36 protein-coding genes (1 of these 36 running past the window's edge) are annotated in these 57671 nt (G+C 70.1%); 20 read left to right on the top strand and 16 right to left on the bottom strand.

The window, feature by feature from the left end; all coding sequences use genetic code 11:
• Nucleotides 1–2927: the 5' portion of a hypothetical protein gene (locus ACZ7LS_RS32035; protein ID WP_385133843.1), read on the bottom strand. The gene continues 982 nt to the left of window position 1, outside the view; the window shows 2927 of its 3909 coding nt (coding positions 1–2927); it begins with the start codon at nucleotides 2925–2927; its stop codon lies beyond the left edge, outside the window.
• 434 nt (nucleotides 2928–3361) lie between these two features.
• Between ACZ7LS_RS32035 and ACZ7LS_RS32030 the strand changes: the two genes are divergently transcribed.
• The 6 genes from ACZ7LS_RS32030 to ACZ7LS_RS32005 all read left to right on the top strand — a co-directional run bounded on the left by ACZ7LS_RS32030 (nucleotide 3362) and on the right by ACZ7LS_RS32005 (nucleotide 12107).
• Nucleotides 3362–4750, top strand: coding sequence for a hypothetical protein (locus ACZ7LS_RS32030; protein WP_382871365.1), 1389 nt, complete (start codon nucleotides 3362–3364; stop codon nucleotides 4748–4750).
• Between the two features lie 350 nt (nucleotides 4751–5100).
• On the top strand, nucleotides 5101–6414 hold the full coding sequence (locus ACZ7LS_RS32025; protein ID WP_385133839.1) for a hypothetical protein: 1314 nt from the start codon (nucleotides 5101–5103) through the stop codon (nucleotides 6412–6414).
• Entirely contained in the window at nucleotides 6407–6973 is a 567-nt protein-coding gene (locus ACZ7LS_RS32020; RefSeq protein ID WP_385133836.1) for a hypothetical protein, read from the top strand. The genes ACZ7LS_RS32025 and ACZ7LS_RS32020 overlap by 8 nt, the downstream gene beginning before the upstream one ends.
• A 4-nt stretch (nucleotides 6974–6977) precedes the next feature.
• Nucleotides 6978–7628 carry a hypothetical protein gene (locus ACZ7LS_RS32015; RefSeq protein WP_071266737.1) on the top strand — a complete coding sequence of 217 codons (651 nt, stop codon included), beginning with the start codon at nucleotides 6978–6980 and terminating at the stop codon, nucleotides 7626–7628.
• Entirely contained in the window at nucleotides 7625–10696 is a 3072-nt protein-coding gene (locus ACZ7LS_RS32010) for a coiled-coil domain-containing protein (RefSeq protein ID WP_382871375.1), read from the top strand. Before ACZ7LS_RS32015 ends, ACZ7LS_RS32010 begins: the two co-directional genes overlap by 4 nt.
• Nucleotides 10689–12107: a Wadjet anti-phage system protein JetD domain-containing protein gene (locus tag ACZ7LS_RS32005; protein WP_382871379.1), complete on the top strand. Its 1419-nt coding sequence runs from the start codon at nucleotides 10689–10691 to the stop codon at nucleotides 12105–12107. The genes ACZ7LS_RS32010 and ACZ7LS_RS32005 overlap by 8 nt, the downstream gene beginning before the upstream one ends.
• Before the next feature lie 137 nt (nucleotides 12108–12244).
• On the opposite strand, the gene ACZ7LS_RS32000 is transcribed toward ACZ7LS_RS32005, so the two are convergent.
• The 6 genes from ACZ7LS_RS32000 to ACZ7LS_RS31975 form a co-directional block, all read right to left on the bottom strand.
• The gene (locus tag ACZ7LS_RS32000; RefSeq protein WP_382871382.1) at nucleotides 12245–13276 is read right to left on the bottom strand and encodes a hypothetical protein; all 1032 of its coding nucleotides are present in this window, start codon (nucleotides 13274–13276) and stop codon (nucleotides 12245–12247) included.
• Nucleotides 13277–13402: 126 nt separating this feature from the next.
• Nucleotides 13403–14176 carry an AAA family ATPase gene (locus ACZ7LS_RS31995; RefSeq protein ID WP_382871385.1) on the bottom strand — a complete coding sequence of 258 codons (774 nt, stop codon included), beginning with the start codon at nucleotides 14174–14176 and terminating at the stop codon, nucleotides 13403–13405.
• Nucleotides 14173–15693, bottom strand: a complete 1521-nt coding sequence (locus ACZ7LS_RS31990; RefSeq protein ID WP_382871471.1) for a Mu transposase C-terminal domain-containing protein — start codon at nucleotides 15691–15693, stop codon at nucleotides 14173–14175. The genes ACZ7LS_RS31995 and ACZ7LS_RS31990 overlap by 4 nt, the downstream gene beginning before the upstream one ends.
• 578 nt (nucleotides 15694–16271) lie before the next feature.
• Nucleotides 16272–19484 (bottom strand): AAA family ATPase, encoded by a 3213-nt coding sequence (locus ACZ7LS_RS31985; RefSeq protein ID WP_383253854.1) that lies wholly within the window; start codon nucleotides 19482–19484, stop codon nucleotides 16272–16274.
• Nucleotides 19481–19717 (bottom strand): AAA family ATPase, encoded by a 237-nt coding sequence (locus ACZ7LS_RS31980; protein ID WP_382871391.1) that lies wholly within the window; start codon nucleotides 19715–19717, stop codon nucleotides 19481–19483. Before ACZ7LS_RS31980 ends, ACZ7LS_RS31985 begins: the two co-directional genes overlap by 4 nt.
• Complete coding sequence (locus ACZ7LS_RS31975) at nucleotides 19714–20958, bottom strand: metallophosphoesterase family protein (protein ID WP_382871394.1); 1245 nt, start codon at nucleotides 20956–20958, stop codon at nucleotides 19714–19716. Before ACZ7LS_RS31975 ends, ACZ7LS_RS31980 begins: the two co-directional genes overlap by 4 nt.
• Before the next feature lie 430 nt (nucleotides 20959–21388).
• Here ACZ7LS_RS31975 and ACZ7LS_RS31970 point away from each other — a divergent pair, with 430 nt between their 5' ends.
• Genes ACZ7LS_RS31970 through ACZ7LS_RS31955 form a run of 4 tightly spaced genes read left to right on the top strand, consistent with a single transcriptional unit; the run spans nucleotide 21389 to nucleotide 26272 of the window.
• A complete protein-coding gene (locus ACZ7LS_RS31970; protein ID WP_382871398.1) occupies nucleotides 21389–22216 on the top strand; it encodes a hypothetical protein in 828 nt (275 codons plus the stop codon).
• Nucleotides 22217–22266: 50 nt separating this feature from the next.
• A complete protein-coding gene (locus ACZ7LS_RS31965) occupies nucleotides 22267–23412 on the top strand; it encodes a hypothetical protein (protein ID WP_385133829.1) in 1146 nt (381 codons plus the stop codon).
• Nucleotides 23409–24911, top strand: coding sequence for a hypothetical protein (locus ACZ7LS_RS31960; RefSeq protein ID WP_385133826.1), 1503 nt, complete (start codon nucleotides 23409–23411; stop codon nucleotides 24909–24911). Before ACZ7LS_RS31965 ends, ACZ7LS_RS31960 begins: the two co-directional genes overlap by 4 nt.
• 32 nt (nucleotides 24912–24943) lie before the next feature.
• A complete protein-coding gene (locus ACZ7LS_RS31955; protein ID WP_382871408.1) occupies nucleotides 24944–26272 on the top strand; it encodes an AAA domain-containing protein in 1329 nt (442 codons plus the stop codon).
• 363 nt (nucleotides 26273–26635) lie between these two features.
• Here the strand turns inward: ACZ7LS_RS31955 and ACZ7LS_RS31950 are convergent, their stop codons facing one another.
• The 5 genes from ACZ7LS_RS31950 to ACZ7LS_RS31930 form a co-directional block, all read right to left on the bottom strand.
• Nucleotides 26636–27817: a hypothetical protein gene (locus ACZ7LS_RS31950; RefSeq protein ID WP_382871412.1), complete on the bottom strand. Its 1182-nt coding sequence runs from the start codon at nucleotides 27815–27817 to the stop codon at nucleotides 26636–26638.
• A complete protein-coding gene (locus ACZ7LS_RS31945; RefSeq protein WP_385133824.1) occupies nucleotides 27814–33066 on the bottom strand; it encodes an AAA family ATPase in 5253 nt (1750 codons plus the stop codon). The genes ACZ7LS_RS31950 and ACZ7LS_RS31945 overlap by 4 nt, the downstream gene beginning before the upstream one ends.
• Nucleotides 33067–33305: 239 nt before the next feature.
• Entirely contained in the window at nucleotides 33306–36026 is a 2721-nt protein-coding gene (locus tag ACZ7LS_RS31940) for a TerD family protein (RefSeq protein WP_385133821.1), read from the bottom strand.
• On the bottom strand, nucleotides 36016–38082 hold the full coding sequence (locus ACZ7LS_RS31935; RefSeq protein ID WP_382871422.1) for a DEAD/DEAH box helicase family protein: 2067 nt from the start codon (nucleotides 38080–38082) through the stop codon (nucleotides 36016–36018). The genes ACZ7LS_RS31940 and ACZ7LS_RS31935 overlap by 11 nt, the downstream gene beginning before the upstream one ends.
• Nucleotides 38079–38612: a hypothetical protein gene (locus ACZ7LS_RS31930; protein ID WP_363149822.1), complete on the bottom strand. Its 534-nt coding sequence runs from the start codon at nucleotides 38610–38612 to the stop codon at nucleotides 38079–38081. The genes ACZ7LS_RS31935 and ACZ7LS_RS31930 overlap by 4 nt, the downstream gene beginning before the upstream one ends.
• Before the next feature lie 562 nt (nucleotides 38613–39174).
• Here ACZ7LS_RS31930 and ACZ7LS_RS31925 point away from each other — a divergent pair.
• The 4 genes from ACZ7LS_RS31925 to ACZ7LS_RS31910 all read left to right on the top strand — a co-directional run bounded on the left by ACZ7LS_RS31925 (nucleotide 39175) and on the right by ACZ7LS_RS31910 (nucleotide 44387).
• Nucleotides 39175–39438 (top strand): hypothetical protein, encoded by a 264-nt coding sequence (locus ACZ7LS_RS31925; protein ID WP_382871426.1) that lies wholly within the window; start codon nucleotides 39175–39177, stop codon nucleotides 39436–39438.
• Nucleotides 39439–39440: 2 nt separating this feature from the next.
• Entirely contained in the window at nucleotides 39441–40403 is a 963-nt protein-coding gene (locus ACZ7LS_RS31920; RefSeq protein WP_382871429.1) for a helix-turn-helix domain-containing protein, read from the top strand.
• A gap of 1482 nt (nucleotides 40404–41885) precedes the next feature.
• A complete protein-coding gene (locus ACZ7LS_RS31915) occupies nucleotides 41886–43766 on the top strand; it encodes a DnaB-like helicase C-terminal domain-containing protein (protein WP_382871431.1) in 1881 nt (626 codons plus the stop codon).
• Nucleotides 43767–44387 carry a hypothetical protein gene (locus ACZ7LS_RS31910; protein WP_382871434.1) on the top strand — a complete coding sequence of 207 codons (621 nt, stop codon included), beginning with the start codon at nucleotides 43767–43769 and terminating at the stop codon, nucleotides 44385–44387.
• Nucleotides 44388–44688: 301 nt separating this feature from the next.
• On the opposite strand, the gene ACZ7LS_RS31905 is transcribed toward ACZ7LS_RS31910, so the two are convergent.
• Together ACZ7LS_RS31905 and ACZ7LS_RS31900 are read right to left on the bottom strand one after the other, a co-directional pair.
• Nucleotides 44689–45801 (bottom strand): DUF3800 domain-containing protein, encoded by a 1113-nt coding sequence (locus ACZ7LS_RS31905; protein ID WP_382871437.1) that lies wholly within the window; start codon nucleotides 45799–45801, stop codon nucleotides 44689–44691.
• Nucleotides 45802–46244: 443 nt separating this feature from the next.
• Nucleotides 46245–46385 carry a hypothetical protein gene (locus ACZ7LS_RS31900; protein ID WP_382871440.1) on the bottom strand — a complete coding sequence of 47 codons (141 nt, stop codon included), beginning with the start codon at nucleotides 46383–46385 and terminating at the stop codon, nucleotides 46245–46247.
• A gap of 219 nt (nucleotides 46386–46604) precedes the next feature.
• On the opposite strand from ACZ7LS_RS31900, the gene ACZ7LS_RS31895 reads away from it, so the two are divergent.
• Nucleotides 46605–47099, top strand: a complete 495-nt coding sequence (locus ACZ7LS_RS31895) for a hypothetical protein (protein ID WP_031185858.1) — start codon at nucleotides 46605–46607, stop codon at nucleotides 47097–47099.
• 73 nt (nucleotides 47100–47172) lie between these two features.
• On the top strand, nucleotides 47173–47295 hold the full coding sequence (locus ACZ7LS_RS31890) for a hypothetical protein (protein WP_382871444.1): 123 nt from the start codon (nucleotides 47173–47175) through the stop codon (nucleotides 47293–47295).
• A gap of 612 nt (nucleotides 47296–47907) precedes the next feature.
• Here ACZ7LS_RS31890 and ACZ7LS_RS31885 read toward each other — a convergent pair.
• Together ACZ7LS_RS31885 and ACZ7LS_RS31880 are read right to left on the bottom strand one after the other, a co-directional pair.
• On the bottom strand, nucleotides 47908–49029 hold the full coding sequence (locus ACZ7LS_RS31885) for a helix-turn-helix domain-containing protein (protein WP_385133816.1): 1122 nt from the start codon (nucleotides 49027–49029) through the stop codon (nucleotides 47908–47910).
• 9 nt (nucleotides 49030–49038) lie between these two features.
• On the bottom strand, nucleotides 49039–49359 hold the full coding sequence (locus ACZ7LS_RS31880; protein WP_382871450.1) for a hypothetical protein: 321 nt from the start codon (nucleotides 49357–49359) through the stop codon (nucleotides 49039–49041).
• Nucleotides 49360–50839: 1480 nt separating this feature from the next.
• On the opposite strand from ACZ7LS_RS31880, the gene ACZ7LS_RS31875 reads away from it, so the two are divergent.
• The 4 genes from ACZ7LS_RS31875 to ACZ7LS_RS31860 all read left to right on the top strand — a co-directional run bounded on the left by ACZ7LS_RS31875 (nucleotide 50840) and on the right by ACZ7LS_RS31860 (nucleotide 57152).
• Entirely contained in the window at nucleotides 50840–52795 is a 1956-nt protein-coding gene (locus ACZ7LS_RS31875; RefSeq protein WP_382871453.1) for a hypothetical protein, read from the top strand.
• The gene (locus tag ACZ7LS_RS31870; protein ID WP_382871456.1) at nucleotides 52795–53208 is read left to right on the top strand and encodes a hypothetical protein; all 414 of its coding nucleotides are present in this window, start codon (nucleotides 52795–52797) and stop codon (nucleotides 53206–53208) included. Before ACZ7LS_RS31875 ends, ACZ7LS_RS31870 begins: the two co-directional genes overlap by 1 nt.
• Nucleotides 53209–53535: 327 nt before the next feature.
• Entirely contained in the window at nucleotides 53536–55953 is a 2418-nt protein-coding gene (locus ACZ7LS_RS31865) for a hypothetical protein (protein WP_385133812.1), read from the top strand.
• A gap of 101 nt (nucleotides 55954–56054) precedes the next feature.
• The gene (locus ACZ7LS_RS31860) at nucleotides 56055–57152 is read left to right on the top strand and encodes a hypothetical protein (protein WP_385133810.1); all 1098 of its coding nucleotides are present in this window, start codon (nucleotides 56055–56057) and stop codon (nucleotides 57150–57152) included.
• The last annotated feature ends 519 nt before the right edge of the window (nucleotides 57153–57671 follow it).

The following is a 57671-nucleotide window of genomic DNA, read 5'->3' as shown; positions in this document are numbered from 1 at the left end:
GCACAGGTGAGTGCTGCGGCGGCCAGGCGAGGATCGCTGACGCGTTCCTCAAGCCAGGGCCAGACCACGTCCGGATGGCGTTGTGCGAGACCGGCCAGCAGGGCGCCCTCACCGGCTAGCGGGGCGCGGGCGATCCTCTCAAGTGCCGTCCGCGGATCATCCGTGCTGACTCCGACCGCCTGCGCGAACGCCGGAAGGGCACTGACCGCCACCCCTGTGACGTTCGGTGCCGTTTCGTCCAGGAGTTCCAGTGCCTCGATCAAATCCACCTCACCGCCCAACTGTTGGGCGGCGAGATGCTGCGCCTCCTGCGCCTCACGCCAGGGCGTCTGATCGTGCAGCGGCTGCAGTACCGCAAGCCGAGTGAGCGCCGTATCCGCCAGTGCCCCGACGGCCACCTCGTCCCCGGCCGCTGCGGCAGCGCTGAGGGTAGTCGGCCGTGAACCAGGGCCCAGCACCGCTTGCGCAGCGCTGCGTCTGACCGGCAACGGCAGCGAGTCCCACCGGGCCGCGATCTGCGCGGTGAACTCCGTCGCAGCGGTATCCAAGATCGCTTCTGCATACGCCGGCATGACAGTGCCCGACAACAAGGGCCGGGCACCCTCACGGCGCAGGCTGCCCGGCAGGGAGACGAGCGTGTGCAGGACCGTCAGGCCCTCGCCGCTGCGCAGCACGGGCTCGTCCAGGAGCGGGACGAGCAGGGCGAGCGCTTCGCGCAGCAACTCAAGCGTCTGCGGCTGGTCCGGCAGGATTGCGGCGTGCAAGGTGATCGTACTCGCCGATTCCGGGCTGCTGCTGGTGCTCTCGACGGTGAGGTGCAGCAGCGGCTGCATTGCGGCCAGCAACACGCGGATGAGGCTGAGAGGACCGCGGACCGCGGCATCCTCCGGATCAAGCCCGTGCGGCGGATAGGCCCCGCGATCGCGCACCCACTGGGCGATGATCCGCAGGACGGTGCCGCGCTGCTCCAGCAGGGCATCGAATCCGCCCGGCAGCGTATGGGCCGGGGCCGAGCACCACCGCTGGATGCCCTGCAGTATCCCATCGCGCCGGTTGGAGCCTTCGGCCGGCAGGGCCGGTTCCATCAGCCAGGCCACGTCCAGCATCACACGCACCGGGCTGGGTACGGTGTCGAGGCTTACGCGCTGGGCGAGTTCGGCGAACCGCTCACCCAGGCGCTGCAGCCCGTACCGGTAGTGCGCCGCCGGGTCACCCTCCCCCCACAGCTGGGGCGACGGTGCCAGCGGCCACCGTTGGACCAGCAGCCCGTGCAGCTCTGCGAGGATCCCGGGAGCCGCGACAGCCACCTCCCCGGCCAGACCCACCACGACCGCCCACGCTTCCAGATCTGCCTCGCCGGACAGCAGCCCACGGACCGCCGATGCCAGCCGTGCCCCGGCCCCCGCATCCGGGCGGTCGTGAGCCGCCTGTGCCAGGATGTTCAGCTGAGACCCCAGTCCCGCCCCACTGAACACGAGGTGTTCACCGACGGGCACCGCATCCGGTCTTCCCGCACCGAGCCCCGCCCTGTTCAACAACACGTCCAGCGCCCGGCCCGCATCCAGTCGCACCCGGCCGCGCGGATCCAGCGCATCGGCGACAAGCACCGGAGCGAGCAGGGCAGGACGCACCGAGTACGGCGCAGCGTCGGCCAGACCCGCGTCGGCCAGATCGTCCAGGAGAACGGAAAGTCGGTAGGGCTCGGGCGGAAGCGCCGAGATGGCACCCGCCAGTGCGGCCAGGTCTTCTGCACCGGCCACGGGACCCAGCAATGCCAAGGCGACCGCCGCGGCCCGATGCTGCTGCCCGGAGTCGTCGGCCGGCAGCCGGCGTTCGGCCATGGCGCGCAGCAGATCCGCCGTACGCGGCCAGTCGAACCTGTTCTCGGCAAGCCCCACCTCACAGGCCATGTGAGCGATCAAGGGGTTGCCCTGAGCCAGGTCAATAACGCTCTGCCGGAAGGCTGCACCCCCAATGCCGCGCCCGGTCACGAGCGCGTCGATGGCTGACCGCTCCAGCGGGCGCAGCTCGACCACCGGACCGGCCCAGCGCTCAACACCCCAGTGCTGCAGCACCCCCAACCGCCGCCCGGGCCGGACCGTCAGGACGAAGCGCACCCGCTGGAAACGCACATCATGCAGCAGCGCCGCAAGACCACTCAGATCCCGCGCACGGTCGGCATCATCGATCAAGACGATCAAGGAATCGTCGATCGGCACCTCCGCGAAAGCACCGGCCTCCAACGCCACGCCGGTGGGCGCGACCAACACCGCAGACACCACCCGAGCCGCCTCGATCGCCAGACGTGTCTTGCCGGCACCGCCCGGGCCCTCCACCACGACCACCCGGGACAACGGCCCTTCCTCCGCCAGTGCCGTCCCGAGCGCCAGCAGCTCCGCCTCACGCCCCACCACCGGTGCAGTCATCCCCGGCACCGACCCGGCAAGGACCTCCACGTACTGGGCGCACGTCGACAACCGGTAGGGCGCTCGAGGACGCACCCCCAGCTCAAGCTCGGCCACCCACCGCAGGCCATCGGAATCCAACTCAGTGGCCAGCTCGGCCAGAGTGACGATCTCCAGGGCAACGCCGTAATCGTCGCTCGCCGTTTTGCGCCACCGCTCCTTGACCTTCTCGGTGGTGGACCGATTCGTGACGTAGATCGCCTTCGCCCGGCGGTCATGCCTGCGGTTCTTCACCAGCTCGGACTTCAACTTGCTCGTCCACTTCTCCTGCAGGCTCACCCACAACACGACCGAGTCGTCCTTGCCGAACAGCGGGCGGCCAAAGGCATCCCGGCCGAGATCACCTGTGGCGCTGGTGATCCGCAACTCAGGGAAGCGGGCCCGCAGCACATGCAGCGCCACCCGCTCAAAGACCTGATCGTCCTCCAGCTCCCGAAGAGCGGTTCTCGCACTGTCGTACACGGGGCAACTCCGCACGTTGAGACGGCCATCCGCGCATGGCAACAGGCCATGCAGAGACAGCTCCCATCGTCCCGCACGGCCGTTCAGTTCACCCGAGCCCCGCTCTGGTCATCACAAACGGAAGGGCTCAGCGGTATCGGTATCGCCCGCAGATCGCCAGCCACTGACGGGACAGCCAGAACCGCGGCATGGCTCTGCCGGGCAGCAGATCCCGCGCTTTGCCTATGTCCGGGATGCGTGTGGGTCGTCTCGGGTAGTGTCTGCGTCAGCCGAGTCCGGGTCTTCGTTCGTAGCGAGGACACCAACTGGCGCTCCAGCTTGCCTCTTTCACCGTCCGGGGACGCGGCCGTACCGTGTCCACCAGCGGGTTCCTGTCTGTGCGCGTGCGCCGCTCGCCCGGTGAGCACCGCGCTCTTCTCTTTTGGAGTCCCGCGATGACGTCATCGCCGTCCGTGGCCCGGGCCATCGACTTCCTGTGCGAACACACCTCCAGCAAGAGCCGCGTGCTGGCCCTCCTGGCACACGATCACGGCCCCAGTTCCCTGGCTGCCGTTTTGACCTGCAAAAACCCCGAGCACGCCGTCGAGGCGACCGGAATCCTGCGCCGGGTCCTGGCGCTGCGTGACGCTGCGGCCGTCGATGACGAACTGGCCGCTCTCACGGCCCAGATGCCGGATGCGCCAGCCGGCTCCCTGCGCCAGGCCGTCGCGCGAGCCGCGAACGGGACCTGGCCCGCCGAACCCGGCGCTCTGTTCATGGCGTCGGATCCGGACCCGGAGCCGTGCGACGACGAGCTGGCCTCCGAGGCGTCCGCCGCTGTGGCGGGCCACCCCCGGCTCAAGGACCTGCCGGGGAAGGTCGTGCGGATCACCCACCTGCGCGAGTTCCACATCACCGACGAAGACGCGCTCCTTCATGCCGCTGCCCGTCGCGGCTGGGAGCCGCTGCCGGCGTCCGAACTCGGTGAGGACGACCCGCGCGACCTGGCCGGCGCGGTGATCACCCTCACCGAGGACAGCGACGTCACAGGGAGCCAGACGCTGGAAGACCAGAGTTTTGCAGAACTCCTGCGGGCCGAGGACGGCGACGAACTGGCCGACTGGAGCGCGGCGCCGCTCGTCACCCGGTTCGTGCACGGCTGGCGCCTGCGCCAGCAGCGCAAAAGGCCCGCAGCCGGTGAGCAGACACCGAACTTCGCCGTCCTCTTCGCTGTCCGGGACTGCCCCTGCAAGGGCGAGGACCCAGACTGCGAGGAGTGCGGCTGGCAGCTCACCCCCCGCACCGCCGACCTGCTCCACACGGCCCTGGTTCTCCTCGCGGACCAGGCCTACGACGACGCACACCGCCTGGGGGACCAGTTCCTGCCGGACGCTGGCTCCACCACCTGGGAAGTCTTCGACCGGTTGCCCCCCCTCACCTGGACAGCCGACCACCGATGGCGGCGGCGCATGGCGCGCGCCTTCGACGACCTGGCCGCAGACCTGGCCCGGGGCAAGTGGCCCGAACCCACTTGCACCGCGGAGGAGATGGCCCTGCATCTGGCCATCGAGGACGCCCCGACCTACCTGGAAGACCGCCCTCAGACCGACGCCCACCACACCCTCCCCGAACACGGCGACGACTACAGCTGGGACGGCTGCTCCGATCTGCTGTTCCAGGACCATGACGTCCTGATGCTCTTCGACCCGAAACTCGGCGGCATCGAAGACCCGCAGGATCCTACGAACCAGTCCATGGGCATGGGCGACCTCAGGGCGGCCGCCTGGTTCGCGCCCTTCGGCAGCCACAGTGTCCGCGATCCCAGGCGAGGCTTCCGCCGGTAGGCCAGCGCCTCACGCCGGGCGACCATGATGCGTTCAAGCCGTGGCGGACAGCTGCGGCTTGGGCGCGGAACTCGCCAGTCGTCCGCCAAATTTGTGCTGTTCTGCAGTGCCGTGAGCTGGCGCGCCAGGTTGTGCGGTGGCATCTCACCCTGCAAGCGTTGATGGCTGGGACGCGGGGACGGCGTGCCGCGTGTCAGGCCGGCGGCCCGGAGGCCGGGCGGTGTCCTGGTCGGTTGAGGGTGACGGTGAGCCAGGGATTCACGTGGACGAGGAAGTTGGTGTGCCCGTTGTCCACCGAGCCCGAAGGACAAGTTATGTGGTTTCCGGGCTCTTTGGGCTCGGTAGAGGTCATGCTGGTGCAGGGTTACAGAGATATGGGGGTGAAGGGCCACTTGCCGGATCAGCCTGACTTGTTCTCCGTTCAGCGGGACGACAGCGCAGACGGTCTTGAACACATATCGCCGTTCGCGGCACCGGTTGCTGCTTCAGCGAACGCAGTGACGGATGATCCGGTGGCTCTGCGCATCGCCGAGACGATCCGGGATGTGTTCGGTGACTTCGGCTCCGAACATGGCCTGAGCCGCGCGGAGATCGCCCAGGCGTGCGCCGCGGTGGCCTCCGCCGACGCATTCGATGCGAGGTTCCGGGTCTTCACCAAGCTTCGTCTGCTGGAGTCACTGCGCGGCAAGGCCCACGACCAGCGGTATGTGTTCAACCCGACCAGCGGCGCTGCGCTGTTGGTCTACGAGCGTCTGGGGGAGGCCGGCGGCGTCCAGGAAATCACCATGCTGCTGGACCGGGCCCGCGAAGGCCTGCTGAACGGATCCCTGACCGAGGAACAACTGGCCGCCAAGATCGCCCAGGCCCGGCGGAGCCTGGCGAACTACACCAACCACCTGCTGCGGCTCGTGCGGACCAGACCCATCGAAGAACTGCTGGGCCAGCGCCACCACCACGCCCACTCCACCTCGCTCGAGGAGGCGAAACACCTGGTCCACGCCGTCGCCGAGCAGTACCCCGCCCTGCGCCCCGCCGGAACCCGCCTGATCCAGGAAGCCCTGCGCTACACGGCCGCCGTCCATGAGTTCCACGACCGGCTCATGCAACAAGCCACCACCCGCCGCGACTTCAGCATGCTCCTTCCCGAGCAGTACGTGACCGCGGCCCGGCGCTCCTCCGTCGATGCGCTGGCGCAGGTGTTCGCCGCGACCGTCTTCGATCCGCCGCACGTCCAGATCACCACGGGCCAGATCCTCACAGCCGCCGCCGACCACCAGCCCCCGCCGCCCCGGCAGCGCCTGCCGCGCCCTCCCACCCAGCCGCCCGGCCCGGATCCGGTCGAGACCGCACGGGCCAAGGCCGCCCTCGCACGGCAGCGACGGGAGGCCACCGTGACCCTGCTCATGGCCGGCAAGGACGTGGCCGACGTCACCGCCCGCCTGCGCGCCCTGCCCTGGCAGGCAGCGGTCCAGCACCTGGTCGACATGCTGCGCGCCGCAGCCGACCCCGCCATCCCGCTCATGCTCGACATCTCCCGCGAGGTCATCGTGGACGCCGCAGGCCCGGTCACCTACGCCTCGCCGGTAACCATGTCCCGCATCCCCGACAGCCCCCAGGACATGAACGACGACGCCGAAGCCGCACCGCAGAGCCCCGATGAGTGACCCCTACCTGCTGGCACGCGCCCGAGCCCTGCGCACCGTTGCCGTCCCGGCGGACCGCACCGAACTCACCCGGCTGCGCCGCGCCGTCGACGATGTGGAGCGCCGTCTGGTGGATATCGTCGCCGCCCCCGACGGCATCCAGGAACTCATGGTCGGCTGGACCGCCGACGTTGAACCGACCAGCGGCGCCCTGGGCGACAGCGACGTCCACCGCACCGCCTCGGCCGTCCGCCTGGTCACCCTGGCCTGCTGCATCCGCCACTGCTGGCCCGACCCCAGCCAGCCGCTGTACCCGGGACAGCCCGCCCCGCAGGAGGACGTCATCGCCGCCCTGACTCCTCTCCAGGACACCCTCGCCCCCCGGGACAGCGCGGCAGTGCTGGGCCAGACCGGGCACTTCCTGACGGCCCTGCGGTTCCTGCGCGCCTGCGGCCACCTCGCGGCAGACGTCGGCGACGGCATGATCCGCCTCGGGCCCATGGTCGCGCTGTGGTCCGAGCGCGACGTGGCCGAACTGCGCAGCGGCTACAACGTCCTGCTCGCTCCGAGGAAGGGGTGAGCCGGTGGACGTACCGGCACTGCACGCCCTGTCCCACAACCGGCGAGCCGATGTCAGAGCGGCGGTCTGCGCCGTGGAGACCGCCATGCTGCCCGTGCCGTCCACCCACTACCGCGCCCTCGCGGAAACCCCGCTGCGCATGGTGGTGGAACAGGTCCTGGCCGCATCCGGACGCACCCTGCTCGCGGTCGGCGGCGGCTACCTCAGCGGCTACAGCGACGAGATCAGACACCGTCTCGCGCACGAAGGAATCGGGGTCCTGCCGCGCGAGGACCGCGCCGTCCTCACCCTGATCCTGCTGTTCAGCGTCGCCGTTCCCCGAGCGTCCGGCACCACCCTGCCCGAGCAGCTGTGGACCCAGGGCGAGCCCGTGCCTCGGGAACAGCTCAAGGGCTGCCAGGTGTCCGACGTCGTCCTCACCGGCGCGCTGCAGCGCCTCACCGATGCCGACCTGGTCCGCCGCACCAGAACGGGCTACGCACTGGGCCACCAGTTCCTGCGGCTGACGCCGGCATTGGGCGCCGAACTGTTCGAGCAGCTGATCCTGCTCGCCGATCCCGACAGCGCTCTCGCCGAATCCATCCGCCGACGCCGCGCCCGCCCCACCGTGCCGACGGCCCCTGCTCCCGACCACGAGGTGCACGACACACCATGACCAGCCCGCCCACCTCCGACCCGTCCCAGGGCATCGTCGGCGACCGCCAGCTCATCGCCGTCCAAGCCTTCGACATCGCACGGCTCACGGCACACGCCGTCCCGATCGTCCCGGAGACCTTCATCGCCGTCTCCGGCCTCGGCCCCAAAGACGACTCCAACGGCTCCGGCAAGACCAGCTTCCTCATCGCCGTCTCCTTGCTGCTCGCCGACCCGCAATGGCGCCTGGAGACCAACGGCGGCCGGCACGCCAGCGGTATCCTGTTCCGCCCCGACGCAGCCGGCGTCGACCAGGCCCACCAGGCATCCCCGGTCACCCACGGCTACATCGTCGGCGTCTTCGCCCACCCGGACGATCCCACCACCAGCTCCGTGACCGTCTGGGTCCGCATCGCGACCACCACCCCATATCTGCAGGCCAATTGGACCGAAGGCCTCCACGTCGCCGACGCCCCCACCGACCACGAGCGCAGCATCCAGGCCGACACCCTGTGGCGCGAGCTGGGCACACGCCAGCTCCTCTCCGCCCGCGCCATGGCCGAGAAGCTCTACGGCACCGCCCCCCGCTGCCTCACCTACCTCGACACCGCCCTGCGCCCACCCGTTCCCTCCCTGCTCAGCCAGCAACTGACCGAGATGGAGCCCCACGACATCGGCCGGTCCCTGATCGCCCTGTCGGGCATGACCCCCCTGCTGGAGGAAGAAGACGGCCTGCGCGGCCAGGCCCTGCAGCACCAGATCAGCCTCGAGAAGGCCCAGGCCGACCACGCACAGGCGCTCCTCGCCGAGGAACAGTTGATGAGAGGCGTGCGCGCCCGCGAGGCCGCCCGCCTCTCCCTCCAGCGCGGCCACGAAGCCTGGCGCCGCTACCTCGCCGCCTCCTACCGCGACGCCCACCACAGCGACCAGCGGGTCGCCGCACGCATGGACGAAGAAAGACAGGCCGCCGAGACAGCCGAAGCCCTGGTGCGGGCAGCCGAAGACCACGTGAACTCGCTCGGGTCCGCCGAAGAACTCGCCGCCCAGAAAGGCAAAGCCCACCAAGCCTGGTCCGACGCCCAACAGCTTGTCGGTGAACTGTCCAAGAAGGCCACGGAGTTGACCACGCGGCAGGCGATGCTGCGGGCTCGGCGGATCACCCTGCTGCCCCAGGCGCAGGGCTGGGACGGCAGCGACTGCACCACCGCGGCCGCCCGCCTGGAGCAACGCCAACGCGAGCACACCAAAGCAGAGCTGCAACGTGGCGAGGCCGAAGACACCGTCACCCGCGCCCGCGCCCACCTGCGCAACGTCGAACAGGGCCGCAGCGGTCAAGCCGGCCGCGCCATCGACCTGCTGAGCGAACACCGCATCCGCGCGCACGGCCTGCTCGACCAGCTCAACGTGGACGAAGCCGCCCGCCCGGCGTGGGAGCCGCGTCTGGCCCCCTGGCAGGACGCGATCGTCGTCGAACCCGAGCACGAAGACACAGCCCGCCGTCTGCTGCATGCCGCCCTGCCCGGCGCACAGATCGTCGCGTCCGACGTGCGGCAGCAGCCCCTGCCAGAGGGCATTCACAGCACCCTGAACGTGGCACACTTCCTCGCCACCCTTCAACAGCGCCTGACTCCTTTGTCCGACGGCTTGGCCGTCCGTGACCAGGAGATGGCGCTGACCGTCGCGGGCGGCTTTCCCACCGCGCTGGCCGGACGCGAAGCCCGGCTCCAACAAGCGCGCGCCGACCTCACAGCCGCCGAGGAAGCCTTCACCAAGGCCACCGAAGCCGTGACCGTCGCCACCGCTGCCCTCACCCTGGCCCAGACCCAGCACGCAGCCGCCCAGGCGGCCGAAGAACTCGCCCGCCTGGACACCCAGGAGAACGACCTCCAGACCAAGATCGACGATCTCGCCGGCCGTGCCACCAAAGCCGCGCGCGACGAACAAGAACTCCAGCAGACCTGGCAGGAGGCCGTGGCCGGGCACGCCGCCCACGAACAATTCCTCACCAACGCAAAAATCACCCTGGAAGGGGCCGGCAAGGCGCTCAAGGAACGCCACCGCAACCTGGCGGACCTTGAGCGCCAGCGCGATCAGGTCGCGGCATCCCGGTGGCAGCAGCAGTGGGGCGCACCCCTCGAAGACGCCGTACGCCTCCTGGACCAGGCACCGGACCAGACCCGTTCATCCCGGCCTACGGCCCTGCGACGGCAGGCAGAGGACGGACTGCGCCGGGCCTACGAGCACTACGGCGTCGACGGCACCCCCGGCGCGGACGTCGGCCAAGACCTCCGCACCGGCGAGGAAATGATGCAGTCCTTCGCCGACACCGATCCCGTCGGCCTTCCCACCCTCACCTTCGCCGACGTGGCAGCCCCGCTCGAGAACCGCCTCGCCGGCCACCGGGACCAGGACGAGGTCGCCGCCGCGCGCATCACCCACGACCAGCACGCCCGGGAGCAGGCGATCGCGGAACTCACCAACGGGGTCGCCACCAGCGCCCGCAACCTGGAAACCCTCCAGGACATGATCGAAAAGCACCTCGACGGTCTCTTCGCCCAGATCAGCGCCGCCTTCAACGACCTCGACCTGCGCAGCGACGGCCACGGGGCCAAACTTGAGCACCTCAGCGTCCGCCCCCAGGGACCCGGCGACTGGCAGTGGCAGGTCACCCCGCGCTGGAAACGCTCCCGCAGCGGCGGGTACGTCTCCTACCGAGAGAACGCCAACAGCGCCCAGGTCAAGGTGCACGCCATCCTGCTCGTCCTCGCGGCGCTCCTGGCCGACTCCCAGACCCAGGGCAGAGTTCTGATCCTGGATGAACTCGGCAACAGCCTTGGGGAGGTCAACCGCAAGGACATGCTCGCCGCCCTGCGCGACGTCGCCCGTGACCAGCACCTGACCATCCTCGGCACCTGCCAGGACAGCGTCCTGGCCGACGCCGCCGATGTCTGCGGGGAACTGCTGTGGTTCGTCCACGCATCAGAAGCCGACATCGTCAACCAGCCCACCAGCGCATGGGCCTTCGACAGCAACGGCGCCCGCACCCAACTCACCGAAGACTGGATCACCGCAGGACGCGCCCATGCCTGACCTCGCCCCCCAGCCCCCACTCCTCATCGGCGAAGCACACGGCCGCGAGACCGTTCCCCTGCGCGACCTGCCAACGGGCATCACTGCCGTCACCCTGCCGCGCATCACCAAGGACAGCGACGACATCGTCCAGGTGCGCGTTCCCAGGGACCGTCGACGACGCATCAACCCCCGGCAGGTCGACCTCGTCGCCGACCACCCCGTCAGCCCCTACGAGCCGCCGCCCACCCTGACCACCCGGCAACTGATCAAAGTCCTGCGGACCAAGAGCACCAAGCGCTGGCCCACCATCCAAGCCGACCTCGGCGACAACGCCTGGCACATCGTGGTCGACCTCATCCGCTGCGGCGCCGTCATCCTGCGCTGCGACGTCGTCAACGCCACCGGCTACAGCCCGCGCTCATGGACCCTGACCCAGTCGTGGGCCGAACTCGCCGAGGACAAACTCGCCGAACTGCAAGGCCGCCAGCACCCCGAGGACCTGCACCACGAACTCCTCGACATCATGTCCGACGTCCCTCAACTCGCCCACGAGCACGCACTGCTGGCCAACACGCCCCCTGGCCGGGTCCTGAAAATTCCCGAGGGCACCGCCACACGAGCCGAGGACTGGCGCGTCTACGAGGTCGCAATCCGGGCCGCCAGCACCTGGTGGCCCGCCCAGAGCACACCACGCAAGATCACCGCCAAAGCACTCGCCGGACGCAGCCTGCGCGACACCAAGAGCACCTGGACCCCAGCCCGGCAGCAGGCCTTCTCCAACCTGATCGGCATCCCCTTCGACCAGGCCGTCGACCAGGCCGACACCGAACTGCGCATCCGCGGCCCCCTGCAGTGGCGCGTCGGCACCGTCATCGCCGACGCGGCAGCCTGCAACCCCTGGCTCGCTCTGCCCGCCCGCGGCGTCCGCGCCCTCGGCATGATCTCCTGCGACGCCCAGGGCATCTTCCTGATCGAGAACGAGGACACCTTCGAACAGGTCTGCAAGATCCCGGAGATCGCCGACACCTGGCTGTGCATCTGGGGCAAGGGCTACGCAACCGACGGCCTGGCCGAATTCCTCCGCGGCCTCGACGGCCTGCCCGTCGCCGCCTGGGGCGACCTCGACGCCCACGGCATCCGCATCATCGGCAACCTCGCCGACCGCATCGGGCGGCCCATCACACCCGTCGCGATGACCGTCAACCTTTACCGAGGCGGCACCAAATACCGCCAAGAGCCCCAAAAACTGGAGGAGAACCACAAGCTCGCCGCCCGGCTCGCTCAGGAGGGCCTCGAGGCCCTGCGCGATCTGGCCGAAGAGATCACCCGAACCGGCGGGCACGGCTGCGAACAGGAGACCCTCTACGACGAAGTCCTCCCCACACTCCCGGACCTGCTGAAAACCGTGCAGAGGCCCGACAGCTGCTGATCATGCGGCACACGGCAGAGCAGGGCGGTTGGGACTGTCTTCCACCGCTTCTGGCCCTCCCGCCGTGGGCGGTGGCTGCCGTGAACGGCAACCTCAGCTGTGCCGTGGGCGCGCAGTGCGGACCGCCGGCACCCAGCTCACGGGACAAGGATGGCGGCGAGCCGGGTCAGGCCGAGGCGGGGCAGACGCTCGGCGTGTGCACGCAGATGGCGTGCCTCGGCGACCAGCACGGGGGCGAACACGCTGTCCCCGGGCTGGCCTATCAGGCGGTGGTGGGCGCGGGCGCCAGCCAGCAGCGGGCGTGCCCAGGCAGGGACCGCGTACAGCGGGCAGCTGCGATGGCCGACTCCGTGGAGCTTGATGGCGCAGACGTCGCCTGTGATGTCGAGGTCGCGGGTGAAGCGCAGGCTGCCCAGGCCGGCCCGGGTGAAGGCCAGCACGCTCAGCGTTCCGGCGATGAGCGGGTGCGCCAGAGCGGCCAGAGCGGCGGCCTCTTCGGACGCGATCTCGATGGCTGGGGCGGCCTGGACCAGCTGCGCTGTGGCCAACGCACCTGCACAAAAATGAGTCCGCCGCCCGGGCCTCATCGACGCCGCCCCGGTCCCGCCCGGCAGCGGGGCGGGCGGTTGCCCCGCAGCCGCCGCCGCTGCCGTCATCGCCGTGAGAGCAGGAGGGAAGGACGGGCGCGCGGGTATCGGTCCCGGCTCGGCGAGCAGCGCCTCGAACTGTTCCCGGCTGCTGATATGGCGCTCCACGCGGGCCAGCGCCGGCGGCAGTCCGCGCGGCGGCTTCTGCCACAGCAGAGTCAGCTGAGCCCCCGTCAACTCGCGCCAGGCGAGCAGCTGGTCGATTCGCCGGAAGGTCAGCAGATGGGCCCGGGGAACCATAACGTGCCGTACCCCGGTCGCGCCCCCCCAGGCCGCCGCGGCGAGCCAGGCCGCGTTCACCGAGTCCAGCCACACATCGGGGGAGTTGGGCCCGGGGGCCAGCCGCTTGCCCAGCGCATACAGCATGTCCTGCGCCAGCGCGGCCGGGCTGCCGCTGGCTGGCGTCGGCTGCACGGTGATGCGGCCTTCCCCGGGCTGGTGGGCCTGCAGCGCGGCCTGGGTGTAGAACAGGTCGTCCCGCTCATCCACCACGATCGTCACGTCGCCGTAGACCAGCGCCACCACCTCCCTTCCAGCCGCGCACCGCACACACCGACCCGGATACGGAGACCTCAGGGCCGGTCCGTACGGCGCGCGAAGTCGGCGGCGGCCCGTACTTCCCGGGCCGCCGCGCATGTGCGGCTGCTGCTACATGCCGCCCAGCTTGCTGTACACCCAGTTGACGAGGTCCTGCTTGACCTCGGTCAGGCCTTTCGTCTTCATGCCGTTGAGCATGTGCTTGGTGATGGTGGCCCAGTTGCGGAAGTTGCCGTGGGCCGCGGCCCGGTCGATGTTGCGGATCATCTGCGGTTCCACTCCGGCCCACAGGGAGTGGAATGCCGGCAGCGTGGCGACGACGTCGTCCTCGGGCATGCGCGTGAACTTCTGCCAGATGAAGATCCGTGACGCCAGCATCGGTTCACGCTTGAGGATCTTGTAGCAGCCATCGCCGCCGGCGAAGATCACCGCGATGTCGGTGTTGCGGTCGTCCCACAGGTGGCGCCAGTACTCGAACGAACTGCGGCCCATCCACTGGGCCTCGTCGCACACCAGCACGCGGAACGTCTGCGACAGCGTTTCCTTCAGAAGTGTGTCGAATTCGATCGGCCGGGTCGGTGGTTCCCCGGGCAGCCCCAGGGCGTGAAACAGCCCGTGGCGGATGTCGCGAGGGGTCGGCCCCGAGCGCAGCTCCAGGCGGTAGGTGTTGTCGGGGGCGATCTTGCGCAGCGCCGAGTTCACCGACATCGTCTTGCCGTATCCGGCCGCTCCGTAGGCGACCATCATGGCCTTGGCGTCGATCGTCGCCTGCACGTCGTCCAGGGTCGTCATGAGCGTATCGGTGGCCACCAGGTGCGCATCGAGGCGGTGAAAGTGGTCCTCGTCCTCGGCGGGCAGCCTGCCGTAGTCCATGTCGCCGCTCACACGTTCTCCTCAGAGGGGTCGTTTCCCGGCTCGTCCGCAGCCGGTGTGACCGGGCGGGCCCAGCCGTCCGGGACGGGCTGGTGCGGGACGTAGCCGGGATCGGCACGCCGCAGGCCTGTGGCGTCCGATGCGGCAAGTTCTGCCTCGGCCTCCGCCTCGGTCAGCGCACCCAGACGCTCGGGCGGGGTGGCGGTGGTGACGGCCTCGAAGCGTTCGCGGCGCAGCCGTGCGGCGGCCTTCATGTCCGCGCGAAGCCGCCGCGCCCTGGCGGTGCGGGCTTTGCGGACCTTGCTGACCTGCTCCTCGCTGGCTGCCTCGGCCAGGACGGCGCTGCCCAGGTGCACGCCGTCCAGGCCGAAGACCTCGATGGTCAGGTCATGATGGGGCAGGTGGCGCACCGCGACGCGGACGCCGGCCTGGCCGACCATCCAGGGGGCGATGTAGTGGCGGTTGCGCCACCGCACGCCCTGCGTGGTGATGGTGCGGGTGCGTCCGTCGTCCTCGAGCCCGAAATGGGCCAGCTGCTCGGCGGTAACGTCGTGCAGGGGAGTGGGGTCGCCCGACCACGCCTGCATCGGGGTGCGGCCGCCCAGCGCCCTGGGCTGGTGCTCGGTGTTCCACCAGTGCACCCACTTCAGCAGCAGCTCCACGAACGCCTCGAAGGAGAGCGCGGGCTCGTCCGGATCCGCGGTGCGCCCGCCGGTGAGCGTCTGCCGGTGCACGTAGCGCGGCATAGAGACGAACAGCATGTCCTCGACCGCACCGTTGAGCGCCTCGACGGTGCCTTTCAGATGCGGGCTGTAGGCCGGGAGATCGACGACGGGCACGGCGAAGGCGCCCAGGGCCGAGGCCACGGTGGCACACAGGAACTCTTTGCCGCGGTCCACCCGGATCAGACCCGGCAGGCCGCCGGCCGGGCCGAAGGGCTCGGCACGGTCCAAGGCCATCCTCAGGGCCGCCAGCACCGCATCTGCGCTGGGCGCGTGGGGCGTCACGGCCACACCCGTGATGACTTTGGTGCCGCAGTCGATGAACCAGGTCACCCAGGGCTGCACGAGTTGGTCCTCGAGCAGCACCCGCACGGGCACGCACTTGTGGTCGCCTTCCCAGGCGGCATTGCGGTGTGTGGCCGGACGCTGCCCGAACACATCAAAGGCCCGCCGGGCGGCCTCCCCCTTGGCGAGCCCGGCCCGCTCCCCAGGCGTCAGATCCCGGCGCAGCGCCCGGTGGATCGTCGACAGCGACGGGGCCGCAGGCAGCCGGGGATCGGCCAGGGCCCGCTGCTTAAGCTCACGGTGCACGGCGGAGGCGTTGCCTCCCCACAGCACCAGCAGTCGCCGGAACTCCGGGGTGACGCTGAACCGTGTCCGGGACGCCGCGTCGACGTGGCCGGTGGCACGTGCCTTGGCGACCCACCGCCACACCGCCCGCTCCGAGCGGCCCACAGCCGTGGCGACCAGCCGCACGTGCGCGCTGGTCAGCTCTCCGTTCTGGTCCAGCGACAGCAACCGTGGCAGCGCGGCCAGCCGCCCCGAGCGGGCGGTGAAAACCGCTTTGCCGGCACCCTGCGTGCTGGCAGAAGAGTCATTCATACGGTCTGCTCCTTACATGGATACGAATCGCGGAGATGTTCCAAGTGCCGTGCCTCCTAGGGGCGTTGGCGGTGTCCGCGAAGGACTGGTGCGGGCGATCCCCGGCCGTCGTCAGGATCGTGACGCGGCGTCATGCCAGGGGAGGCGGGCACGGCGAAGCCGGTAGCCCGCGCCGGGGGCGAGCGTCAGCAACTTCGCTGGGAAGGGGGCGTGTTCCTCGACGGCCAGGCTGCTCCAAGGACCACTCTTGCGCCGGGATACTGGGGATGACCCGGCACTGGCCGTCCTGCTGCGGTGCCGTCGGTTGGAAGGCCGCGGTCGGCGCTGAGCTGAGTTCTTGTCAGCGCCGGCCGCAGGCATGCAGGGACGCCCTGTGATGCGCCGGGAAGGAAGTGCCGGGTCCGCCGGTCACTGCAAGGGGGGAGCGGTCGGCGCCCGAAGAGGCTGTTCGGGGACTGGGAGATGGGGCTCCTCGGCGACTGTGGTGGCCGGTTTGGTACTGCTCAGGTGTTTTCCAGCAGGCGCCGGATCCCGTCCTGGATGACCTCGGTGTGTTCTTGCGGTGTGAGCCAGGCGGCCGTGGAGCCCTGGTCGGTCTTGTTGACGAGCAGGACGTCGTCGACGACATCGGCCACCGGGAACAGGTGGCTGATGACGATGACCCTCTTGTCCTGGGCCACGCTGTCGCTCAGGACGGCGAGGGCGTCGCCCAGGCGGGTGTTGTCCAGTGACCCGAAGCCTTCGTCCAGGAACAGGCTTTCCAGCTTGTTGTGGCTGGTGTTGTGGAGTTCGACGAGCGCCAGCGCCAGCGCGAGGGAGGTCTGGAAGGTCTCTCCGCCGGAGAGGGTCTCCGGGTCGCGCGCGTGATTGGTGGCGCGGTCAACGATCTGGAAGTCCTCGGTGAACGCGTAGTCACCCATGGAGATCTGCCGGAGGATCCTGCTGCCGTGCCTGAGCAGCGAATGGGTGCGCTGATCGGTTAGATAGGTGAGGAACCTCCCGTCGGTGAGCTGTTCGCTCACGCTCTTCCACACTGCGGCCTGCCGGTGGGCATCTTTGAGGGCGGTGTCCAGCGCGTCGGCGTAGGGGATTTGGGACCGTGCGGTACTCAGGTCGGTCTTGGCTTGGTCGTGCGCGGCTTCGGCTTGGATTGTCTTGCGGCTGAGCGGGTCGAGAACGGCGGGGGCGAGCAGGTTGCTCTTCTCGGGCACCGAGAAGCCTGGGTCCTGGTCCGTCTCGTCGGCGGTCGCACCGGCTTGGCAGGTGAGCTCCTTCTCGAATGCGCGGACCTCGTCGACGGCGTGCTGCGCGGCCTGCCCGAGCGTGCCGGTCAGACGCTGATGCAGCGAGGCGAGGGCCATGCAGTAGGTGTCGACGGAGGCCAGGTCGCCTGCGTCCGGGACAGGAGGCAGGTCGGGGGATGCCTTGGCATCGAGAAGGCCTGCGGCATCGGTGGCCGTGTCCGCCCAACGCTCCAGCTGCTTGATGAGATTGCGCGCGGGGGTCTCGACCGTGCGCCGACGGCGTGCGTCCAGGGCCTGGAGGTTTTCGCTGTGCAGCGTGAGGGACTGCCGGGCGTCGTCACGCTCCAGTGTCCTCTGCTCGAGTCGTTCGAGCCGCTGGCCTGCTGCCTCCTTAGCGGAGGCGATGTCTTGCAGGGAGGGCAGTTGTGACGGGGAGGACTGGGCGGGGCGGATGGAGGGCGGTAGTTCGCCGACCTCCTTCAGTAGACTCGCCAGCTCGGCCTCGTACTGCAGCCGGGTCTTGTTCAGCCGTTTGCGTTCACGCTGCAAGCGGCCGCGCTGGCGTTTGACCTCGGCCCGGGCCGCCTCATGTTCGGCCTGCGCCGCCCCCAGCTCCGCCTGGGCGCTCGTGTGTGCCGCGAGGGCCTCACCCTCCGCGTCGCGCAGCGGCTGGGCAAGTGCTTTGACCGCACGGGTGATCTCCGCCCGGCCTACTGGTTCGCCCTCGGCAAGGGCATGCACCTGAGCCGTCGCCTGCCCGCCCAGCGCGTTCAGGGCGGTGGCCGGGGCCGGAGCACCGGCCGGGTGCACCGCATCTACGAGCTCTTGCACCTGGAGCAGGGCTGCGTCCAGGCGCTCGCGGGCGGCCAGGTGTCCGCGGCGGTGCTTTTCGACCTTCCGCTCGGTTCCCTTCAGCTGGGCGGCCGCCTCCGCCTTGGCCTCGACCCCCGCTTCAACGGCGTTCGAGCGTGTGGTGACTTTGCGTCTGGCCTGAGTAAGCGCCTTGCCGTCCAACAGCGGTGGGGGAGTGAAGTTGCTCGGGACGGGCCGGGTGCACACTGTGCAGGCGTCCCCGGGCGCCAGACCGGCACCCGCCGCGTGGGCCGCCTCCCGGCGCTGCAGCGCTGCGAGGTCGTCCTGGGCTGCTTCCAAAGCGCCGCGCCGCTTCTTCAGCTCGCTCTCCAGACCGGCGCTGTGGCCGCGCTGTTCCTCCACCGTCTCGAGCGTCGTGCGCTGCGTCTGCAGATGCCCGGCCGCGGCGTTGGCCTCCTGCAGCGCTGCCCGGACGGCCTCCTGGATCTGTTCGGTGTGCGTGCGTGTCTCGCTCACCATGCGCTCGGCCCGGCCGGCGGCCTCGACGAGGGCCGCGTTGCGCTGCTCGTGCTCTTCCAGTTCCTGCCGTCCCCGAGTGTGCTCCTGGTCGTGCTCGTTGTGCTGTTCCTGCTCCTGCTTCAGCCGCTGTTCGACGGCGTCCAGGCCGGCTGCACGCTCCGGCAGGCGGGACAGGACAGCGAACGCGCTGGACAGGGATCGAAGCGTGTCACTGGCCTGTGCAGCCGTATCCAGGGCGCCCTGCGCCGCCTCCAGTTTCGCGGTCAGGTCGCGTCCGGTGGTCTCCTGTTCTGCTGCCTCGGCATCGAGCTCCCTGTTCTTCCGCGCCAGCGCAGCCGTCGTGATGCTCGCATCCGCAACAGCACGCTCACGCAGCAGCCGCGCCGCTTTGTCCACGCCCGTCTTGCGGTGCTGGTGCCCGACGGCCCGGTCCTGGGCCGCGCGCAGCGCATCCAGTCGCTCGCGCCGGCGGGCGGCGATACTCCGGGTGCGTTCCAGGTCCAGCAGCGCCTGGGAAGCGGCAGCATGAGGATCCGGCAGGAGAATCGCGCGGGCCCTGGTTCCCTTGGTGATCTGCGTATTCAGGCGTTCCAACCGCGCGCCGGCCCGCTTGCGTACACGCTCGAGTTCGTTGATGCCGAAGATGTGCCGCAGGATGTCGGCACGGATGGCCCTGGGGGCCTTGATGAGGGTGTCGAACTTCCCCTGGCGCAGCAGGACCGTGCTGACAAAGCCGTCCCAGTCCAGCCCGATGATCCGGGTCACCGCCTGCGTCACCGCGTCCTTGCCGTCGACCTGCAAGTCGGCGCTGTCTTCGGCCAGGGGCTCGAGCACGGCCTGCGGCCCCTTCTTGCCGTCCGCATGCAGGGTGCGGTGCACACTCCACTCGCGGCCGTTCGCCGAGAACTCGAACGCCACGTCCATGCTGGGGCATCCCTTGCCGATCAGCTCGTAGGCGGCCTTGGGGTGCTTGGACCACGAACACGTCCCGTACAGGGCGAAGATGATCGCCTCGAGGATGGTGGACTTGCCCACGCCTGTGTTGCCCAGGATGGCGAGCAGGCGCTTGCCGGTGAAGTCGATGCTGCAGGTGCCGGCGTAGCTGCGCACGCCCGTAAGGGTGAGCCGCAAGGGCTTCACGATGCCTCCATCCCGGTGTCTTCCAGCGCGGTGCGCGGCAGTTCCTCAAAACCCCTGCTGCCCTTCGACCACGGACACGCCCCGTACAGCGCGAAGGCGATCGCATCGAGGACGGCGGACTTGCCCGCGCCGGTATCGCCGACGATGCCAGGCAGATGCTTGCCGGTGACGTCGATGGTGCGGGCGCCGGGGTAGCTGCGCACTTGTGCGAGGGTGAGCCGCAAGGGCCTCATGACGCCTCCTTCCAGGGGTTTTCCAGCGCGGCGCGCAGCTGTTCCTCGGCCGGGACCGGGGTCAGCGTCTCGTCGTCGAGTTCGTTGAGCAGGTGGAGGAATGCGGTGACGGTTGACTCCGCGGCCTCTGCGTCCACTCCCTCACGTGCCAGGTAGGCCCGGAATGCGTCGGGGAGTTCCGGCTCGTCGCCCAGGTCACCGTCCAGGACGGCGTCGGCGGCCGCCTCCCGCGCCGGGGCGGCGTTGATGAGGATCGCGTTCGGGACGATCTCGGCGATCTTCTGGCTGAGGAGCCCGTCGGGCTCCTCGCCGGTGATCACCGGTTTGAGGAAGGTCCCGTCGTACTGGTCGGCCGCGGCCTTCAGCTCTTCGAGGGTCCCGGTGAAGTGGGTCAGCCGCCGACCGCTGGAGAGTCGGCGCGGCAGCACTCGCACCGGCCGCCCCGGGTCGGCGTCTACGATCACGACGCTCTTGGTCTCGTCGGCTTCACCGAAGTCCATGGCAAGCGGACTGCCCGCGTAGCGGGCGGCGAACTTCAGGCCCTCGATGGTCTGCGGGCGGTGGATGTGTCCGAGAGCGGCGTACGAAACCACCGGAAGATCCTCGGGAGGGGTCTCGAAGGCCTCGTCCACGGCCCGTTCGCTCGGGGAGGTCTTGGCGCCTTTGACGAACACATGGGCCGTGAACATCAGGATGTCCCGCTCGGGGTCGTACCCGTCGTGCAAGGCCTCCGTCAGTTCCCCCTGCAGGCCGCGCATCGCCGCGGCGTAGTCGGCGTACGACGTGCCGGAGGTGGAATCGCGCCGCCAGAACCGGTTCGGGTGCACGAACGGCAGGACAGCCAGCCGGATGCGCTGCTCACCACCGCACACCTCGAAGGTCATTACGCCCCCGTCATGCGCCGGGCGGAGCCGATCGACGAAGAACAGGCCCCGGCCGCAGGAGGGACCGCTCATGAAGTGGAGGAACTCCAAGTAGTCGGGGGAGTCGTGGTTGCCGGCCACGACCACGGTGGGGGCGACGGAGGCGAGTTCGCGCAGGGTACGCATGGCGCGGAACATGTCCCGGACGGTGGGACGGGAGGAGTGGAACAGATCGCCGCTGTGAACGATCAGGTCCGGCTTGCTCTCCTGGGCGATGGCCACGATCTCGGCCAGGACGGCGTCGAAGTCCTCTTCGCGCGGATGCCCGTGCAGGATGTGGCCCAAATGCCAGTCGGAGGTGTGGAGCAGTCTGCTCATGCCTTCATGCGCCCTTCTGGAAGCGAGGCGTAGGAGGACACCGGTGGTGCCTCATGAGCCCGGGACTGTACACCCGAAATCCCTGGAGAAAAACTGGAGGTCCCGAGTAGTTGCCGGTGTCCGGCGTGGACGAGTACCTGATCGCTCTCGAGAAGCGCATGCAACAGCTGCAGGAGGCGGTCCGGCAGGCGCTCACGCAACACGATATTTTCCGAGTGCGCTTTCTAGGTGTGAATTTGACATCTGCTCTATGCGTCTGGAGTGTTCTGTGCGGGGTCAGTGACGTCCCGGACGCGGTCCAGCCGACGCCCGCGCCTACGGTCGCCAAGCCTCATCAGGTTGCGCCCGACGCGACCAGATACACCAGACGTCGGTTTTCACAATCCCTGGGGTAAAACTGGGAGATCCGAGTGGCTGCTAGCATGCGGTCATGGACGAGCATCTGGTCGCTCTCGAGAAGCGCATGCAACAGCTGCAGGAGGCGGTCCGGCAGGCGCTCACGCAACACGACAGCGCTCAAGTGGACCTCCTGGGCGAGGAGTTGGCGCGCACTCGAGGTGCCTGGAACGTGCTGTGCGGGCTCAGTGATGTCGCGGACACGGCCCAGCCGGAGGTCCGGCCGGAGCCCGTGCTGGCAGTCGTCGAGCCGAACCAGGGGGTGCCCGTACGCGACCAGGTCCACCAGGCGCTGGCCCTCCTCACCGTCCCCGCCTCGCCCAAGCTGCTCAGCCAGGTCCACCAGGCGTTCTTCTCCAGCCCGCTGAACACGGCACGCATGACCACCCTGCGCCGCGACGAGGAACGCTCCTTCCGCTCCGCCCCCTACGGTCGCGCCTACTACATCTGCCCCGCACTGACCTCCGATCTGCTCTCACCGGCCCGCGCGCTGCTCGCCCTGAGCACCTGGTCACTGGAGCAGCGCCTGGTGGGACCGCTCACCCAGCGCGTCCACTTCCTCACCTCGGCCCTGCGGCTTGCGGACGCCGCCGAACACCTCGCCGGCGACACCGGGATGCCGCAGCCCGTCCAGCAGCTCCTGCTGCACTACAGCCGCAACATCCACGGCGACACCCCCCGGGGCCCGCTCGAACTGGACGCGCTGCGCCAGGCCGCCGCAGCGGAACTCGAGATCCACGCCGACGACGACGCCGACACCCGCGCCGAAGCGGCCCGGCGCGCACGTCAGCAACTCGGCGACGTGGAGCAGATCTTCGGCAATATCCTGCGCAACACCGCCCGCCTGCACCGTACTTCGTAAACCCACCCCCGCAACCAGCACGGCTGTGCCCTGTCCCGCCAAGGAAAACAGTGAGCTCGCTCGACGCACGACTGGACGTACTACGCGGAACCACCCCGCCCATCCCGCACAACGCACGCACACTGGCAGCGCTGACCGCCAACCCGAGCTGCGACCGCCGCTCCCTGCTGGACGCGGCCGGCATCGACAAAGACGTCCTCGCCGCCCATCTGGACCTCCCGCGGCCGCTGAGAAAATCCCAGCTCGCCCTCGACTACGGCATCGCCTTCGAACGCAAGGTCACCGCCCAAGCCGGAGCCCCCCTGGTGCCGCTGCTCCGCCAAGCCCTGGGCCTGACCCTGCCGGAGGTGTACTACGAGGACGTCAACAGCGTCGGCAGTGATGACGACAAGTCCCCCCTGGCGCTGCGCCGCGCCCACACCCGCTCCCGCATTCTCAGCGCAGCACACCGCAGGCCAAGCCAGCCCCGCACCCTGCTCGACCACCCCGTACTGCGTCTGACCGTCGCCGGCCACCAGGTCTACCTCGAGCCCGACATCATCGCCTTCCAGCGCGACGGCGTCTTCCACGTCGTCGAGATCAAATCCTTCCCCGTCATCCACGGGCAGCCCGACCCCATCAAGGCCACCGCAGCGCTGACCCAGGCCGCCGCCTACGTCCTGGCCCTACGGGAACTCCTTACCGGCGACGGCCTCCCGCCAGACCGCGTCTCCGACACCGTGATCCTGGTCAACCCGCGCAACTTCACCCGCCACCCCACCGCCACGCCCTTCAACGCCCACAAGCAGATCAAGAACCTGAGCCGCCACCTCGGCAGACTGAGGCGCCTTCCCGAACTGCTGGACAAGCTTCCCCTCAACACCACCTTCGACCTGGCGCCCGGCCCCGACCAGAGACCGACCCGGCCCCGCGGTGATCTCGTTGCCGCACTCGCCACCGTGCGGCCGTACTACACCCCCGGCTGCCGCCACCACTGCGACCTGGCCTTTCACTGCCGCACCGAGGCCCACAACCAGGGCAGGACTGCGGCTCTGGGCACCGCAGTCCGCGACGACCTCGCGGGAATCGACACCATCGCCACCGCCCTGGCCCTCACCGACGGGCACCTGCACCCGTCACGGGACCAGAAAGTCCTCGCCCAGGCCCTGCGCCACGCACAGCGCATCCACGCAGGCCTCCAGACGGACACCGCATGATCCGGCTCACCTCACTCCTGCGGATGCGCGCTGCCCACACCGGCAACGCCCAGCGCGCCGGCCAACTGCGCCACCTCCACCTCAGCGACCAGCCGCTGATGCTGCTGGCGCTGAAGCAAACCGGCCCCGCCGCACGACCGCTGGCCATCATGCTGGGCACCGACCCGCACCGCCCCCGACTCCTGCTCGCGCCGCCCTCAGGCAGCACCGCCCCCATGCTCGTCACCCTGGCAGACACCGTCACCGCATACATCGACGACTGCCAGCGGCACAGCGAGCACCTGCCCGCCACCTCCAACAAGCCGGCACGTCGGCGCTACACCGACGCCCCCCAGATCCTCGTCCCCAACCCCCAGACCGTGCAGCACCTGAAAGACCTCGGAGACTCCCTGAGGTTCCGCAGCGCCGACGACCAGAGTCCCGACTCAAGAGCCGTCCAGCGCCTGGGACACTGGCTCACCTATCTCACCGACCGCGCCGACCTCCCCGGCTCAGCCGCCCTCATCCCCATGACCAGCTTCCTCGGCATGCACTGGGTCAGTGGCCAAAGCCCCCCGGAGGACGAGGACCTGGCCACCCTGCTGGCCTGGATCGACCCGCCCCGCCACGCAGCCTCGGGACGCGACGCCGCACACACGGCAGAAGACCCGGCCACCCACCGTATGGCGGGACCAACCACCGACGCCGCCTTCGACAACGACCACCTGGCGCCCCTGTTCGACGCCTACGCCCGCGCCCGGCGCCGGGCCCTGGGCCAGGAGCAGACCCGCACCCTGCAAGAACTCAACCGCCTGCTGGCCACCTACCTGCAGCCCACCTGGGACCTCATGTGGCAGGCCTACACGCTCCTGCAAGCCCTCCCCGAAACCAAGGGCACCGCACGCCGCTGGGACCATGAACGCACCGCATTCACCGACGAATGCCTCTACCTGGCCCAGGACGGACGCCCCCGGCCGGCCCGCGACCACGCCGTCGCCGCCGCCGTCCGCCTGGCCCGCATGGAACACTCAGCCGCCGCCTTCGCCGCCGAACGCGCCGCCGACGACCCCTTCGTACGGGCAGAACTGCGCACCACCGGCGAAGCCTTCGGCGGTCCCGTCACCACCATCGACCCGGAGCACACCCTGCGCGGACCCAGCGGACGAGCACGATGGCGGCCCCGGCTCACCGTGTCCACCCCGGACCCCGTGCCCATGGAACCCGGCCAACTCCTGGCCTGCCACGCCCACCGCAACGCCCGCTACAAGATCTGCCAGGTCACTCCGGCCGACGGCGACACCCTCGTCGAACTCGAGATCACCGCAGGTATGGGCACCATGACCCGCCCCAACCACGCTGTCCTGCCCGAAGCAGGCGCCTTCCTCGTGTTCACCATCGCACCCGATTACTACCGGATGCCGGAATTCCCCGCGCGAGACCAGACACCCTGGACCCACGGCGGGCCTCCTGCCGACCATCCCGACGACAGCGACCAGGGCGAAGGCGAGGAAGAACAGTGACACCGCCCCACCGGCCATCGCCGCAGCAGCAGATGGACACGGCCGCCCGCGCCATCCTGCAGCAACTGCCCACGCTCACTCACCGCGGACTCGTCGTGGACTCCCCGCCCGGCGCCGGAAAATCCACCCTGGTCGCCCAGGCCGCCGACGCCCTCGCGCAGTCCAGCGCCCCCTGTGTCGTCATCGCCCAGACCAACAGCCAGGTCGACCACCTCGTGCGTCGATTCGCCCGGCACCACCCGCACCTGCGAACCGCCCGGCTCATCGCAACGGACCACACAGTTCCGCACGACCTGCAGGCACATCCTGGCATCCGGATCGGCACCCGCATCGAAGTCCTCGAAAAGACGGCCGACGTCATCGTGGGAACCGCCATGAAATGGGCCACGGTCACCGACCGCCGATGGCCATGGGCGATCATCGACGAGGCCTACCAGATGCGCTCCGACACGCTTCTGTGGACCGCCGGCATCTTCGACCGGGCCCTCTTCGTCGGAGATCCCGGCCAACTCGACCCCTTCTCCGAGGTCGAAACCGACCGCTTCCATGGCTTGGCCCACGACCCTTTGAACAGCGCGGTCGCTGTTCTGCTCGCCAACAACCGCAACCTGCCCGTCCACTCCCTGCCCGTGTCCTGGCGCCTGCCGCCCTCAGCCGTCCCCCTGATCAGCAATGCCTTCTACCCCTCCACGCCCTTCCACGCCGGAAGCCGTGAAGCCGACCGCAGCCTCACGTTCTCCCCCCTCGACATCCGCACCCCCACAGACGAGGTCATCGAACACGCTGCCCGAACCGGATGGGCACTGTTCGAACTACCGGCTCGCATCACCGGCCAGCACGACGCCGAAGCCTTCCACGCCGTCCTCGGCATCGCCGAGCGGCTGCTGACCCGGCGCGCCATCACCACCTGCGAGGAAAACCCTGAAGGCCACGTCCTGCTGCCCGGTGACATCGCCATCGGTACCGCCCACCGCAGCCAGGCCCACGACATCCGCGCGCTCCTGGCCCGCGAGTACCCCCAACGGCACGGCATCACCGTCGACACCGCCAACCGACTCCAAGGCTGCGAATTCCGTGTCACCATCGTCCTACACCCCCTCTCCGGCCGCGGCGACGCCTCCGGCTTCCACCTGGAAGCCGGCCGCCTGTGCGTCCTCACCTCACGACACCGCCACGCCTGCATCGTCGTCGCCCGCGCCGGCATCGCCGAACTCCTCGACGCCCACCCCTCCAACGACCCCGTACACCCCGGAGCCACCTCCAAGGTTGCCGACGGCTGGGAGGCCAACCACGCAGTCCTCGCCGACCTGACCGAACACACCATCCGCGCCGGGGCACGGCTCGGCCGCCGACGCGGATGAGCAGCACCCGCCCGCAACAGGGCAGCCCCACAGGTTCCCCCTGCGCCGCAGAACTCACAGGTGCGCTCCGCCTCCTCCTCAGCGGTGGCGATCAGGCTCCTCAGGGCTTCGCCGCTGCCCGGTGGCCCTTCCACGTAGACGCGCAGGCCGCCGAGTTTCTCTTTGAGATCGAGGAGGCGGTAGCCGGGAAAGGCCGCACGGATCTGTTCATGCAGACGCTCCAGCAGCCCCCGCCAGCCCGGCCCCACTGCATGGATCCGCGCGGGGATCTGTAGCGGGTGGGGGCCAGAGGCGGGGGTCGTCAGTCATTGCCTCATTCTCGCGCACGGCGTGTTCCTGCAGGCCTCGGCCCACGCGGTGCTCTCAGTCCCCGTCGTCGTGGGTGCCGTCGTCTTCGGCTGCTGACATGTGGTGGATGCTGACGCCTGTTCGGCAGCGGGAGGCACTGATCATGTCGTGCAGGCGGGTGAACAGGTCAGGACGGATGAGCAGGTCCGCTCCTGAGACAGCGGGCAGGAGAGGTTCATAGTTTCCGTCGTGGACGAGGTGACCGTGCCACTGACGACAGATCAGTGCTTCACCGGCGGTGTCGCTGAGGCTGAACCCGCAGATGCTGTTCGTGGGTTCAAGGTCGAGTGCGGCCACGACGCTGGCGGCGGGGGCAAGTATGTAAGGAGGCAGTCCGAGGCCGCTTCGGCAGCGGGGCGCGTCGACCATGCTGGTGCTGCCGGCGGCGGTGAGCGCCATGAGTGCCTGGTCCGCGGCGCTGATGTGCGCGGCTGCCGACTCGGCCTGCGGGAAGCCGAGTCCCAGCCGCCGCCACGGGCGGGTCCACAACTGCCGGGGGGCCTGGGAGACGGGCAGCGTGCCGGACGGTGGATCACCGTTGAGGGCCTCCAGGCCGACGACGATCTGCAGTTGGCGGGCGGGCCGATCCGGATGGCGGCGTGCAGGGGTGCGCTGCCGCTCGAAGAGACCGATCTGTACCCAGCCCGCATGAGGGCCGTCGTCCACGCGAGCAAGGGCTGCGGCGCCGCCCGGCAGGAAGCGCAGGCCCATGACCGAAGCGAAGCCGGGCGTCGGCCACGGCTTGTCCGCTTGATGGCTGTCGCTGAACCAGGGCGCTGGATCGAGCGAGCACACCAGCACCTCGGGACGGGTCAGGGGGCGGGGAACGCGGGCGAGTTCGGCCCGCAGGGCGGCCCGGGGGTCGTCGCGCAGCCGCGCGGCCGCGTGACGTTCGAAGTTTTGGGCATTGCCGAGGTGTCCGGCTTGGGCGAGTGCGGCGCGCAGGCCGGCGGCGGCGTGCTGCAGAGCGTCTTCGACGGCGGCATGGTCGGCGAGGTAGGCATCGGGAAGCTGGCTGCGGTGTCCATTGGTCAGCAGGTTCAGCTGAGTGCCCATCAGCGTTTCGACCTCGGGGAAGGCATCGGCTACGAGGTCGATGACGGTTTCACGAAGCCCGGGTGGGTTGCCGGCGGCATCGAGGCGATCCCCCAGATAGCTGTCGACGAGGCCGGCCGCATATCGCCGCGCGTCGTTCATGCCCTCTCCTCGGGGTCGGACAGGGCGGCAACGGCGCGTACGAGTGCCGGATGGGCCGCAGTCGCCGGCGGGGAGGGCGGCTGGTGGCCGGCGCGCGCCAGGACGGCGGAGGCCTCGGCGCGGACGGACAGCATGTCACTGCCGCACAGTGTCACGAGCCGGTCGAGGATGGCAGCATCCAGGGGCCCGTCAGACAGATGGCTGTGCAGGACGGTCAGGAGCCAGGTCAGGGGGCTGGCACCGAGGCTGAAGGAGAGGACGTGTGCGAGTGCGGCCTGGGCCGGGCCGGGGCGGCCGGCCAGGAGAACCGTCGCTGCGATCAGGGCGCGGCGTTTGTCGCCGCGTTCGGGCAGGGCGAGCGTGGCCAACGCAAGCCGGCACAGCGCCGTGTCGATGTCATGCTGGGTCGTCTGCTCGGGCACCGGGAGGTAGGCGCCGTGGTCGAGGCGGGCGCGGCCCGGCAGGCGGTGGGCGATGACCTCGTACGCCGCGTCCCAGCAGGCGAGGGCGCTGGCAGCCGGGGGCGAAGCGTGCGGGGGCAGAACGGCGAAGGCCGAGACCAGGGCCTGACTGACGCCGATCGTGCGGTGGTAAGACCCCTCGGCGACGGCGTGGACCACTTGATCTGCGAGGTCGTGGACTGCGGTGGCGGCATCCGCGGTATGCGCCTGCTGCCACAACTCCAGCCGGTCACTACCGGCAAAGGAGCGCCAGCCACCGCCGCCCCGGATCTTGGTGTAGGCGAGCATGCCCGCCGTGGCGGCGAGTGGACCGAAGACGGCGGGGGCGATGTCCTGACGCAGGCTAAGCCCGGCGGCCACATCGGCGAGTACCTCCAAGGGGCCGGAAGCGTTCATCTCGTCGGCGATCCGATACAACAACTGGGCGGCTGCATCTGCTCCCTGGCAGTCGAGGATCTCCAGAAGCCGCCAGCCGACCGCATTGGCCAGGGCGTCTATCGACCACCGCGGGCCCAAGGGGGCGTCGTATGCCTTGCTGCTGCGGTCGCGGACTGCGGCAAGTACGCCGGCGGCACCTTCCGGCAGCGTCGGCCGCTGCTGGGCGTGCAGATAGGCGCCTGTGGTGGGGCGCTTTTCGGAACCCGACCAGTTGCGGGAATTGTTGGTGGGCACGGGACGGGGCGTCCAGGGCGGGCCGCCTTCGCCGCCACAGCGCTGTGCCGCCGTGCGCAGCGCAGTGGTCGGCTCGGCTCCGGCATTTTGCGACACGGCGAACAGGGTCTGGTCGTCGTAGGTAGAAGTGATCGCGTTGGCCAACACCGGCAGGAGACGCAGTGTGTGTGCCGCGTCGTCGGCGGGCAGGTCGGCGAGCCGCGTGAGCAGGGCGATGTCCTGGTCGATGCTGCGGCCGCCGGGCCCTGCCGCGATGCGGAGCGCGGCCAGGACGACGGGATCGGCCTTGTCCGCCTGGGTGGCCAGCAGTTGGTGGTGGACCGCGTCCACCCGGCCATCGGGGAGTCCGGGCTCGGTCAGCAGCACCTGGGCGCCCAACTGCGCGGCAGCCTGCGGATCCAGGCGCGTCAGCAAGCGCCACCACTCGGCAGGCGTTCCCGCCGTCCCCCGCCCGTCGGTACGGTCCGCGACGAGATAGACAAGAGGCTGCGTACGCGCCAGCCGCACACGCGCCTGGGCGGGATCGGCTTGCACCAGCTGGGGCAACGGATCGAGAAGCTCCTCGATCGTGATGTCCTTGTGGCTGCCGTAGGCGCCCAGGTCGCGGGCGGCGCGTTCCCAGCAGCGTTGCGCCTCGTGCGGGTCGTCGCAGGCGAGACTCACGCGGGCCATCTCAAGCTCGAAGTCGGCGTCCTCCGCGTACAGCGCACGGTGCTCGGCTTGCGCCGTGCGCAGCGTGCCCATGAGCTCGCGCACGACGTCGGCCCCGGCCTGGCCGACGCTTGCCGTGAGCAGGGACAGCAGCTCCGTGGTGACCAGAGGTCCGGTTCCGGCCATGCCCATGAGAGAGGTGGTGGTGCCGCGGCTGACGGTCTGCAGGGAGGTGATGCCCAGCGCGACGTCGTTGCCCCGCAGCAGGGCGACGCCGTCGTGCAGCACTTGCCGCACCTGCCGGTGGATGTCCGCAAGATCGCAGGCCCGCGGCCGGCCCGTGAACGCGTGTGCGTGCTGGGCCATTTGCTCGAGTGCCACCCGCACGGTGGCGGACGCGGTTTCGGCCGGGAGGGCGCCCGCCCCGACATCACGGTGCAGGCCGACAGTGGCGAGAGTGAAGCGCAGCCAGGCACGGTAGAAACCTTCGCCGTCCAGAAGGGGGAGCAGCCGGATGGGCGCCTGCGGATCGGCTGCGTGCGCCACCGTGAGCAGTGCCAGCCACCTGCTCACCGGCTCCGACAGGCCGCTGGCACGGTCGGTCAGCACCTCGCGAGTTGCCTCAGTGAGAACAGCGCTGATGTCTCCGGAAAAGACCTCCTCGGCCAGGTCCGCCGCTGCCAGACCATGACGGAGCAGACGCCGCGGGTCGCACGGGCCGCTCGCCCAGGCCGCCGTGGCCAGCGTGCGCGCCGACGGCAGTTCGCCGCCGGCGCTGTCGCGGGCATCGGCCAGATACAGCAGAAGTGCGGTGCGCCGGTCGGAACGGTCGATGAGCTCGACGCTCTCCACCAGCGGAACGAAACCGAGACAGTCCAGCAGCACATCGAGCGCAGGCTCGAACTGCGGCGGGTTCTCCTGGTCAAGGAATTCAGCCACCCGCCGCGCGAGCGGCAGTTCGGGGGCAGAGCGGTCGGTATCGCGGTCCGGCAGCCGGATCCGTCCGCGCAACTCCGCAAGGAAGACGGACTCGTCGCTGTCGGAACCGTAGTGGCCACGCTCATCCTTGCGTGCCTCGTCCCAGGCCGTCAGGTACGCCTCCCATGGGGCGGCGTAACCTGCCCGGTCGACCGCCGCACACAGCTGCAAGCCCCACCGCGCTGCCATCGTGGGCACACCCTCGTACATCAGGCTTGCCGCCACGCGGTCGGCTCCCGACAGCGCCACCAGCACATTCGCATACGGCACCAGGGAGCCCGGCAGGCCCTCGTCCTCGTAGGTCGCCCGCGCCCGGGTCAGTTCGATACAACGCACCAGCGTGGGCCAGTCGTTGCGGGCCGCCGCCCGCCGTGCGGCCACGGTCAGGGTGTGGACGACGGCCTGCGGGGGCTGCAGCCCGGCAATTGCGCGGGAGAGGAAATCGGGCCCGATCAGCAGAGCGAGTTCGTCGTCGCGGCCCAGAGCGGACAGAAGTTCAGGCAGGTGCCGGAAGGCGCGAGGGTCCGTGAAGAACCCCCGCTCGGAGAGCCACTCGGCAGCCCGGACCCGTACCTGGTCGACCCACCCGTGATCACCATCGATCCGCCGGATGAAGCGGCTGAAACTCTCATGATGGATCTTCAGTCCGCCGATGCCCAGCTGCTGCACGACGATCGGTGCCACGCTGGTCAGCGCGGCACCGAGTTGCATTCCGGGCAGCGGGAAAATTTCCTCGAGCTCCGATGCGGTCACAGCGAAGTCGCAGACCGCGAGCATGCTGACAGCAGAACGCTGCCCGGGGGTCAGCCCCGCCAGCAGATAGGCGTAGTAGTCGTCGAGGTCGTGCGCCGACGACGGCACCGTCCTCAACCTCTCCAGAGGATTGCCGGCACCATCCGGCGCCGGCGTCGCTGCCAGGCCCGGGGCAGGGCCAACGGCCTGCCGGCACAAATACGTGGCGTACAGGACGTTGCCTCGAGAGCGCTCCTCAATCAGTGCGACCGCGGCCTCCGCCCGCGCAGCGGGATCGAGCCCCTCACCGGCAGGGGAGGACGCCAGGGCCGTCAACACGCCCAGACGGTCCGCCAGAGCATGCAGTTCGGCGCGGTTGAGCGGGGCAACGGTGAGACGGGAGGCACCGGCGTCGACGGCCTCGAGGTGAGGGCCGGGCTGACTGGCCAGGACAAGCACGACACCAGGCGGCAGTTCCAGGGCGGAGAGGTCCGCGACCAGAGAGGCCGCCGGGTCCACCCGCGGACGAAAGGCGCTGCCGGTGGTGGATCCAAGAACCCGGCTGACATGGTCGATACCGTCCACGATCAGCGCGATCGGCCGGTCCGGTGCCAGACCGCGCGCGGCAGTGACTGCGGCCGTGAGCGTCTCCGGCGTAGCCGCGTAGCGTGGCCTGATCTGCGCCAGCGCCTCCGGAACGGCCGTCCCCAGCTGCTTCAGCAGGCTGCCGATCACGACCTCGGTCAGCACACGCTGCTCACGGTCGATGTCCGCAGCGCCGAGCCAGCAGTGATGCCTCACCGCCAGCCATGTCTCCCGCAGCGCATCCCCGAGCTGCTCACACAACCACGACTTGCCGATGCCGGGAGCACCTGTAACCACCACGACACCCCCCTGCTGAGCAGCGTCCTTCACGGCCGCGACCACACCCGTGAGCACCGTAGGACGTCTCACCTCGGTGGCACGGTCCACGGGGTGCCCCTCACGGACCGATCCGAAGTCGACTTCCAGACCCAGACGAGGAAGCAGGTCCTCGACCATCACGGTCCCCGCCCGGCTGCGCGCCGCTTTGGCCGCCTCGATCAGGGCCAGCGCCACCTCCTCGGGCGTGCGGTGCCGGTTCGGCGGCCGTCCGGCACCGAGTTCTTCGGTGATGCGGTGCAGCAAGGCCGCCTCGGCTGGCCCGGGCTCGCGAATGTTGAGCGAACACGCCGGAAGATCCGTGTCGACGACCAGGGATGCGCAAGCGCGGTTGAGCAGGTCATCACTGACCTGGGCGAGCATCTCCTTCCACGGAGCGTGTGCACGCAGCGCAGCGGCGTCGAAACGGAACCGTTTGCTGCTCAAGCCGTGCAGTGCAGGCCCGGGATCGATGCTCGCGTGGATCGGGCGCAGCACCCGGGTCAGCTCGGGATCCTCCGGCTCCGTGTCGCGCACCACGAGGCGGTGCGAGGCGCCCGGATCCGAGGTGAAGTCGTGGTCCATGGAGGAGAAGAGCAGATCCAGGCGTAGGCCTCGCTTGTCCTTCGTGAAACTCTCCAGCGACAACGCGCGGTCGTGATCCGTGTGCTTGATCTGCAGCCGCTCGCGGCTGCCGGTGCCCCACTCGCACGTGATGTCATCGAATCGGTCCCCGGTAAACATCTTCGTGTCGACCAGCAGGGAATTCGAACGTCCCACCGCAAGGTCCACCAGGCGCAGCGCGGTGAGCAGGTCCTGGTAGGCGTAGCCAAGGTGTGTCGGGCGCAGCCCCATGCTCACCTCCAGCGTGCCTTGCTCACTTGGCACCCCCCATGGTGCGCGTCGCGGTCACCCTAACCTCCCTGACGTACCGGGACGGAACGGAAACCCAGGGGGAGATCGTGTGTGCGAGATCCAGCTGGCCCGAGAACACCTGGAAGGTTGGGCACCAGCAGCGGCTCTCGCACGCGAGATCGACGGCGACGGCCGCACTTACCTGGTCGTCGACGGCTTCGCGTGCCAGACAGGGGGTGTCAGGCTTCGACGTTGATGCCGTAGTCGGTGGCCAGGCCCGCGAGGCCGGTGTTGTAGCCCTGGCCGACAGCGCGGGCCTTCCATCCGGTTGTGTGGCGGTAGAGCTCCACTGCGACGGTGACGGTCTCGCCTGAGGAGAACGGCCCCGGCGCGAAGGCCAGTTGGGCGCCGGAAGACTGGGTGATGTCTGCGTGCCACTGGGTGTGCTGGTCGAAGACTGCGGTGGGCTGGGCCTCGAGGTCGATGCTGACGATGACGGCGATGGAGGTGATGTCGTCGGGGATGAGGTTCAGATCGGCGGTGACGGTGTCTCCTTTGACGCTGACCCCGTCGTGGCGGGGGTGGTTGTAGAAGACGAGGTCGTGGTCGTTGCGTACCTTGCCGTTGCGGGTGAGGAGTACAGCGGAGACATCGACGGGTGCGCCGGTGCAGGTGATGCGGACCGTCGTCGACTCCGTGGCCACGGCCGTGTTGGCACCCTTGGCCAGCAACTGCCCAGCAGGGTTTTTCCCGTTGCGGGCCGGGACGGTGGGGGAGGAGGGTGCGATCGGCGGCAGGCTGGTACCAGTAAGAGCCGCGATGACATGCTGGAGGATGGGCCAGCCTTCGGTTTCCTCGCCAGGCCAGGGCCAGGTCAGCCGCTGAGCGCCGAACTCCTTGGCGGTCGGCGGCCGCCCGAGTGCTTCCTGTAGTTGAAGGTGGCGCAGGCTTTCGGTGGCCAGGCGGCTGAGCTGCCACTGCCGTTGGGTTTCCTCCGGGCTGTTCACCCATGTGTCGTGGTCGACGGGCTTGCCGCCCAGCTCCTGGTACACCCGGCGGGCGAAGTCGTAGCCGTCGCCAGCCAGCAGGCGGGCGGGCCGCTCCTGCGGGGAAGACGCCGGCTCGCCGATGGCCGTGTACAGCGCCCCCAGGTCGCCGCCCATCCAGTGGTTGGCTGCCGTGGTCGCGAACCGGGCGAACTGGGGCAGTGTGGGGGGACGCCCCTTGGCGGCGACGAAGCGGTGATGCTGGTGGGCGACCTCCTCCAACTGGGAGCGCCAGCGGCCCTCCACGAAGGCACCGAGATACTGCTCGGCCCAGGCCCGCCGGTGTCGTGTGATGAGGTCCCGTACCTGCTCGAAGCCGTCCCGGCGGGCGCCGTGACTCATGCTGGAGGTGAACGTCATCTGCCCGTACGGGGTCTCGACCGTACTGTCCTTGCTGTCCGTGATCTCCTCCTCCGGCCCCAGGAGTTGTTCGGCGGCTTGCAGTTCGCGGAAGAAGGCGGTGTCGACCGGGCATCCGGCCGCGCGCAGGGCGGCCAGCGGCCTGCTGTAGTAGCGGTCGACGCGGTCCAAGCTGGTGCGGGAGTAGGGGCCTTCGCACACGAACCAGGCGGTCAGGCCCACGCCGTGCCAGAACTCGGCCGCAGGACCGAGGGCTTCGGCCATGGTCTGGTGCGGGCGCGGGTTGCTGACGATGCTGCTGGGATATCGCGGGAGCGTCACCGTCTCCCACAGCCGCCCCACCCGTTCGAGGACATCGGCGGGCAGACGCTGCCGGTACAACTGGGGGGTCAGCCCCTTCTCGGTCCGGTTCAGACTCATCAGATCCTGATCGACCAGCCCCCACAACGACGGCATTCCCCGTGACTGGCCGGCATGCGCATGGTCGAAGCCCGCCCACCAGCCGCGCAGGGCCGCAGCCCGCTCCTCCACCGGAGACAGAGAACTGCCGCCGCCGAGGAAGGCCGCGAGCATCGCATGGACCTCGTCTTCCGCGATGCCCGCCTCGGCCGCCATGCCGGCCGTCTGCGTGGCCATGCCGACGTACAGACGCGGCTCGGGCAGAGCGGTGATGATCTCCTCATCCGGGTGAGGGGGAGCCTGAAGGTAATCCAGCACAGCCAGCCAGTCACCCCCGAAGTACGCGGAGACGACCGGCTGCAGCTCTTTGGTGAGCACCCGGCGCGCCAGGGCTGTTCCCGTCCTGGCCTTCTTGGCGAAACCAGCCATCAGCCCTTGCAACCGCTGGATCCGGTGACGTGCGGCAAGCTGCACGAGGTCGGCGGCGGCAAGGGTGTCCAGCAAACGAAGGCGGGCCTGCTGCTGTCCCGCACGGTCCAGCTGGTGCCAGCCGCCGCCGAAGCGGAAAGCTTCCAGCGCGCTCTCGTCGATGCCCAGCAGCCGGTAACGCTCCTCGATGAGTGTCCAGAACCGCTGCTGTTCTGTGCGGGGGAAGATCTCTCCTGCCGCCCGCAGCCGGATGGGCTGAAGAAGTGTCTCGAACAGCGGCACCAGCAGCGCCCACAGCAACACCGTGTCCCAGCCCTCCACAGCGGTGAGGCGGGCGGTCTCATCGGCGGCCAGCGTCAGAGCGTGGCCAGGGCGTTCCCGCAGCAGATACGGCAGATTGACTGCCCCTGCCTTGACCGAGAGCTTCTGCGGCAGGTACCACGCCCCGAGCCGCTGCTGCTCCTGGACCCCGAAGGCGTTGACGCAGAAGACTTCCTCTTCCCGGGTGAGGGCCGTCACCTTGGCGGTGTCCGGCGTCTGGCGTCCTCGGCCGGGGACGACGGTGGCCACCGGCCGTCCGGCGAGCCCTGCGGCCAGCAGCCTGGCCGCCAGGGCGTCGATGTCGGCGAACCGTTGCTGCTGCCCGGCCGCCCCCTCCAGGGCGAGCGCCTGCTCGTAACTACATTCCACGGCCGGCTGCCACCAGCGTGTCGGGTCACTGGCCACCGGTCAGCCTCCGCATGTACTCGACGAACTGCTCAAACGGCACCGGCGCAGCGGTGTTCTGCGCATAGACGGCGTAGCGCTGGGCCATCAGCTGCATCTCCCGCTCCGTCCTTCGGGCCTCCACACGGTCCAGCTCGTGCACCACGCGCTGCTCGACGCGTCCCCGCTCGTACAGCACGAACGCGTCCACCCCGCCCAGACCTCCACCGGCCCCCTCCGCGGCGCCGCCGGGGCCGGGGAGATCCCCTTCCATGGTGGTGGCGTCGATCAGCGGGACATCCAGGAGCACAGCGGGATCCATGTCGTTGTCCGCGCACATGGCCTCCAGATGCTCCTCCAGGCCGAGTTCGGCATGGCAGACCATGTCCAGATACTGCTGGTCGGCAGCCACCGCGGTCTGGCGCAGGACGCGGACACCGCGGCCGACGAACTGGTAGAACTCGCCGAAGCTGCCATAGGGGCGCAGCGGCACGACCACGGTGATGGGCGGGAAGTCGTAGCCCTGACCGAGCATCCGCAGCTGCACGATGCCCTGCAGATCCCCGGCGTCGGACTCGAAGCGCCGCCGGGTGGAGGCGATCGCGGAGGCGGGCATGCTGTGGTGCAGCGTGGCACTGGGGATCCCGTACTCCTCGGCGATCCGCGCGATCTGTTCAGCATGCGCCTGGCCCATCGCTGCGAACAGCACCCTCGGCTTGACGGGCGCCAGCAGCTTGGCCTGCGCATCCAGACACGCCCGCGTCACGGCCATCACCTGGCGGATCGGCGCCTCGGACTGTGCGGTGATGCGTGCCATCTTCCGCTCGTCGCCCAGCGTGGCCAGCAAAGCATCACGGCCCACGATCTGCTCGCGCCGCCCGTCCGGCCACACCGCCTCATACACCGTCGACGCCACCTCGGGAGCGAACCGGTGCACCCGCAGGTTCTTCGCCGACCCGTCCGCGACGGAGTCCACCAGCCGGTAGCGGTAGACGACATCGGCGTCGATCGGCTTGCCGTCCAAACGCTGGAAGCACGCCGACATCAGCAGTGTGCGCGCACCCTGGAAGTGGGCGAACAGCCGCTGGTAGGAGGCGCTGGCCGCGATGTGCGCCTCGTCGACGACGATGAAGTCGATGTCCTCCGGATCCAACTTGGCCAGCAGGTCTCCGTCACTGTCACCCGTGCCCAGCGCATGGAAGTTGGTGACCAGGATGTCCGCGTCCAGCAGCCGCTCACGGCTGACCTGGCTGATCTGCCCGTCGTCCGCGTCCAGGACGAGCGTGGCCGGCGGAGGGGCACCGGGCAGCAGCGGCCCGCCCGCCAGCCCATACAGGACGTTGCCCGGCATCCCCGCATCGAGGGCCTTGGCGAAGGTGCCGCGGATAACCGAGCCCGGGGTCACCACCAGCGCCCGCCGTCGGCTGAACGACAACGCGGCCGCCACCCCCAAGGCCGTCTTGCCCGACCCCACCGCCATCACCGCAGCCGCATGCCGGCCGCCGGAGGCGTAGTAGTTCGCCAACGCGGCCAATGCCTCGTCCTGGCACGCCCGCAACGGCGCCCGGTCCACCCTGGCCTGTACACCGGCGAAGTACGCCCTACCTGAAGGCAGTTCGGCACCGCCAGGCGGATCGGCCGCCCGCATCGGATCGCCGGCCATGTCCGGGATCTCGATGCGCGGCACGGCAGTCACCAGCGGCGCCAGGAGCGGATCCTGCCTCAGCATCGCCTGCAACTGGGCCACGCAGCGCGCCGTGTCTGTACGCACCGCGTCGTAGGAGAACCGCAGCACCGTCAGGCCGGTCGCGGCCAGATCGTTCTGTCGCAGCCGGTCGTAGGTGAACGCGGCCCGGTCACTGTGGAAGGCGAACCCGTCGAGCTCGACGGCCAACTGCAGCGCCTCACCCGCGATCAGGTAGTCCAGCCGGTAAGTGCGCTCGTTGACGGTTACTGGGTGCTGACTGCGCACCCGCGCAACGATCGACGCCTCCACGGCCGGTGTGAGCACCCACCGCAAGAACGCCTCCTCCAAGTAGGAGGCAGCCGGGATCAGTCGCTCCAGACCCGCACTCATGACGATCCACCCTGTGCCGCAGCCTCTGCAACCAGCGCCTGGGCTTTCTCCGACAGCCGGGCCGCCACATCCTCGCCCTGCCCGAAACGGGCCAACCGCCGCGCCAGCCCAAGTGCTTCCGTGAAGGCGCCCTCGCGCTCCAGCAGGCCGATCAACCGTGGCACCGAGGACACCCGCACAAACGCCGCCGGAGCATCAGTGGTGTCGAAGGACACCGCGTGCGGGATTGCTTCCATCAACTCCAAGTCCAGCAGGGCGAACACCTCAAGCGCGGCGAGGGCCCCAGGCTCCGCACGACGTGTACTCCACAGCCGATCGACCGCGCTCTGCAGAACAAAGTGGTAGTCCCTGGCCGAGCCCGGAAGCTCCAGCGCCTCCCAGACACGGGCAATCAGCTCAGCGCCGCGCGCGTCGAACGGCACATGCCGGCTGGCCGGTGTCGCAGACGTACTCCCCTCGGCGGTCGGCCACATCGGCGAGCCGTACGACTCGTCCGGACGAACCCCTGCGCCCGGCAGCGCCTCCCGCATGACACCCGGGCTCCCGGCAAAGGCAAGGCCAGGGACAGCCGCCATGCGCTCAAACCACGCCCCCACGTTCCCCCTTCACACAAAGAGGCCTGCACCCTCACATACAGCGAAGTCGCCCCACCCGCCCCCTGCGGTACTTCATTGTCGCAGCCACACACTCTCTGCACCCCGAAAGCGGATATGTACTCCGCTCTCCGTCACCCATCCCGGCGGGCTGCTGCCAGCCAAAGAACGGGAACCAGACGCCCTTGTTGCCCACTCGACCTCGTGTCCTGAGTCGGGAATTTCGCTTCACACGCCTCTCGGCCAGCTGCACCAGGGACGGTGCAGGCCCTGGACGGGTTCGGGTCAACCCGATTTTCCAGGTGGTCTGAGCAGGGACGAACGACGTACCTGCGTTTCACGACGGTGAACACGTCAGCCTGAACGGGCGCCGACCAGACTGGCCTTGAGAGCGTCGGCGAGGGAACCTTGAGGCATCGACGGCGGGATACGCCTCGCACCAATCCCTTCCCGAATCACCCGGGTTGGGCGCCTCACCCCTACCTTCCTGGAGCTGCTCATGTCCGCCCTTCCCCTGCCCGCCGCCAGCCCCGAGCCGCCGGCGTTCTGCGCCAGCCACCTCCCCGCCCGCACCCAGCCGAGTCGGCTGGGCATCCCCGAGGTCGTGGTCATCGTCGTGGTCGTCCTGGCCTCGGCCGGACTGGCCGCCAGCAACCGGCCCGTCCCGGCCGTGCTGGTCGTGGTGGCCGCTGCAGTGGCCGACCTGATCACCGGCCGCCGCTCCAGCGACGTCGCCAAGCCCTTCCGCCGCCGCAGCCGGTGACGATGGGCCGCCCCACCAAACCCGTCGCCGTCGGCACCAGCCCCCGACTGCGGGCCCTGGCCGCCTACCTGCGCCAGCTCAAGGACGAGACCCGTACCACCTACGCCACCCTGTCCGAGCGCACCGGCCCACCGAACACGCCCGGGTACCGCGGAGCCTCCACCCTCAGCCAGGCCGCCCGCGGCACCCACCTGCCCCCGCTCGAGACCGTCCTCGCCTACGCCCGCGCTACCGGCGACCCCGGCAGCCACTCCACGCAGCGGCGGGAAGCGACAGCCCTGAGCCTGTGGAAGGCAGCTGCGATCGAGAAGGCCCGCCCGCACCTGGCCGGCCGCGGCCGACGCACCCGGCAGGTCCGCACCCCCGCCTCCCTAGGCCAGGAACTGACGCGGCTGCGCCTGCGGGCCGGCCAACCCTCTTACAGCGCCATCGAGAAGGCGACCAAGGCCGACGGGCACCGTGTACCGCGTTCGACAGCCCACCTGATCCTCAACGGGAAGGTCCTGCCCAGCCGAGAGCAGCTGTCCGCGCTCCTGAAAGCCTTCGACGTGAGCGTCGTGGACGCCGCCCAGTGGCACGCGGTCCTCGACCGTATCGAGGACCGCCGGCAACCGCCCGAGCCGCCCCGGCGAGGGGGAGGGTACGCGTGCGCGGACGCCGACCCGGCCGTGCAGGAGTACCTCGAACGCCGCGAGCGCGACGAGGAGATCAAGCGCCGTACCGGGCAGATCCATCCGGACGAGACGTACGAGGACTACGAGGAACGGATGCGCGAGAGGGTGTTCCAGCAGCAGACCTCGGACGACTGGCTGTACGAGGACTACGACGAACCCGAGGGCGACGACGAGCCGGAGGACGAGGCCCAGTGGCAAGCACGGGCCACTGAGCAGGCCGCCTTCCGAGCCCAGATGAAGGCCTCGGTAGAGCGCGCCACCCCCACGGGACAGGTTGCCGATCACGCCTGACAGCTCTACCGGCCTACCGTCTTCCGCCCAGCGCCACCCATTCTCCCGGGCAGGATCGGGCGTGATCACCCGCGACTCCCACCCCGGCGTTACATAACCCCGGCCAATGTTATGTACCGTCAGCTAGACTAGGTGGCGGCGTTACATTTTTGGCGGCCCGGTCGTTCCGCACCTACCGGCGGACGCTGCCGAGCCGACTGCCCGACGTTCCCCTCACAACCCGCTTGCCGCTTCTACCCTTGGAGTCCCCGGGTGTCCTCCTCGCGTTCATCCCACACCGCCGGTGAGGCGTCTTCCGGCGCTGCCGTGCCGGACAACCCCGCCCACACTGCCCCGCCTGCAGCCTCAACGGAGCCGTCCGACCAGGCTCCGAGCTGGGCGGGCAACTGGCCCCTGAGTTTCCCGACACCTCCCACCCCGTCCGCAGCGGCCAAGACAGCCTCCGAAGACGCCGGCCGCCGACACAGCGAGGACAGCCAACCCGAGTCAATTGAGGACCCGTTGACCAAGCCGGGAACAACCTCCACCGCCCCTGACGCGGAAACACCACACTCCCTGCCGCGCACCGGTCCGGCGACCCTGCACGAGGCCCGCAGCACACTCAAGCAGATGATCAACGCCGCCATCGAAGGGCAACCCACACCCCTGACTCGCGGCCCGCACCATGCACTCCTCACCACCCCCGCCCACGCAACCGAACTGGGATGGGACCTCACCCAAGCCCCAACCCATAGCTTCGCGGGCGCCCGCAAAACGCTGGGGGACCTGATCCAGTACGGCGCGGAGGGCCACCCCCAGGTGCTGTGCCGCCACAAGACCCCCGTCGCCGTACTGCTCGCCGCAGCCGCGGACGGCACCCTCGCCCCGCCCGCACCTCAAGCCGAGCCCGCACCCGACACAGCAGCTCCGGCTGCAACAGCAGCCCTGGACTCCACCACAACACCCCCTGAGGGCCAGCAAGCGGTCCAGAACCCCCTACTGACCACAGCAGCTGAAGCCGAGGCCGCCAGAGACCTCGCACCCGTGCCGACGACTACCCCTGCCGAAGCGGCCGCTGCACCCACCACGCCCTCGGAATCACAGCCGGAACCGGCGCCAGCAGCCCAAGACACGCCTGCGCCTGCCAGTACACCCCCCGCCTCACCCGGCACCATCCCGGCCCCGCCGACCATCCCCACCGGCTCGCCAGCTGCTACCGCTCCAACCCCGGCCACCCCCACACCCGGCCCTCTGGCACTCCAGCACCCGGTCACACCGTCGACCGCCCTCCCTGTACCCCCCTCGGCCCCACCTGAGCAGGGCCCGCCGGCCCCCACTCCCGCGACGCCCGGCACCGGCTACGATGCCGCCATCCCGGCCAGCGGCCCACCAGCCATCACTGCGCCGCTCACTCCGCGACGGCTGGCCGCACTCGCGCAAGCCCTGGACACCGTCCTCCCGACTACCGTCCCCACCGGTGAAACCACCACACCCACACCCCTGATGGGCCTGCCGACGGGCATCCGCACCCTGGACGACGCCCTCGGCGGACTTCAGCCCGGCCGCTTCTACCTCGTTGCCGCCGCCCCAGGCGCCGGATCCAGCCTGATCGCCACCGCCGCCGCACGCACCAGCGCCCTCGACCAGCACCAACCCGTCCTGTACGCCGCCTCCGGACTCACCCGCGCCGACATCGCCGCCCGAATCGTTGCCGCGCACTTGCCGGTCGACTACCGCCGCCTGCGAGCCGGCCGCCTCACCCCCACCGAACAGGACGACACCGCAGCCCTCCACCACCACCTGGCCGCAGCCCCGCTGTACATCGACGACGGATCCAACCTGACCACCGACGCGATCACCGAGAGCGTCCCGCATCTGCCGGGCCTGGCCCTCGTCGTGGTCGACCGCTTGCAGACCACCGAAGACCCCCGGCTGCCGCTGTCCGGCCCGCTCCAGATCACCGACGCCGCCCAGGCCCTCGCCCACCTGGCCCGCACGCACGAGCTCCCCGTCCTCGCCGCCGTCGACACCGACGACCCCCACCTGATCGCCGCACTCAGCCTCGACATCACCATCACCCTGGCCCGCGACGCCGACCAGATCCACGCCACCATCACCGAACGCGACCTCGGCCCGCAGACCACCCTCACCCTTCACGCCGACCTCGCCCACGCCCGCATCACCGACCTCTACGCCAGCCCCACCACCCCAGCGCCACAGACACCACCCCCAACCCCCTCGGCCGCGACCCCGCCTACCCCCGCACAGACCCTGCAGGTGCCCCTCCAAGCCCCCACCAGCCCGCCCCCGGATCCCACGCCCGCCGAGCCTGCCCCGACAACCAACACCGCCGCCCCACCCAGGCCATCACCCCGCCGCACCGCCCCACGCCCGCCCGAAGGCGGCTACGCAAACCGGGACTACAGCTACTTCACCGGCATGATCACCCGCGCCGTCGACGAAGCCCTCCACGACCACGACGGTGACATCGCCGCCGCAACCGAAGCTCTGGTGAAAAAGGCCGTACCGAACGCAATGGCCCTGTTCGAGGCGACCCGCGTCGGCGGAAATTACGAGCACACCGTCTACCCGGAAACCCTCGAATTCCTCCGGAAGAAAACCAAGGACGGCGCCGACGAAATCTGGGAAGGCCGCCACAACTGGACCAACACCCACCTCACGGACGCCCTGCAAAACGGCACCCACCCCCCGATCAACGTCAACGCCCTCGACACCAACGCCAGCTTCCTGTCCGCCTTCAAGACCCACCTGCCCATCGGCGCCCTGATCCACGACCCCAACGGAGGCTTCGACCCCAAACGCTCCGGCATCTACCGCCTCCCCACTCGCCCCACCTGGCACCACCCCGACCTGCCCGACCCCATCGGCAACCGCCGCGAAGACGGCCCCGTCCTCCTCGACGACGCCACCATCCGCCTCCTCATCCGCTGCGCCCGCCTTGGCCTGTGCGAGGCCCCGCACATCACCGAATGCTGGACCTCCGGCACCAGCGAAGGCCTCCTGGAAAAATTCCGCCGCGTCCTGACCGAGGCCCGCACCAACGCCCTCGAAACCGACGACACGGTGACCGTCGAATACATCAAAGCCATGTATTCGAAATTCACGTCCACCATCGGAGAATCAAGCGTCAACCGAGACATTCGCCGACCCGACTGGATGCACATCATCCGCTCCCAGGCATTCGCCAACCTCTGGTACAAATCCCACCGGGCCCACAGCAACGGCCTGACCGTCGTCCGCGTCCGCGGTACCGACGAACTCCACGTCGCCGGCGACTGGCGCACCGTCTTCACCAAAGGCCGCCTCACCACCCAGATGAAACAAAAGGACCAGTACCCCCTGCCGAGGAAGAGCGCCCGATAGATGTCGACCGACGGATGGAAAAACTTCGGCAACTACGGCGCAGACCGCGACCCCGGAAACGTCCACGGCAAAATCGCCCTCGCCCGCGCCCTCGAAGACGCCCTCGAACGCATGATCATCGACGGCGGAATCAAATCCCCCGTCGACACCCGCCGCGGCCTGAAAGCCCGCATGCGCTACCTCACCACCACCAAAGGCGGCCCCCAAGCCCTGGCCGACGCCGGCATCCACGCCAGCCCCACAACGATCCGCGCCTGGACCCGCGGCACCCAGCGCCCACGTCCCGCCAACCTCGAAGCGATCGACACCGCCTACTGGAACCTTCGCGCCCACAACGTGCTCGCCAACCCCGGTGCCCTCAAGCAGCACCTCAACCGCAACGGCCGCGGCACCCGCATCGAGATCCACCCCGTCAACCAGGCCGCCGTCGACGAGCCACGCCGCCGCGACAACCTGAGGATCCAGCACCGCCAGGTCCGCTACATCTGGGACGACGCCGTCGAAGCCCTCGTCGCCAGCGACCTGAACACCATGGAAGACCTCTGGGACGACATCATCGCCGAACTCGACTCCGACTGGGGCGCCTACACCTACGTCTCCTACATCGGCATCGGCGCCTGACACGACCGCCTGCAGCCTGCCTGACCGGCTCAAGACGGCGTCCAGCGGCCCAAAGACTCCCGGGCTCTGCGCCCGGGTGCGGTTGCCGGCTCCTCCGCCGGAAGAGAGCCATTCCCGGCACGAGCGGTTGGCCATCCGCCCGGCGCCCCCGCAGTCGGCCTGACCGGCCGCCTCCCATCCAGGCCAGGCCGCATGCAGAGCGGATACCACCCACCTCGTCGCCGAGCCTCCGCCCGGCTGGGGCTCGGCCCGCCCTGTGCCCCAGGCCGACGACCCCGATGCCGGGCGGCCGGATGCCGATTCAACGGCGTACGGGCCGCTCCTTGACCGATCGGAGCTGAGCGGCGGGGTCGTCGTAGGGGAGCAGGGAACTCTGCTCGACGAAGGACGTGATGACGGGCCACAGGCCCTCGCCCACGTCGGAGGGGTTGCCTTCGTGACGTTCGGTGACGGCTGCTGCCGCACCGGCCAGGAGGTCGGCGAGCTGGATGGAGGGGTGGTCGACAGAGTCACCGCGGACGACGGTGGCGACATCGGCACCGCGTTCCCGTGTCAGCAGGGTCATGCCGACAGGAGCGCAGGCGTACTCTCGCACGGTCCGCAGGGCGTCGTCGGTGAGCATCTGCTGTTCATCGGTGAGGACACTGACACGGCCGACACGGCGGTTCCACCGGTGGGCCGTCTGGGCAACTGCGGGGATGAGCATGTCCAGCTGCGGAAATACCGGGTCGGCCGGGTCCTTGTGGAAGGTGGCGGCGTAGTCGCGGGTCCCGCGCAGCCTGGCCAACAGTGCGGTGACCGCTTTCCTCGTCGAGGCCGCCCACGCCTGGTCGAGGGCGGCCACGAACACGCCGAGCGCCTCGTCCTGCCGGCTCGTGCCGCGCCGGGAGGCCAGCGTCACGAACGCGGACATCAGCTCCTGGAAAAGGGTGCCGCGCAGAGCCCGCGGTCCTTCGAGCGCGAGCGTGCGCGCCAGAGCACGGGCCTTCCCGTCGGCGTACAGGTTCCCTCCTTCGTCGTGCTCCTTCTCTTCCAGCAGCAGGTCGATCACTTTCGCTGCTGCCGCGTACTCCTTGTCGACCACGTACACCGAGCACCTGTCGTGGAGCGCACCGCCGGGCTCCCATAGCTGCTGCAGCAGCGGCCACCGATTGGTGCGGTTCTTGAACAGGTCGAATTTCAGTTCCTTGGGCTGCCGGATTCCGGCCTGGTCCCGCAGCTGCTGTATGAGTGCGGCTGCTTCGACGTCATCGACGGCGACGGAGGCATAGATCATGAACCGGCGCTGGCGGCCGACGAGTTGCTCACCGTCCCAGCCGGACTCGTCGCAGGCGATCCACCGCCCACGGTCCTCACCGTCTGTGGTGGCCTCGGGCTGGTTCAGCTGGGTGTACTTCTCTCCGGTCAGCGGCACGACGGCATTCTCCCTGCCGCCCGGAACCTGCCCGCACCGGGATCGAGACGGGCAGTCCGTGGGACGATGGCCCGCAGGCCACGCCCGTCGGTGAACAGGGCCCGGCCGTGGTCAAGCAGGAGGCAGCATGCCGAGTTCACGAGCCGGGCGCGGCTGTCTTCGACGGTGCGGTTGGAGAATTACCGCTTCAGGCTGACAGCACCCCCGCCGTCGACCGACCGATGCGAGGGCGTCAAACTCGCTCCCCCCGGCCCCCAACATCGCCATCTGCGTAGCCCTGCACCACCACCCACGCTCGCAGCGCCCTTCCACACCGGGATCGCGGGGCGGACCGCACAGGCGTTGAGGCGGCGTGCGGTTGCTTCTCCAGGACTCTGTCACGCCGCCCCATGACTGTCCCGGTCCGCTGCCTGGCTATGCCGCCGTCACCGGCCGGATGCCTCCTAGGCACCGGGCAGCCGCAGCAGCCCCAGTCCGGTGTCGGCCTGTTCGGCAAGCGGCGCCTCCAGCCAGGCGGCGAGCGCGGCGATCTCGGGGGCCAGATACATCGCGAGTGCGTGGGGGATACCGGACGGGTTGACCATCTGAGGGACGAGGTGGGAGACGACCAGGGGCGACCCGGACTCGTCGACCCTCGCCCGCAGGCGGGCGAGGACGGGGGTTGTCGGGCATCAGCAGCCCGTGCATCACGTACAGGAAGCCGATCATGGCGAGTATCCGCGCCACACTGCGCGCCGCGGCGATCTCAAGGCGCCAAGGAAGTCATGGCTCATTGTCAGTACCAGGCTCGATAATCCGGAGTCATGGTCAACGAGTTAGAGGGGCCGGCGGCTCGCCAGCGCGTTACCGCAGCGTACGCAGCTCACGAATGGGCTCCGCACCCAGACGTCGACTTCGAAGATTTGAGAGCGGCGACGAGGCTGGCGTGGGCAGAGCTGGAACGTGCAGGCGCGCCATTGGACGCTCCCGGAGGGCGTCTCTACCTGCTCGGCTTTGTGGGCCCTGGTCCTGATCTGAAACTGGGCATGATCACGCGGAAGCCCAGCAGTCCGGACAACTCCGTGTTGAAGTACCTGAAGAGCCACGAGCGCAGGGCCAACGCCTACAGATGCTTCCTGGTACGCGGATGGATCTCGCGGCCGGTCAAGGCCATGGTGCGTGACTGGGAGGAGAAGGCTCTCAATGCCGTTGGGGCGCTCGACGGCACGTTCCGCGACGGCGAGTATTTCTATGACGTGGACTTCGATGCGGCCGTCGCGGCAGCGCAAGCCGCACGTAGGAACTCGCTTGCGCACTGAGTACATACGCTCCCGGGCACACTCCGGGGCCAAGTCTGGCGATACCGTGGAAGCACATGCCAGGAAGCCCCGGATGAGCGAGCAGTCGGCCCCCACGCCCGACTGTCAGCCCCTCGATGAGCATGCCGCCGCGTCTGTCCGGGCGTACGCGGCCGACCGGCGCGCGAAGGTCGACGTCCTCGCCTCCGTGCTGTAGGAGATCGCGGACAACGGCTACCCAGCCGCAGAGTCGGGCGTGCCGTGGGAGGAAGCCCGGGACGCCTACTTGGAAGGCCTCGCCGGCGAGCAGCCCCGTGTCGCCTGAGCACGCGCCACACGGCGAGAGACCCACCGCCCGGACCGCGCGATCGTCGCGATCAGCGTCAACCTGATGGTCTGCAGGGAAGTGCCCGTTGTCCTTCGTCATCTGAGTGTTGTTGGCGCAGGCGTGGTGACCTGGTGGTTGACGCTGACGGGTGGTGCCCACCGTTGCTGACATGAGTAACGAAGGGTTATGCCATTCTCACGGACCACCAGCCTCCCCGGCCAACGGCCGGCCCCGTGCTGGAGATTTTCTGGAGGCTGTCATCGAGTCCCCGTATGTCCGCATCACCGTGTTCGGCGTCAGCCGGGCGGACGTCCGCACCGAGTTCCCGCTGACCGAGGGGAACATTCGAAGCGCTTATGAGGAACAGCCCGCATACATCCGTGCCGAGGCTGGTCGTGTGACCGTGGCCTTCGACGACGCCGGACCGACGTGCACTTACTACAGCGAGCGCCCGGCGGACTGGGAGGGGGCGGAAGTTGCCGCCGAGCGCTGCTGTGGCGGTCAGGCGGCGTGGGTGCCGGTCGTGGGCGGTGGCGGTGCCGGGACGCGGGCGCGTGTCAGCGTCGGGGGAGGGCCGGGCCGTTGCCGGTGGGTCTTGGTCTGGTAGATGACCGTGCCGCCGTCGGGGGTGTGGGCGATGAGGTCGATGCCGTGGTCGTCGGTGTCGGGCCGGGTGGGGCCGGTGCCGTGGGTGAGGAGGTGGCTGGCGGTGAGCCAGTCGGGTGGGGTGGTGCCGTTGCGGTGTGCTTCCCGGCTGGCCGAGCGGTACATGACGGCGAGGGTGTCCGCGAACACCTGCACACCCGTGGCCATGACGGTGGGGGCGTTGCGGATGCCGGGGTCCGCGGCGAGGGCTTCGATGGCCGGTCTGATGCCTGCGGCCAGCCGGTCGACGTCGTAGCGGTCGCGGTCTGCGGCGAGGGCTTCGAGGACTGGTCTGATGCCTGCGGCGAGCCGGTCGAAGTCGTAGTGGGCGCCGGTGTCCGGTCCGCCGTGGGCGAGGGGGAGGGGGTGGGTGCGGCGGATCAGCTGCGTGAGCTGCCTGCGCGGGGGTGCGGGGCGGGTGCCGCGCTGGGAGGTGACGTGGTGGTAGGCGCCGAGGTACGGGCGCTGTGCGGCGGGAGGGATGCCGCACACGGTGAGGACTGTGATCAGCTGCTCGCGGCTGGCGGGCAGGGCCTTGCGGTTGACGATCCGCGACGCGGTGGCGAGCGGCACCCGTGCCCGGCCCGGCCGGTCGAGGTCGCGCAGGGGCGGGGCGCCGGCCCGTTCGTACGCCGCGGCCAGGACGAGGCTGAAGTCGCGCGCGTCGTGGACGAGGTGGGGGGCCGGTGCGCGGAGCGAGGGGAGCTTGCCGCGCTGGGAGGTGCGGCCGAGGGCGTGCAGGCGGCGGGCCTTGTCCCGGTCGGCCGGGGCGGCGCCGCAGGCGCGGAGGTAGGCGCCGAGGACGGCCGCGGTGGGTGGGGCGGTGCCGGACTCGGCGCGCTGGACGGCGCCGCGGGAGACGTTGGCGGCGTCGGCCAGAGCGCGCTGGGTCAGCCGGGCGGCTCCGCGCAGGGCTCTCAGGTGCCCGGCGAGACGGGCGAAGTGGCGGTCCGGGACGGTGGCGGGGCAACGGGTCATGTCCGGCGCCTACTTGTCCGCGCTGGAGCGTACGGCGGCCTCGACGAGGACCGTCATGAGGCGGCGTCCGCCGCCGGCGGCGGTGAGGGTGGCCGCGCCGATCGCCCCGCAGCCGCCCAGGAGAGCGAAGACGGTCTCCAGCTCGGTGCCGGCGAGGAACAGGCCGGTGCCGAGCCCGAGGACGGCGATCAGCAGGATCAGCGCGTGGGTGGGCCCGAACCGCCCGGCGGCGCCGTCCGGTTCGCCGCCGCCCGCTGGCGCTTCCGCGGCGGGTGCGCAGGTGCATGCCGGGGCGGGCCCGGCCGGGTGGGGAAGAGGGGGAAGGCTCATGATGCGCAGGACTCCATCCTGACGGGCGCCGCCGACGGCATGCCGGGGCTACTGGTCGCAAAGTGACGCAGTCCTTAAGGCAGTTGGCCCTGCCGTTGGTCGGGCTGCGCGGCACACAGCCTTCCACGATCCGGTATCCCGCCGCCCCGCCCCGGTGCGGCTTTTGTCCGGTGTGCGGCTTGCTGGCCCCGCCGGTGTTCCCCGTCCCGCCGTGAGATCCGACGCCCGCCGGGCCCGCCAAAACCGGCCCGGTGACGACGGGTTGCGCGTCTGCCGCCCCCGTGGCGGCCCACCGTTTGTTCCGGCCGACTTGCGGCCTAGGCCGTATCAGCAAGACGGTGGTCCCAGCACGACACCGGCGGCGAGTTCGCCGGTGTCCTCCTGACGGCTACTGGTCGCAAGCCCGAACCCGTTTCAGGACTTCCGGTCAGGCGCGTTGGCCCGCGCCCGCCGCCACGTCAGGTCGGCACCGCCCTCGGTGCCGACCTGACGTGCGTCCAGGGTGACGGCGGTGACTTTCCGCGCGCGCCGGGCCTGCGGGGAGGCCGTCGCGCAGCTGCTCGACCGGCCCGGCGCGGGCGGGTGTCGACGAGGAGGGCGTTGCCACGGGGAGCGTCGTGGTGGCCGACGTTGCTGGCGATGATGATCCGGCTGTTGGGTGATGTTCGGCAGAGTTCGGCGGTGTTCGGGGCTATCCGGTGCCACCGGGAAATCCCGTACATCGTTCAGAATTTGCTCTCCCCAGAGCACCACGGAGTGTCACCGCCGCATGCTGTCCCGCCTGACCCACGGGCCGTTCAGCCCCGCCCGGGTCGCGACGGGTACCTGCCCCGCTGTACGCCCCGCCGCGACGGCGGGCTGCTGCGCCTCGTCCGCCGCGAGCGCGTCGCAACTCGGCGGCCCGGCCCGGGGGTTCGTCCGTCGTACGGGACCCGCGCTCCCAGAGTCGGGGGAAGCGCGGGTCCCGGGACGTCGTGGAACGGGTCCGGCCTGCTGCTCGTCACCCGCCGCGCGCCGTACCGCGCCGCGGCGGAGGCCGTACGACGGTGTCGTCCGCTGCGCCCCAGCGGAGTGGCCCGTCGAGATGGCCGCAGCCTACGCAACCCCACCCAGCCCCTGATGGGCCGTCGGACGAGCGTGCAGGTCACAGCCGGTCGGATCGGAAAGGCCATCAACTCGCGTACTGCGCCCGCTCGGACGGCTGTACGCTCTTGTCATCGCCGCCGCCGAGGGCGGCCTGTTGTGCAGCCGGTGGACACCGCGGTATCCACCGGCAAGACCTGAGTACGCCGCCTGCACGTCATGGGGGGGTACCCGGATCCGCCTGCAGGTCACCGAAGCGACGCCGGGTCAGCCCAGCGACGGACCGCGGTCCTCGCCGAGCGGGCACGGGTGCGTGGCGCTCCGATGGCGCTCTGCTCGCGTATGCCGATCACCGGCCGCGAGTCCGCCTCGCGCCGGCCCATGCGAGTGAGGCCCTGTGAGCACCATCGACGAGCACGACGACATCGAGGGCATCGAGGTTATCGACATCCGCTCCGGCGACCGTTCGACGCCGTTCGAGCACCGCGTCGAGCCGGTTAGCAAGACCACCAAGGCGATTCAGTTCCTCGAGAACCACCCCGACGTCCAGATCTCCCACGCCGCCGTCCGCCGGATCGCGTTCGGAGCGGTCGAGCCCGGACTCCTCGAAGGCGCCCGCCTGGAGCGCCACCGCGTGGAGACCGGCTGGCTGAGCGTCATCTCCTACCGCGCGTACACGCTGCTGCTGTCCCCCGCGATCGAGAACGACCGGCTCCTCGACGAGGCCCACTACGCGGCAGACCCGGACACCAGCGCCAACCTGCGGGTCCTGTCCATGCCCACCGCGCACGACACCGACGCCACCCTCGTCTACGCCGACGCCATGGACGACCTCCTCGCCGCCATCGACCGGGCGTCCAAGGGCGTGAGGAAGAACAACCCGCAGGAAGTCGGCCGACGCATCGTGGAGCGGCCCCTGACGGCCGTCCCCGCCACCTTCCTCAACCCCGGACGCCACCCCGACGACGACCTGAGCCTCGTCGACGGCAACAGCCGCTGGGCGTCCTGCACCGCCGACATCAAGGTCCCGGCCAGCTCGATCCGCCCCACCAACGCCAAGGACCCCGACAGTCTGCTTCCGTCCCATCTCATGCGGCTTCCCCTCGCCGAGCGGCGGGATCTCGTCCGGGAGATCGTCAAGACCGCCCACCGCGACATCAGCGCCGCCACCGGCACGAGCAGGGCGGCCCGTGCCAAGCGCGACCAGGCAGCCAGGCTCCTCAACGCGATGACCGTCCCGGTGCAGGTCATCGTCGGCTACACCGACGACAACCCGACCATGGGCATGGGACGCTTCCCCGTCGCGGTCCGCTCGCTGCTGATGCGCATGAACATCGGAGTGAAGGAGTTCAAGGAGCCCTCGAAGAACGGTGTCACCGCCGAGGAGATCGTCACCGCCCTGTTCGACGCCGGCGAGTTCGGCGACAACGCCCAGGCTGTGCGGGACGTCCTCCTCGGCCGCGCCGACGTCACCGACGCCATGAAGTCCCTCAGCCTCAACCCCGCCTTCCGCGACCTGCGGTTCACGTTCGTCGTCCAGCAGCTCACCCGCAAAGAGCCCCGGCTGAACGAGGTCATGGCCGCGAAGCTCGACAAGCACCGCCTCCAGGTCACCCACCGCAGCGGCCCGATTGTCGAACTGGGTCTGCGCTCGTACTCCAGCCTCCCCAAGGAGAAGCTGGCGCCCGTGCGCACCGCGCTGGACACCGGCTGCCTGTGGCAGGCGCTAACCGACTACGAGTGGTCCGTCGAGAACATCGACAACGACCAGGCCGTGGACGACCTTCTGGAGCGCGCCGACAACGGCGATATCCCCGCCCGGCTGCTCCTCGGCGTGCTCGCCATGGTCACCCTCGTCACCAGCGGCTACCTCCTCGCCCCCGGCGGCTCCGCCGAGCAGATCGTCGGCAACATCAAGGTCATGCGGGCCGGCGTCGGCACGGTCATCAAGACCATCCTCGACACGAAGGAAGGCCGGCAGGTGTTCGCCGACGCGATCAAGCGGATCCGGGCTGGCCTGCGCCCGCGGTGGTGGGCCGACGGCCACCTCGTCGAGCGCGACGGCTGGAAGGGCAGCGACTTCAACGCCCACCTGCGCCTCGCCGCCAACCACGGGTTCAACCCCGAGGGCTACCAGAACGACCCCACCGCTACCGAACTCGAGGACAAGGCCCTCACGGCCTTCCAGACGTCCCTCACGGCGGCCGCCACCGACCTCGACGACCTGATCGCCCTGCGCAAGATGAACGGCACCACCACCGAACTTTCCTGGACCGTCGTGGAGCTGTCCTTCAAGCAGCTCAGCTTCATCGGCAACGACCTCGCCCGCATCTCCGAGGGCGAGCCTCGCTGATGACCGACACCACCTGGGCCGGCGTCGTCGTCATCACCGACGACCGGTACGCCATGCTCGCCCACCTCGCGGGCCAGTGGCTCGTCGAACCGCACCCCGAGCCGATCCCCATCGGCAAGGACTCCGGGTACGAGGACAAGGCCATCTACGTTGCGGTCAACCGCAACGGCAACGCCTGTTACTGCGGAAAGACCGCCCCCACCCGGGCCCTGAACCGGGGGGCCGCCGCGACCAGGCTCGGCCAGCACATCAACCGCAGCACGTCGAAGCGGGACGAGTGGGTCGAGTACTGGGTGATCCCGCTGCATGACGCCACCCCCGGCCACGTCGTCTCCGCCCTGGAAAAAACCATGGCCGCCCGCCTCGGCATCCCACTCGTGCACCGGACGCGCATCCCGCGCCGACGCACCTGACCCCCGGCTGGCCGAAACCACGGCCGGCACCGGAAACACACAAGGGCCCCCCGCACCGGAAGGACGGTGCCGGGGCCCACCCGCTCCGGGGCCAACTGCCCCGGTCCCGCATCCGAGAGACCAGGGTCCCGAAAGGGACCCGACCCCCACCCCCACCTGGCCCCCGACAGGGGGCACACCCCGCTGGCCAACGGCCAGCCCTTTCCCGATCGAAGTGCTGCTCCCCGTTCGCCCTTGCCGCGGCGCGCACCGACCTGACCACCGGGGGCCGCCTGAGGGGCTTTCACAAATACACTGAAGGCCGCGGCGAAGGACCTGCTGGCCGCGGTGGACGCCCTCCCGCCGCTGGCCGTCGAGGACTCCACGTCCGGCGAGCCGCCCGCAGCCGCCCGCACCGGACAGCCGGCCGCCTGGGCCAGCGCTCCCAACGCCGCCAACTCCAGCTCCGGGGCACCGGCGGGCCCGTCGGTGACGGTGGGCGCGGGGTGGGAGCGGGTGTCGGCGGCGGCCGGGGTGCTGCGCGGTGAGCTGGAACGTCCGGGTGGCTTCCACCGGGCGCGGGCCCGCGGCATCGTCGAGCGGCTGATGAAGGTGGAGCTCGGGGCGGCGCAGGAGACGGCGCTGGACGTGTGGGGAGCCGTCTACGGGGTGGCCTCGGGCATCCTGCACGGCAGCGCCGCCGGCCCCGGCGAGGCCGTCCAGCTCTACGCCGATCTCCTCGGCGCGGCCCACCAGTTGCTGGTGCCGCTCCCGGACCGGGCGGCCCGCGTCCTCGAACTCGCCGCCCTCCAGGCTCCGGGCGCGGCCGAGGCCGCCGAGCTCGCCGGGTGGGCGGACCCGCGCGCCACCGACTACTTCTTCCGGTGCGGCCCGGCGCCGGTGTGGCTGAACGTGCTGCAGGAGCACGCGCCGCACCTGCTGATGCCGGACGGGGCGGCCGGCGGACAGTGGCCGGCCGCCCCGTTCCTCGACCACGTCGCCGGCGCCGACCCGGATGCCGCCCGGGCGTGGCTGGCCGCACCGGCCGGCGAGGGCGCCGCCGCGGTCGCCCGTACGCAACAGGTCGCCGCGGCCGGCCGGTTGGCCTTGGACGGGCTGCTGGGCCTGGCCGTACGCCACCGGGACGTCGTCGACGCCGGCCAGCTGCGCGCCGTCCTCGCCCACCCCGGCGTACGGGAGAGCGGGGGCGCGGTGGTGGGGGCGACGCTGCGCCTCGCGGCCCGGTGGGCCCGCGCCATGCCGCGTACCGGGCGGACGCGCGAGTGGATCCTCGTGGTCGAGGTGCTGCTGACCGGCGCGGTCGAGGACGAGCATGCCGGCCACCTGTCCCTGCGGGCTGTTGCCGAGCGCGTGGCCGCCGCCGAGGCCCGGGCCAAGGAAGCCGCGGACGCGGGGGATGCCGCCGCGGCCGAGGCGGTGGTCACGGCCGCGCTGGCCCGCGAGGAGGAGATGCGGGAACTGATCGCCGAGCAGGCGGCCGCGCACCTGCCCCCTCACGAGGTCGCGGTGCTGCTGCGCGAACTCGCGTGCACCGCCTACCCAGCCGGCCGCACCGCCGGAGCGCACCCGAACATCGCGATGATCCGGGCCGCGCTGGCCGGCCTGCTCGCCCGCGACACCGAGCTGCTCCCCGCCGCCTCCCGCTCGCTCGTCTACGGCGCCGACCTCGACCAAGTGCACGCCGGGGATCCGGCCGCGTACGGCGGGCCGCGGCTGGCGCGCACCGTGCTCGATCTCGCCGCGGCGGACGCGGACGCCGGCGTGGGTCTGGCCGAGCGAACCCGCTGGCTGGCCCGGGTAGCCGCGGTCGACGGCCGGCTGATCGCCGCCCACCTCGCCGCCCGTCCGCCCGCCGGCTCCGCCGTGCCCGCCGGAGGGCCGGCCGAGCAGGAGTGGTGGGATCAGGCCGTCGTGCTCGCCGTGCGCCTGGTGGGCGGTGAACCCGCGCCGGAGGCGGCCCGCCTCGTCGAGCTCGTGCTCGGCTCTTGCCCGCCCGAGCGCTCCGCGCAGCTGGAGACGGACGTCCGTACGGCGCTCGGCACCCCGCCGCCGGCCGCCCGGGTGGCCGAGGTCCTGCCCGACGGCGCCGAGCGGGTCGACGGCCTCGCCGAGCCCCTCGCCTCGTGGCTGCGGGTATGGGACTGGTCGCCCGTCCTGCCCGCGCGGCTGCTGGCCGGCTGGGAGCCGGTGCTGGACACGGTGAAGCACCTTCAGCCAGCCGGCCCGTCCGACCCGCGCACCGCGCCCATGCTGGAGCCGCACAGGGCCACCACGGCCCTGGACGCCGAGGACCTGGCCGAGGCAGCCGCCGGGCACGGTCCGCCGGCGGCCGCCGCCGCTCTGGCCGCCGCATCGGATGCCGGCGCGGAGGGCTACGCGATGGTCCTGCACCGCCTCGTCGCCGCTGACCCGGCCGCCTGGACCGCCGACGTGCCCGCCGTCCTCACCTCTCTTCAGCTGCCGGAGCTCGGCGCGTTCTACCTCGCCGCGGCCGCCGTCCTCGCCGACCGCCCCGGCTCTGCGCTCGCGGACGCCGTCACCGCGGTGCTCGACGTACGCCGCCGCCTCGACGAGACGGCCCCCGCCACCGATGCCGCGGCCTCCGACGACCGGAGCACCGCGGTGTTCTTCGCCGACCAGGCCCTGTTCGACCTCCTCACCACCGTGTGGCGCACCGACACCGCCCTCGCCGGCGACCAGGAGAAGGCCGTCCTGGCCCACCTGCACGCCCTGGCCGCCCCCTAGCGCGCCCCGCCGCCGTCCCGGTCCAGGACACCCTCGCCGACGGTTCCGGCGCTGCAGACGGCGGGGGAGAGGACACGGCGCTGCTGGGGTCGGATCCGTCAGTGCGGGCGCTGGGGTGCCTGCTCGAGTACGCCGTCCACCGGGCCCGCACCGCCGGGGAGATGCCCGCCGACGTCCTTCAGACGGTGGCCGGCGCGCTCACCGCGCGCGGAGACCAGGACGCGGTGGCCACCGCGATCGGGGTGCGCCTGCCCGCCCTGCACCGGCACGCCCCCGACCACCGGACCGCGCTCTACGGTCTCGCCCCCGGCCGCCCCTCGCTGGCCGACTCCTGGCTGCGCTGGGGACCGTACGACCGCCAGGTCCTCGCCGCCCTCGACCGGGCCGAGCTCCTCGCCGCGCTGCGCGACGCCTCCCCCGGCCCGGCGCCCGGCGCCGCCGCCCACACGGCGGCCGTGCTCCTGGCCGACCCCGCCTTCCTGGGCGATCCGGCCGTCTTGTGGGCCGAGTTGGCCACTGGCAGCGGGGGAGCGGACGCGGCCGGCCTGCTGCTGGCCGCCATCGCCACCCGCACCCCGCGCACCGACGGCCCCGTTCTGCCCGACGCCGCCGAACGACTGGCCGCGGCGGCCGACCTCTGGCGCGCAGCGCTCGCGGCCGGCCTGCCGTCCGGCGCCCTGGCCGGCGCGGGCGCCTTCGCGGACACCGGCCTCGACGAGGACCTGTGGCTGTCCCTGACGCGGGCGAGCGCCGAGCACACCCCGGCCCTGACGGACGCCGACCTCGTCGCCGAACGCGCCGCCCGCCACCCCGACAGCGAGGACGCACTCCTCCTGACCGCGCAGCTGTTCACCCACCCCGCCGAGACCGGGCAGGACACAGCCGTACGACGCCACGCCCTCTTGGACGCCGCCGCAGCCCGGCCCGCAGACGAACACCCCGCCGCGCTAAGGGCGTTGAGGGAGATGCTGTCAACTCCGGCGACATCGACGCCGCCCAGGCCTGAACCGTCGTACGACGGCGCCGAGCAGCCGCTCACGCGCGCCCAGCGGTGGAGGGGACGCTGTTGCGGGGCTGTGCGTGCCGGTTGTCCGCCGGACCGGGCCGTCGTTACGGCTGCGCGTGTGATGGTCTGCAGGGACGTTGTCCCTCGTCATCTGAGTGACGCTGACGGGTGGTGCCCACCGTTGCTGACATGAGTAACGAAGGGTCATGTCAGTCTCACGCCGACCACTAGGAGAATACTATCCGGAGGGAATCAGTAAAGAATATCCAACCCTTCGCCAGAAAAAGATGATGCAACGCGAATGAATGAACCAGAAATATGCCTTTCTCTCGGCTTCAAGGGGCGAAGTATTTCGCAAGAGGTATAGACCACTACTTCCAACACGGAGAGTAGTCGTTACATAAATTATGTACCGACCCCGAGAGCGGTACATAATGGGTACACATCAGATGCAGGAGAGGACGCCCGGAGGGCGGTGGTTCAATACAAGTCAAGCCCAAGAGATTAAATTAGCAGGTCAGAAGCGCATAAGGAGTCAGCAGAGCCTCGATGTCGCCACTCCAATTACGTAACGGACCGACGAGAGCGGCTATGGTCGGCCCTAGCCAGCCTGTAACGTCGCGGAGCGGCGTTACAAAACCGTCGCGGAGCGGCGGTGCGACGGTCCGTCACGTAGTGACGGCGCGTCATGTCTCCGGAGGAGACGGCGCGC

This window comes from Streptomyces sp. NPDC039430 (assembly GCF_055639435.1).
The sequence above is the reverse complement of the archived record's forward strand: the minus strand, read 5'-3'. Positions and strand labels throughout refer to the sequence as shown.

Coding starts and splice junctions, on each gene's coding strand:
- ACZ7LS_RS32030 (WP_382871365.1), top strand. CDS start 3,362: ATGACGTCATCGCCGTCCGTGGCCCGGGCCATCGACTTCCTGTGCGAA.
- ACZ7LS_RS32025 (WP_385133839.1), top strand. CDS start 5,101: ATGCTGGTGCAGGGTTACAGAGATATGGGGGTGAAGGGCCACTTGCCG.
- ACZ7LS_RS32020 (WP_385133836.1), top strand. CDS start 6,407: ATGAGTGACCCCTACCTGCTGGCACGCGCCCGAGCCCTGCGCACCGTT.
- ACZ7LS_RS32010 (WP_382871375.1), top strand. CDS start 7,625: ATGACCAGCCCGCCCACCTCCGACCCGTCCCAGGGCATCGTCGGCGAC.
- ACZ7LS_RS32005 (WP_382871379.1), top strand. CDS start 10,689: ATGCCTGACCTCGCCCCCCAGCCCCCACTCCTCATCGGCGAAGCACAC.
- ACZ7LS_RS31980 (WP_382871391.1), bottom strand. CDS start 19,717: ATGAGGCCCTTGCGGCTCACCCTCGCACAAGTGCGCAGCTACCCCGGC.
- ACZ7LS_RS31975 (WP_382871394.1), bottom strand. CDS start 20,958: ATGAGCAGACTGCTCCACACCTCCGACTGGCATTTGGGCCACATCCTG.
- ACZ7LS_RS31970 (WP_382871398.1), top strand. CDS start 21,389: ATGGACGAGCATCTGGTCGCTCTCGAGAAGCGCATGCAACAGCTGCAG.
- ACZ7LS_RS31960 (WP_385133826.1), top strand. CDS start 23,409: ATGATCCGGCTCACCTCACTCCTGCGGATGCGCGCTGCCCACACCGGC.
- ACZ7LS_RS31955 (WP_382871408.1), top strand. CDS start 24,944: ATGGACACGGCCGCCCGCGCCATCCTGCAGCAACTGCCCACGCTCACT.
- ACZ7LS_RS31950 (WP_382871412.1), bottom strand. CDS start 27,817: ATGAACGACGCGCGGCGATATGCGGCCGGCCTCGTCGACAGCTATCTG.
- ACZ7LS_RS31945 (WP_385133824.1), bottom strand. CDS start 33,066: ATGGGGCTGCGCCCGACACACCTTGGCTACGCCTACCAGGACCTGCTC.
- ACZ7LS_RS31935 (WP_382871422.1), bottom strand. CDS start 38,082: ATGAGTGCGGGTCTGGAGCGACTGATCCCGGCTGCCTCCTACTTGGAG.
- ACZ7LS_RS31930 (WP_363149822.1), bottom strand. CDS start 38,612: ATGCGGGAGGCGCTGCCGGGCGCAGGGGTTCGTCCGGACGAGTCGTAC.
- ACZ7LS_RS31925 (WP_382871426.1), top strand. CDS start 39,175: ATGTCCGCCCTTCCCCTGCCCGCCGCCAGCCCCGAGCCGCCGGCGTTC.
- ACZ7LS_RS31920 (WP_382871429.1), top strand. CDS start 39,441: ATGGGCCGCCCCACCAAACCCGTCGCCGTCGGCACCAGCCCCCGACTG.
- ACZ7LS_RS31915 (WP_382871431.1), top strand. CDS start 41,886: ATGGGCCTGCCGACGGGCATCCGCACCCTGGACGACGCCCTCGGCGGA.
- ACZ7LS_RS31910 (WP_382871434.1), top strand. CDS start 43,767: ATGTCGACCGACGGATGGAAAAACTTCGGCAACTACGGCGCAGACCGC.
- ACZ7LS_RS31900 (WP_382871440.1), bottom strand. CDS start 46,385: ATGGTCAACCCGTCCGGTATCCCCCACGCACTCGCGATGTATCTGGCC.
- ACZ7LS_RS31895 (WP_031185858.1), top strand. CDS start 46,605: ATGGTCAACGAGTTAGAGGGGCCGGCGGCTCGCCAGCGCGTTACCGCA.
- ACZ7LS_RS31890 (WP_382871444.1), top strand. CDS start 47,173: ATGAGCGAGCAGTCGGCCCCCACGCCCGACTGTCAGCCCCTCGATGAG.
- ACZ7LS_RS31885 (WP_385133816.1), bottom strand. CDS start 49,029: ATGACCCGTTGCCCCGCCACCGTCCCGGACCGCCACTTCGCCCGTCTC.
- ACZ7LS_RS31880 (WP_382871450.1), bottom strand. CDS start 49,359: ATGAGCCTTCCCCCTCTTCCCCACCCGGCCGGGCCCGCCCCGGCATGC.
- ACZ7LS_RS31870 (WP_382871456.1), top strand. CDS start 52,795: ATGACCGACACCACCTGGGCCGGCGTCGTCGTCATCACCGACGACCGG.